At 67.0% G+C, this 57,671-nt stretch carries 43 protein-coding genes and 2 pseudogenes (2 of these 45 cut by a window edge); 32 read left to right on the top strand and 13 right to left on the bottom strand.

The window, feature by feature from the left end; genetic code table 11:
* From ASE64_RS16160 to ASE64_RS16140, 5 genes are all read right to left on the bottom strand, one after another.
* On the bottom strand, window positions 1-27 hold the 5' portion of the coding sequence (locus tag ASE64_RS16160; RefSeq protein ID WP_055783221.1) for an aminotransferase-like domain-containing protein. It extends 1,293 nt beyond the left edge of the window; 27 of the gene's 1,320 nt are visible here — the first part of the coding sequence; the start codon lies at window positions 25-27; its stop codon lies off the left edge, out of view.
* A 156-nt stretch (window positions 28-183) separates the two neighbouring features.
* Window positions 184-510 (bottom strand): thioredoxin, encoded by a 327-nt coding sequence (gene trxA / locus ASE64_RS16155; protein WP_055782899.1) that lies wholly within the window; start codon window positions 508-510, stop codon window positions 184-186.
* Between the two features lie 28 nt (window positions 511-538).
* Window positions 539-1,516: a thioredoxin-disulfide reductase gene (gene trxB, locus ASE64_RS16150; protein WP_055782895.1), complete on the bottom strand. Its 978-nt coding sequence runs from the start codon at window positions 1,514-1,516 to the stop codon at window positions 539-541.
* A 123-nt stretch (window positions 1,517-1,639) separates the two neighbouring features.
* Window positions 1,640-3,283 (bottom strand): murein biosynthesis integral membrane protein MurJ, encoded by a 1,644-nt coding sequence (gene murJ / locus ASE64_RS16145; protein WP_235480664.1) that lies wholly within the window; start codon window positions 3,281-3,283, stop codon window positions 1,640-1,642.
* On the bottom strand, window positions 3,276-5,444 hold the full coding sequence (locus ASE64_RS16140; protein ID WP_156352022.1) for a DUF6049 family protein: 2,169 nt from the start codon (window positions 5,442-5,444) through the stop codon (window positions 3,276-3,278). The genes murJ and ASE64_RS16140 overlap by 8 nt, the downstream gene beginning before the upstream one ends.
* A gap of 120 nt (window positions 5,445-5,564) precedes the next feature.
* Here ASE64_RS16140 and ASE64_RS16135 point away from each other — a divergent pair, with 120 nt between their 5' ends.
* From ASE64_RS16135 to dnaB, 7 genes and pseudogenes are all read left to right on the top strand, one after another.
* Window positions 5,565-7,001 (top strand): CCA tRNA nucleotidyltransferase, encoded by a 1,437-nt coding sequence (locus ASE64_RS16135; protein ID WP_055782886.1) that lies wholly within the window; start codon window positions 5,565-5,567, stop codon window positions 6,999-7,001.
* A gap of 51 nt (window positions 7,002-7,052) precedes the next feature.
* Complete coding sequence (locus tag ASE64_RS16130) at window positions 7,053-7,886, top strand: siderophore-interacting protein (RefSeq protein ID WP_055782884.1); 834 nt, start codon at window positions 7,053-7,055, stop codon at window positions 7,884-7,886.
* Window positions 7,887-8,039: 153 nt separating this feature from the next.
* A pseudogene (gene rpsF, locus ASE64_RS16125) lies at window positions 8,040-8,390 on the top strand (30S ribosomal protein S6); the annotation flags it as partial.
* A 144-nt stretch (window positions 8,391-8,534) separates the two neighbouring features.
* Window positions 8,535-9,050, top strand: coding sequence for a single-stranded DNA-binding protein (locus tag ASE64_RS16120; RefSeq protein ID WP_044440970.1), 516 nt, complete (start codon window positions 8,535-8,537; stop codon window positions 9,048-9,050).
* A 41-nt stretch (window positions 9,051-9,091) separates the two neighbouring features.
* A complete protein-coding gene (gene rpsR / locus ASE64_RS16115) occupies window positions 9,092-9,355 on the top strand; it encodes a 30S ribosomal protein S18 (protein WP_022895757.1) in 264 nt (87 codons plus the stop codon).
* A gap of 9 nt (window positions 9,356-9,364) precedes the next feature.
* Window positions 9,365-9,817, top strand: a complete 453-nt coding sequence (gene rplI / locus ASE64_RS16110; RefSeq protein WP_055782878.1) for a 50S ribosomal protein L9 — start codon at window positions 9,365-9,367, stop codon at window positions 9,815-9,817.
* Between the two features lie 413 nt (window positions 9,818-10,230).
* Entirely contained in the window at window positions 10,231-11,643 is a 1,413-nt protein-coding gene (dnaB, locus tag ASE64_RS16105) for a replicative DNA helicase (protein ID WP_055782875.1), read from the top strand.
* A gap of 7 nt (window positions 11,644-11,650) precedes the next feature.
* Here dnaB and ASE64_RS16100 read toward each other — a convergent pair whose 3' ends face one another.
* Together ASE64_RS16100 and ASE64_RS16095 are read right to left on the bottom strand one after the other, a co-directional pair.
* Window positions 11,651-12,529 (bottom strand): hypothetical protein, encoded by an 879-nt coding sequence (locus ASE64_RS16100; RefSeq protein ID WP_055782872.1) that lies wholly within the window; start codon window positions 12,527-12,529, stop codon window positions 11,651-11,653.
* A gap of 9 nt (window positions 12,530-12,538) precedes the next feature.
* Window positions 12,539-13,408 (bottom strand): aldo/keto reductase, encoded by an 870-nt coding sequence (locus ASE64_RS16095; protein WP_055782869.1) that lies wholly within the window; start codon window positions 13,406-13,408, stop codon window positions 12,539-12,541.
* A gap of 174 nt (window positions 13,409-13,582) precedes the next feature.
* On the opposite strand from ASE64_RS16095, the gene ASE64_RS16090 reads away from it, so the two are divergent.
* Window positions 13,583-13,846, top strand: a complete 264-nt coding sequence (locus tag ASE64_RS16090) for a hypothetical protein (protein ID WP_055783218.1) — start codon at window positions 13,583-13,585, stop codon at window positions 13,844-13,846.
* A 19-nt stretch (window positions 13,847-13,865) separates the two neighbouring features.
* Here the strand turns inward: ASE64_RS16090 and ASE64_RS16085 are convergent, their stop codons facing one another.
* Complete coding sequence (locus tag ASE64_RS16085; protein WP_055782866.1) at window positions 13,866-15,515, bottom strand: FAD-dependent oxidoreductase; 1,650 nt, start codon at window positions 15,513-15,515, stop codon at window positions 13,866-13,868.
* Window positions 15,516-15,649: 134 nt separating this feature from the next.
* Between ASE64_RS16085 and ASE64_RS16080 the strand changes: the two genes are divergently transcribed.
* Genes ASE64_RS16080 through ASE64_RS16070 form a run of 3 tightly spaced genes read left to right on the top strand, consistent with a single transcriptional unit; the run spans window position 15,650 to window position 17,602 of the window.
* Window positions 15,650-16,867 carry a low temperature requirement protein A gene (locus ASE64_RS16080; protein ID WP_055782862.1) on the top strand — a complete coding sequence of 406 codons (1,218 nt, stop codon included), beginning with the start codon at window positions 15,650-15,652 and terminating at the stop codon, window positions 16,865-16,867.
* The gene (locus ASE64_RS16075; RefSeq protein WP_055782859.1) at window positions 16,857-17,252 is read left to right on the top strand and encodes a YidH family protein; all 396 of its coding nucleotides are present in this window, start codon (window positions 16,857-16,859) and stop codon (window positions 17,250-17,252) included. The genes ASE64_RS16080 and ASE64_RS16075 overlap by 11 nt, the downstream gene beginning before the upstream one ends.
* Complete coding sequence (locus ASE64_RS16070; protein ID WP_055782856.1) at window positions 17,249-17,602, top strand: DUF202 domain-containing protein; 354 nt, start codon at window positions 17,249-17,251, stop codon at window positions 17,600-17,602. The genes ASE64_RS16075 and ASE64_RS16070 overlap by 4 nt, the downstream gene beginning before the upstream one ends.
* An 88-nt stretch (window positions 17,603-17,690) precedes the next feature.
* Here ASE64_RS16070 and ASE64_RS16065 read toward each other — a convergent pair whose 3' ends face one another.
* Window positions 17,691-19,028 carry an HNH endonuclease signature motif containing protein gene (locus tag ASE64_RS16065; RefSeq protein ID WP_055782853.1) on the bottom strand — a complete coding sequence of 446 codons (1,338 nt, stop codon included), beginning with the start codon at window positions 19,026-19,028 and terminating at the stop codon, window positions 17,691-17,693.
* Window positions 19,029-19,536: 508 nt separating this feature from the next.
* Here ASE64_RS16065 and ASE64_RS16060 point away from each other — a divergent pair.
* The 19 genes from ASE64_RS16060 (at window position 19,537) to ASE64_RS15970 (ending at window position 54,377) form a co-directional block, all read left to right on the top strand.
* Complete coding sequence (locus ASE64_RS16060) at window positions 19,537-20,274, top strand: ABC transporter ATP-binding protein (protein WP_055783215.1); 738 nt, start codon at window positions 19,537-19,539, stop codon at window positions 20,272-20,274.
* Entirely contained in the window at window positions 20,256-21,830 is a 1,575-nt protein-coding gene (locus ASE64_RS16055) for a hypothetical protein (protein ID WP_055782850.1), read from the top strand. Before ASE64_RS16060 ends, ASE64_RS16055 begins: the two co-directional genes overlap by 19 nt.
* 24 nt (window positions 21,831-21,854) lie before the next feature.
* Window positions 21,855-22,652, top strand: a complete 798-nt coding sequence (locus tag ASE64_RS16050; protein WP_055782847.1) for an MOSC domain-containing protein — start codon at window positions 21,855-21,857, stop codon at window positions 22,650-22,652.
* On the top strand, window positions 22,649-23,641 hold the full coding sequence (locus ASE64_RS16045; RefSeq protein WP_055782844.1) for a PDR/VanB family oxidoreductase: 993 nt from the start codon (window positions 22,649-22,651) through the stop codon (window positions 23,639-23,641). The genes ASE64_RS16050 and ASE64_RS16045 overlap by 4 nt, the downstream gene beginning before the upstream one ends.
* A gap of 135 nt (window positions 23,642-23,776) precedes the next feature.
* Window positions 23,777-29,818, top strand: coding sequence for an Ig-like domain-containing protein (locus tag ASE64_RS16040; protein WP_156352019.1), 6,042 nt, complete (start codon window positions 23,777-23,779; stop codon window positions 29,816-29,818).
* A gap of 176 nt (window positions 29,819-29,994) precedes the next feature.
* Window positions 29,995-36,060: an Ig-like domain-containing protein gene (locus tag ASE64_RS16035; protein ID WP_055782838.1), complete on the top strand. Its 6,066-nt coding sequence runs from the start codon at window positions 29,995-29,997 to the stop codon at window positions 36,058-36,060.
* Window positions 36,061-36,103: 43 nt separating this feature from the next.
* Window positions 36,104-37,078 carry an AAA family ATPase gene (locus ASE64_RS16030; RefSeq protein WP_055783213.1) on the top strand — a complete coding sequence of 325 codons (975 nt, stop codon included), beginning with the start codon at window positions 36,104-36,106 and terminating at the stop codon, window positions 37,076-37,078.
* On the top strand, window positions 37,075-38,391 hold the full coding sequence (locus tag ASE64_RS16025; protein WP_055782835.1) for a DUF58 domain-containing protein: 1,317 nt from the start codon (window positions 37,075-37,077) through the stop codon (window positions 38,389-38,391). Before ASE64_RS16030 ends, ASE64_RS16025 begins: the two co-directional genes overlap by 4 nt.
* Window positions 38,391-40,751 (top strand): transglutaminase family protein, encoded by a 2,361-nt coding sequence (locus ASE64_RS16020; protein WP_055782832.1) that lies wholly within the window; start codon window positions 38,391-38,393, stop codon window positions 40,749-40,751. Before ASE64_RS16025 ends, ASE64_RS16020 begins: the two co-directional genes overlap by 1 nt.
* Window positions 40,748-42,220: an RDD family protein gene (locus ASE64_RS16015; RefSeq protein WP_055782829.1), complete on the top strand. Its 1,473-nt coding sequence runs from the start codon at window positions 40,748-40,750 to the stop codon at window positions 42,218-42,220. The genes ASE64_RS16020 and ASE64_RS16015 overlap by 4 nt, the downstream gene beginning before the upstream one ends.
* Entirely contained in the window at window positions 42,217-43,041 is an 825-nt protein-coding gene (locus ASE64_RS16010) for a PP2C family protein-serine/threonine phosphatase (RefSeq protein ID WP_055782826.1), read from the top strand. Before ASE64_RS16015 ends, ASE64_RS16010 begins: the two co-directional genes overlap by 4 nt.
* The gene (locus ASE64_RS16005; RefSeq protein ID WP_055782823.1) at window positions 43,038-44,531 is read left to right on the top strand and encodes an FHA domain-containing protein; all 1,494 of its coding nucleotides are present in this window, start codon (window positions 43,038-43,040) and stop codon (window positions 44,529-44,531) included. Before ASE64_RS16010 ends, ASE64_RS16005 begins: the two co-directional genes overlap by 4 nt.
* On the top strand, window positions 44,528-46,177 hold the full coding sequence (locus tag ASE64_RS16000) for a serine/threonine-protein kinase (protein WP_055782820.1): 1,650 nt from the start codon (window positions 44,528-44,530) through the stop codon (window positions 46,175-46,177). Before ASE64_RS16005 ends, ASE64_RS16000 begins: the two co-directional genes overlap by 4 nt.
* A complete protein-coding gene (locus ASE64_RS15995; RefSeq protein ID WP_055783210.1) occupies window positions 46,177-46,944 on the top strand; it encodes a hypothetical protein in 768 nt (255 codons plus the stop codon). Before ASE64_RS16000 ends, ASE64_RS15995 begins: the two co-directional genes overlap by 1 nt.
* A 3-nt stretch (window positions 46,945-46,947) precedes the next feature.
* Window positions 46,948-51,405, top strand: coding sequence for an FtsK/SpoIIIE domain-containing protein (locus ASE64_RS15990; protein WP_055782817.1), 4,458 nt, complete (start codon window positions 46,948-46,950; stop codon window positions 51,403-51,405).
* Between the two features lie 139 nt (window positions 51,406-51,544).
* The gene (locus tag ASE64_RS15985) at window positions 51,545-51,811 is read left to right on the top strand and encodes a WXG100 family type VII secretion target (protein WP_044441009.1); all 267 of its coding nucleotides are present in this window, start codon (window positions 51,545-51,547) and stop codon (window positions 51,809-51,811) included.
* A 75-nt stretch (window positions 51,812-51,886) separates the two neighbouring features.
* Window positions 51,887-52,360, top strand: coding sequence for an LpqN/LpqT family lipoprotein (locus ASE64_RS15980; RefSeq protein ID WP_055782815.1), 474 nt, complete (start codon window positions 51,887-51,889; stop codon window positions 52,358-52,360).
* Window positions 52,361-52,515: 155 nt separating this feature from the next.
* Complete coding sequence (locus ASE64_RS17705; protein ID WP_055782812.1) at window positions 52,516-53,535, top strand: hypothetical protein; 1,020 nt, start codon at window positions 52,516-52,518, stop codon at window positions 53,533-53,535.
* Window positions 53,536-53,663: 128 nt separating this feature from the next.
* A complete protein-coding gene (locus ASE64_RS15970; protein WP_055782809.1) occupies window positions 53,664-54,377 on the top strand; it encodes an AfsR/SARP family transcriptional regulator in 714 nt (237 codons plus the stop codon).
* Window positions 54,378-54,420: 43 nt separating this feature from the next.
* Here ASE64_RS15970 and ASE64_RS15965 read toward each other — a convergent pair whose 3' ends face one another.
* Window positions 54,421-54,858, bottom strand: a complete 438-nt coding sequence (locus tag ASE64_RS15965) for a putative Ig domain-containing protein (RefSeq protein ID WP_235480673.1) — start codon at window positions 54,856-54,858, stop codon at window positions 54,421-54,423.
* Window positions 54,859-54,927: 69 nt separating this feature from the next.
* Window positions 54,928-55,566, bottom strand: a pseudogene (locus ASE64_RS15960) (ice-binding family protein); the annotation flags it as partial.
* A gap of 294 nt (window positions 55,567-55,860) precedes the next feature.
* On the opposite strand from ASE64_RS15960, the gene ASE64_RS15955 reads away from it, so the two are divergent.
* Window positions 55,861-56,460, top strand: coding sequence for an HdeD family acid-resistance protein (locus ASE64_RS15955; RefSeq protein ID WP_055782799.1), 600 nt, complete (start codon window positions 55,861-55,863; stop codon window positions 56,458-56,460).
* On the top strand, window positions 56,457-56,705 hold the full coding sequence (locus tag ASE64_RS15950; RefSeq protein WP_235480662.1) for a hypothetical protein: 249 nt from the start codon (window positions 56,457-56,459) through the stop codon (window positions 56,703-56,705). Before ASE64_RS15955 ends, ASE64_RS15950 begins: the two co-directional genes overlap by 4 nt.
* 251 nt (window positions 56,706-56,956) lie before the next feature.
* Here ASE64_RS15950 and ASE64_RS15945 read toward each other — a convergent pair whose 3' ends face one another.
* Window positions 56,957-57,493, bottom strand: a complete 537-nt coding sequence (locus ASE64_RS15945) for a HEAT repeat domain-containing protein (protein WP_055782793.1) — start codon at window positions 57,491-57,493, stop codon at window positions 56,957-56,959.
* Window positions 57,494-57,528: 35 nt separating this feature from the next.
* Window positions 57,529-57,671, bottom strand: the end of a protein-coding gene (purB, locus tag ASE64_RS15940) for an adenylosuccinate lyase (protein WP_055782790.1). Its footprint extends 1,240 nt past the window's final position; 143 of the gene's 1,383 nt are visible here — the last part of the coding sequence; its start codon lies beyond the right edge, outside the window; it ends in the stop codon at window positions 57,529-57,531.

Below are 57,671 nucleotides of genomic sequence, written 5' to 3'. Positions count from 1 at the left end.
TGTGCCACTTCGAGTGTTGTCGTTCACGCGCACTTCCTGGATCGAGACCGAAATTCCATACTAACCAGCCCCGGGCGTGTCGGGCGCCGGGCCGGGCGCATCCCAAGCCACGGGCATCTAGGTGGCCTTTAACGACGTCGGGCCCCCTGCGCTATGCAGGGGGCCCGACGAGTTGCACGGGGGTTACGCGATGAAGTCTGCGAGGTCCTTCTCGAGTGCCGCCTTCGGCTTGGCGCCGATGATGGTCTTGACGACCTCGCCGCCCTTGTAGACCTTGAGCGCGGGAATCGAGGTGATCATGTACTTCGCCGCGGTCTGCGGGTTGTCGTCGACATTGAGCTTCACGACCTCGATCTTGTCGCCGTGCTCATCGGCGATCTGGTCGAGGATCGGCCCGACGGCGCGACAGGGGCCACACCACTCGGCCCAGAAGTCGACGAGGATCGGCTTGTCGGACTGGAGCACATCGGCTTCGAAGCTGGCGTCGGTGACTGCCTTGGCGTTGGACATGATTGCTTCTTTCTTTGAGAGGGGAAAACTAGTTGACGGGGATGAGTTCTTCTGCGGCGGCGTCAGGAGTGACGTGAGCCGCTTGGGCTAAACCCGCGAGGTAGTGCTCCGCATCCAGAGCGGCGACGGTGCCGGATGCGGCGGCCGTGACAGCCTGGCGATAGGTGTCGTCGACGACGTCGCCGGCAGCGAACACGCCGGTGAGGTTGGTCTTCGAGCTGCGGCCGTCGACGGCGATGGTTCCGGATGCCGTGAGCTCGAGCTGGCCGTGAACGAGGTGCACGCGCGGGTCGTTGCCAATTGCGACGAACAGACCCTGAACCTCGAGTTCGCGCTGCTCTCCCGAGACCGTGTCGCGCAGGGTCAGGGCCTCGACCGCGTTCTCACCGGAGATGCCGACGACCTCGGAGTTCCAGACGACCTCGATCTTCTCGTTGTCGAACGCACGCTGCTGCATGATCTTTGATGCGCGGAACGTGTCTTTGCGGTGCACGAGGTAGACCTTGTCGGCGAAGCGGGTGAGGAAGGTCGCCTCCTCCATGGCCGAGTCGCCGCCGCCGATGACGGCGATGGTCTTGGTCTTGAAGAAGAAGCCGTCGCAGGTGGCACACCACGAGACGCCGCGGCCGCTCAGGCGTTCTTCGTCGGCGATGCCGAGCTTGCGGTAGGCCGAGCCTGTGGCGAAGATGACCGCGAGGGCCTCCTGGTCACCGCTGTATCCGGTGCTGACCTTCTTGATGTCGCCCGTCAGGTCGACGCTCGTGACGTCGTCGAGCAGCACCTCGGTGCCGAACTTCTCTGCCTGCTCCTGGAGCTTGCCCATGAGCTCGGGGCCCTGGATGCCCTCGGGGAATCCGGGAAAGTTCTCGACGTCGGTGGTCTTCATCAACTCGCCGCCGGCCTCGACACTCGAGGCGATCAGAAGCGGGTTGAGCCCCGCCCGGGCAGCGTAGATGGCCGCGGTGTATCCGGCAGGACCGGATCCGATGATGATGATGTCGCGCACGTGCGTGTCAGCTCCTTGGAAGGGTGTCGCGAGACGGCCCGGAAAGGCCCTCACGAACGGGTACAACACATCCTATTCCGCGGATATTCCGCCGTCAGGGGACGGCGGAATGCTGACCGCAAACTAGGAGGAACGGCGAAGACGCGCGAGCAACGGCGTGAGCGCGTCGCTGAGTTCGGGCGACTTCAGAAGTCGCAGGGCGCCGAGGTAGAGCAGCGACATGACGAGGCCGATCACGATCATCGAGGTGAGCACGCCGACGTAGCCGCTCACTCCGTAGCCGCCGTCGTTCGCGAAGCCGAAGACGATGGCGAGAACGACCCCGGCGACGGTGGCGGGGAGCAGAGCAGCGACGTCGCGAGTGAGGCTCTTGCCGACTGTGGCTCCACCGAGCCCGCCGAGTCGACGCCGGATGAGGACGGCCGCCAGAATCGCCTGAAGGATGCCGGCCCCGGAGAGGGCGAGTGCCACGCCGACGCCGATGAACTCCTTCGGAACGAGGAGGAGAACGCCCAGGGCACCCAGAGAGAAGATCACGGCCTGGAACAGGGTGATGAAGAAGGGGGTTCTCGTGTCACCGAGCGCGTAGAACGCGCGGAGCACCACGAACAGGATGCTGAACGCGGGGAGTCCCACGAGGAACGCGATGAGCACGTTGCCCATGGCGATCGTGTCCGAGTAGTCGAACTTGTTGAACAGGCCACTGAACGGGTACGCGACGACGATCAGCACCATCGTCGCCAGCACCATGAGCACTGAGATCACGCGAATGGACGCGGACAGGTCGCGGCGCACCCGTACGAGGTCGCCCTCCGCTGCATGTTCGCTCATGCGAGTGAAATAGGCGGTTGCGATGGATACAGCGACGATCGAGTGCGGCAGCATGAAGATGAGCCAGGCGGTCGAGAGGACCGTGGTCGACGCGTCGTCTCCCGAGGCCGTGACCACGACACGCGTCTCGACGATGCCGGCGAGCTGGGTGACCATGAGCATGCCGAAGGTCCAGCCAGCGAGCTTTCCCGCCGTGCCGAGTCCGACGCCGCGCCACCGGAAGTCGGGTCGATAGCGCAGCCCCACGCGGCGCCAGAAGAAGAAGAGAACGAGGGCCTGTACGGCCACACCGATGGTCGCGGTTCCTGCGAGAACGGCGACCTTGTCCGGCGTCCACCAGTCGAGGTCGCCGACGTTCATCGCGTTGGGTGCGAATGCCACGTTGAATGCGACGAGCCCGAGGATCGCCACGATGTTGTTGAGAACCGGCGTCCAGGTGAACGGTCCGAACGAGTTGCGTGCGTTGAGCACCTCGCTCAGCACCGAGTAGACGCCGTAGAAGAAGATCTGAGGCAGGCACCAGTAGGCGAAGGCGGTGGCCAACGCAAACTGGCCGCTCGAGGAGGGGTTCGCCACGATCGTGATGAGCACGGGCGCGAGCAGTGTGGCGATCAGGGTGGCGACACCGAGCACGACGAAAGCCACTGTGACGAGCTTGTTGATATAGCCCGCTCCCCCGTCGGCGTGACGAGCGGCTCTCACGATCTGCGGCACGAGGATCGCGTTGAGCATGCCGCCCGCCACGATCACGAAGATCGTGTTCGGCAGCTGGTTCGCGATGGTGAACGCGTCGGTTCCGAGACCGATCGTGCCGATGGTCTGGATGAGGACGAACGCCTTCACGAACCCCAGGACGCGGGACACGGTCGTTCCCGAGGCCAGAATCGCGCTCGCTCGGCCCAGATTCGGTCCGGGCTTGGTGGGAGTGTCAGCCACGTGGCTCCTCGATGATCTCGGCGGCATCGCCCTCTGCGGGCGCCCGCCGACCGTGTCGGCGCTTCAAGAACAGTCGGATGGCGGCGAAGACCAGGAGCAGCGCCACGACGCTGCCCACGAGCCACGAACCCGCGACCTCGAAGTCGGCCGCCACATTCACCGGAACGATGGTGGGCGCGCTGGAGATGGGGACGCCGGTCGGGGTGACCAGGTCGATCCGAACGCTCGTATCGCCGTTGGTGACCCGCGTCATGGGCACCTTGGCCTGCTTGCTCGAGGCCGCCTCGACGGTGATCGTGATCTCGTTCTGTACGACGAGTCGGAAGTTGCTGGGAGCGAGCCGCAGGGTGACGGTGACCGGATACGGGAGGGTGTTCTCGACGAGCACGGGCAGAGGCCCGGTGTTTCCATACAGACCGATGGGCGACCCCGGCACGATCTTCACCGAGGCGAGGGTGGATGCCGCGGTGGCGGCCTGGGACTGCACGGCCACGTTCCAGCCGCCCGAGTTCGCGGCCCACGAGTTGGCCAGCAGCGACAGGATGTTGGCGCGGTTCTCGCCGAGCAGGTCTCGGGGGTCGGCGATGATGCTCGAGAACGCGGCCACCTGGTTCTCGGATGCGAGCATGTCGGCGACGGGGCCGATCCGTTCTGCGGGCTCGGGCTGATCGACGACGGTGGCCTCTTCAGTGGGCGCCTGCGCGGCGAAGCCGTCGAACGACGTCGATGACGACCAGGTGAGCGAGTCGAGTGAGGCCAGTGCGTCGGCCAGCGCAGTTCCGTCGGCGGGCGCCGCGCGATCGAGCGTGGCCAGGATGGGCTGCGGCGCGTCCTCGTCTTCGCTGCTGACGACGGCGAGGCTCGAGGCGAGGTCAGACAGCGAGCGTTGCCTGTCTGTCGGCGTGAGGGCGCCCGCAGCGTCGCGCAGGGCCCGCGAGACCGTGTCATCCGAGACCAGAACGGTGCTGTCACCCGAGCGGACGACTCCGGCGGATGGCTCCCCCGACGCCAGTGCGACGTTCGTCGACGAGAGAATCGAGGTCGTGAGTCCGTTGCCCGCGAAGTAGGGCACGTCGTTGGGGGCGACCGTGTTGTCGCGGGGCCACGCGATCGACGTGCCGGTGTAATTCCAGGCGAGCAGAGCGCTCGTGTCGGGCACGGCATCCGGTGTGGGGCTCGGGCTGGGTGTCGGTGTTTCGGTCGTGTCGTTGCCCGGGTCGACCGCGGCCGTGCCGGCGACCGGTGTGGGGCTCGGCTCCGGAGGAGTGGTATCCGTGAAGTTCGCCGGATCGAGGGCATAGTCGAACGAGGTGGGAGCGAGGACCTGCGGCGCGCCCGCCTGGCTCATCGCGGCCAGATCCGCGTCTGCATAGCTGAGCGGGTATATGGGGTTCGACGCGTCCTTCAGACGATCGAGCCATGCGGTGGCGCTCGCCGGAGCGCCTGATCCGAGGGCTCGGATCGACACGATGATGCGGGGGTCGATCAGGATGCCGACCGGCCGGCCGATCACCGAGTCGAGTTCGCGGGTCAGCAAGCCGTTGTCGGCCGTGATGGTGGCGAGCGTGGCCTCCGGAATCAATCCCGTCTGACCGGGTTGCGTGGTGATGGGGATAGCGACGGCCACCGGGGTGCGGTCGGGCGAGCCTCGGCCGTTGTAGACGATCGACGAGTGGGCAACCGACTCGGTGCCGTCCGGTCGCTCGACGGTGCCGGTGAGGCCGCGAACGCCCCAGTCGCGGAGCGTGACGTCGGCAGCGGGGATCACCGCCTGCACGATGTGCTCGTCGCCGGGCTGCAGCGCGGGAACGGCGACGGTGGTGATGATGGCATCGGAGTCGACGGTCGACTCGGCGGTGGGAGGGGTGAGCCATTCGGCCAGCCCGGCGCGAGTGGAGATGACCTCGCGGTCGAGGGCGATCTGCAGTGTCGACGCATCGATGATGGAGGAGCCCGTATTGGTGACCTCTGCGGTGACGGTGATGTCGGCGCCGGGCTGCGCCACTCCCCCGTTGGCCGGCGCGAGAACCAGCTGCACCGGCTCGCCGGCTGCGCTGGCCGGCGCGACGACGGGCGCGATTCCGAGCGTCGACGATGCCACCACTCCAAGGCCCAGGAGGGCGGGGAGGGCGCGCAGGCGTCGGGAGGAAGGCTGTTTCATAGGTGCTCTCGTCGAAGACGCATGAGATGCGGCCTCGCGTAGATTCTAGGTTGCGCAGCCTGAAAGCATGGGAGGCCGCTCTGCCAGCAGCCCCAACGCGCGCCTCGGTAAACTGTCGGCATGCAGCGAACGGTTCAAGAATCCATGGTTCGGCTGCGCGCTCTCAGCGAGTCGTCGCCCGTAGCGCCCCTCGCAGCGGCCTTCAGCAAGGCGGGCTTTGAATTGGCCCTCGTCGGCGGTCCCGTCAGAGATGCGTTCCTCGGCCGAGAGGCGAAAGACCTCGACTTCACGACGAATGCCACACCCGACGAGATCCTCGCCGTCGTGTCGACTCTCACGAAGAGCACGTGGGACATCGGCCGCGACTTCGGAACGATCGGCGCCGTCATCGATGGCGAGCAGGTCGAGATCACGACCTACCGCTCCGACAGCTACGACCAGCAGACCCGCAAGCCCATCGTGGCGTTCGGCGACAGCCTCGAGGTCGATCTCTCTCGCCGTGATTTCACGGTCAACGCGCTCGCGCTCCGCCTGCCCGAACTCGTTCTGGTCGATCCGTCGGGCGGCGTCGAAGACCTGCTCGCCGGCATCCTGCGCACGCCGTCGACGCCGGCCATCTCGTTCGGCGACGACCCTCTGCGCATGCTGCGCGCCATCCGGTTCTCTGCCCAACTCGGTTTCGATCTCGATGCCGAGACGCTGGATGCCCTGGGCACCATGGGCGGATCGCTCTCGATCATCTCGGCGGAGCGCATCCGCGACGAGTTCTCGAAGCTGCTGCTGACGCCGACCCCGCGTCGGGGTGTCGAGCTGCTCGTCGAGACCGGGCTGGCCGAGCTCGTGATGCCGGAGATCCCGGCGCTGCGACTCGAGCGCGACGAGCACCACCACCATAAAGACGTCTATCAGCACAGCCTCACCGTGCTCGATCAGGCGATCGAGCTCGAGGAGTCGCGCGACTCGTTCGAGGGACCCGATCTGGTGCTCCGCCTGGCTGCTCTGATGCACGACATCGGCAAGCCGGCCACGCGACGCCTGGAGCCGGGCGGCGTGGTGACCTTCTATCACCATGATGTGGTGGGATCGAAGATCGCGAAGAAGCGACTGCGAGAGCTGCGGTTCGACAACGACACCATCTCTCATGTGGCTCGTCTCATCGAGCTGCATCTGCGCTTCTTCGGCTACACCGAAGGCGCCTGGACCGACTCCGCCGTGCGTCGCTACGTGCGGGACGCGGGTCCCATGCTCGAGCGCCTGCACATCCTCACCCGGGCCGATGTGACCACGCGCAACACCCGCAAGTCGCACATGCTGTCGTTCGCGTACGACGACCTCGAGACGCGCATCGCCGAGCTCACCGAACAAGAGGAGATGCAGGCCGCGCGGCCCGATCTCGACGGCGAGCAGATCATGGGCATCCTCGGCATCAGACCGGGGCGCGACGTGGGCGAGGCGTACCGTTTTCTGCTCGAGATGCGTCTCGATGACGGACCCCTCGGCGAAGAGGAGGCCACCCGGCGCCTGCTCGAGTGGTGGGCCGCTCGGCAAACAAGTTAGGGTACCCTTTCTTCTCTACCCCTCCCCCGAGTCGAGACGAGTACCGCGAGCATGGCGAAGAGCACCGAGACAGCCCGCCGGATCAAACCTCAGGACTCCGAACTGCTGACGCTGCATGTCCTCCGCCGTCAGGTGATCACGCCGAGCATGGCCAGGGTCACACTCGGGGCGGGCGACATCGCGAAGTTCGTACCGATGGGGTTCGACCAGTGGTTCCGCCTCTTCATTCCGATCGCCGACGAAGAGACGCTGTCGCGACTGCCCAAGAAGCTCAACACCCTCTCGTACGCCAGATACCTGACGATCTCGAAGACGCGTCGCCCCGTGCTGCGCAACTACACAGTGCGCGCATATAGAGAGGTGGGTGCCGACGGCCCCGAGCTCGACGTCGATTTCGTGCTGCATGGCGATGCGGCCGCGGGAACGGCCGGACCCGCGGCGAGCTGGGCAGCCCGCTGCGAGCCGGGCGATGCGGTCGCGATCCTCGACGAGGGCATCGGCTTCGTGCAGCCCGCCGAGACCGACAGCGTGCTGCTCGTCGCCGACGAGACGGGGCTGCCCGCGGTCGCCGGCGTTCTGGCGTCTCTGCCGGCCGGCACCGTCGGCATCGCACTGATCGAGGTGCCGACGGCCGACGACATCCAAGATCTGGTGGGCCCGCCCAAGGTCGACGTGCGGTTCGTCGTGCGGCCGGATGCGCAGGCGACGCCGGGCCGTGCCGTTCTGGCGGCGGCCGAGGCCCTGCCGCCGCTCGGCGAGCGGTGCTTCGCCTGGACCGTGGGCGAATCGGCGCTCGTCGCGGGCGCCCGCCGATACTGGATCGCCACCGGGGTGCCGAAGGACAACATCATGTTCTGCGGGTACTGGAAGGCCACCCACCACTGATCAGGCGGTTCTGCTAAGCTTCCAAGGTTGTCCGTTACCAGTGGGAATCTCCTACGCGGTGGCGGGCCGATGCAGATACACCCTCCTGTCACAGACCGTCTGTGACCGAACTAGTCCGAAGGAGGTGGGTTTGTGACGCATCAGTACGAACTCATGGTGATCCTCGATCCTGAAATCGATGAGCGCACCGTGGCCCCCAGTCTCGACAAATTCCTCAACGTCATCCGTAAGGATGGCGGCACCGTCGACAGTGTCGACATCTGGGGACGCCGTCGCCTGGCCTACGAGATCAACAAGAAGACCGAAGGCATCTACGCGGTGGTCAACCTGACCGCAAGCGCAGACTCGACCAAGGAGCTCGACCGCCAGCTGAAGCTGTCGGAGGCCGTCATGCGCACCAAGGTGCTGCGTGCCGAGGAGGCCATCGCTATGGTCGCCACCGCCGACAAGCTCGCCGCCGAGAAGGCCGCCCGCAAGGCTGCCAACCCGAAGGCCGCTGCTGCTCCCGCCGAGGCTTCCGCCGCTGCTCCTGCTGCCGCCAAGGCCGCGCCGAGCGCCGCGTCGAAGGTCGCTGCTGCCGCGAAGGCTCCCGCCGCTCCCAAGGCTGCCGCTCCGGCCGCCGACGACGAGTCCGCCAAGTAGTCGATCATGGCTGGCGAAACCGTAATCACCGTGGTGGGCAACCTCACCAGCGATCCTGAACTGCGTTACACGCAGGGCGGGCTGGCGGTTGCCAACTTCACCATCGCATCCACGCCGCGCACGTTCGATCGTGCCGCGAACGACTGGAAAGATGGCGAGGCTCTGTTCCTGCGCGCGAGCGTGTGGCGTGAATTCGCCGAGCACGTCGCCGGATCGCTGACCAAGGGAAGCCGCGTCGTCGCGACCGGCCGCCTGCGCCAGCGTTCCTACGAGACGAAAGAGGGCGAAAAGCGCACCTCGATCGAGCTCGAGATCGACGAGATCGGCCCCAGCCTGCGCTATGCCACTGCGAGTGTCACCCGGGCAGCCGGGGGCGCACGCCAGGGCGGCGGCCAGGTCGGTGGACCGAGCGGTGGAAACGACGAGCCGTGGGCTGCTTCGGCGCCCGCGCAGCCGGCTGCCGGAGCTGGAGCCGACGTGTGGAACACGCCGGGCAACTTCAGCGACGACACCCCCTTCTAACAACTTCGTTCTTCATAGAACTCATCTGAAAGCAGATAAAAATGGCTGGAAAGTCAAGCGGCGACCGCCGCAAGCCGCTGCGTGGTGCCAAGGGCGCCAAGAACGCAGCTCCCGCGAAGTCCATTCGCGTCGGCGTCATCGACTACAAAGATGTCGCAACTCTCCGCAAGTTCATCTCGGAGCGTGGAAAGATCCGCGCTCGTCGCATCACGGGAGTCTCCGTCCAGGAGCAGCGCCTCATCGCCCGTGCCGTCAAGAACGCCCGCGAAATGGCTCTTCTGCCTTACGCCGGCTCGGGCAGGTAAGGAACCGACATGTCAAAACTCATTCTCACGCACGAGGTCTCCGGCCTCGGTTCAGCGGGTGACGTGGTCGAGGTCAAGAACGGCTTCGCTCGCAACTACCTGATCCCCCAGGGTTTCGCGGTCACGTGGAGCCGTGGTGGCGAGAAGCAGGTCGAGCAGATCAAGGCAGCCCGCGTCTCACGCGAGCACGCCACGATCGAAGAGGCTCAGCACCTCAAGCAGGTTCTCGAGGCCGCGACCGTCAAGCTGACCGTCAAGGCCGGCGAAGGCGGACGCCTGTTCGGCTCGGTCAAGACCTCCGACATCGCTGACGCGGTGTCGGCTCAGGGACTCGGCTCGCTCGACAAGAAGAAGATCGAGATCAACCAGGCGATCAAGCTCACCGGCACCCACGAGGCCACGGTCAAGCTACGCGACGACCTGGTCGCGACGATCACGTTGAACGTGGTCGCAGCGAAGTAACACCCTTCAGCAACACCGCGCTCTCTCGAGCGCACAACGAATGGCGGTGGATGATTCCACCGCCATTCGTCGTTTCACCACCAGTGTGAGAAGCCGGGGCCAGACCCACTTCGGGGGTAAGAATGGCCCGACTTTATGCACAGGCCAAATGTCAAATCGAAACTCTCAAGCTGTGCTCGAAGGATGTATTTATCCACGGTTGTGGAAACGTCATAACTCCTGATCAGACAGATTTTACAAGCGCAAACTCACATCACTTTCCACAATAGTTTCCACAGTTTGCCCCCAGACCTTCCGGCGTTTCTCCCCAACTGTCCACATGGTTATCCACAGGCCCTGTTGGGGATGTCGGATGGGGCGGGTACAACTGTCACAGAACGATCCTGCGCGCGAGCGCAGACGAAGGAGGACCCGTGTCGATAGCCCATCTCGGACTGTCCGGCCCCAGCGACGGCCAGCGCGGCGGCAACGCCGCCGGTGGTGCGGGCGAATGGCGGGCAGACTCGCGCGGCGATCGCACCCCTCCCCACGATCTGCTCGCCGAGCAGAGCGCCCTCGGTGGCATGCTGCTGAGCAAAGACGCTGTCGCAGACGTCGTCGAGGTCGTCCGCGGAGCCGACTTCTACATTCCGAAGCACGAGATCATCTTCGACGCCGTGCTCACGCTCTATTCGCACGGCGAGCCAACCGACGTGATCGCGGTCACCGACGAACTCACGAAGATCGGCGAACTGAGCCGCGCCGGCGGTGCGGAGTACCTCCACACGCTCACCGGACTGGTTCCCACCGCGGCGAACGCGGGCTACTACGCCAACATCGTCTCCGAGAAGGCCGTGCTGCGCCGCCTCGTCGAGGCCGGCACGCGCATCGTGCAGATGGGCTACGCCAGCGAGGGCGAGGTCATGGACCTCGTGAACAACGCTCAGGCCGAGATCTACGCCGTGAATGGCAACGTCGAGACCGAAGACTACGTGCCGCTCACGATCGCCCTCACAGCGGCCACTGATGAGATCGAGGCCGCGGCTGGCAAAGACGGCCAGATGACGGGCGTTCCGTCGGGCTTCACAGACCTCGACAACCTCACCAACGGCTTCCACCCGGGTCAGCTCATCATCGTCGCGGCACGTCCTGCGCTCGGTAAGTCGACGCTCGCGCTCGACTTCTGCCGGGCCGCCTCCATCAAGCACGACATGCCGGCCATCTTCTTCTCTCTTGAAATGGGTCGCGCCGAGATCGCCATGCGTCTGCTGTCGGCAGAGGCGTCGGTGCCCCTGCAGATCATGCGTAAAGGCCAGGTCAACGGCCAGGACTGGACCAAGATCGCGTCGACCCGCTCGACCATCAACGACGCGCCGTTCTACATCGACGACAGCCCCAACATGACGCTGGTCGAGATCCGTGCCAAGTGCCGTCGGCTCAAGCAGAAGGTCGGCCTCAAGCTCGTGGTCATCGACTACCTGCAGCTCATGACCAGCGGCAAGAAGGTCGAGAGCCGCCAGCAAGAGGTCTCCGAGTTCTCGCGAGCCCTGAAGCTCATGGCGAAAGAGCTCCAGGTTCCCGTCATCGCGCTGTCACAGCTCAACCGTGGCCCCGAGCAGCGAGCCGACAAGAAGCCCGCCATCAGCGACCTCCGCGAATCGGGATCGCTCGAGCAAGACGCCGACATGGTCATCCTGCTGCACCGCGAGGGTGCCTACGAGAAAGACAATCCGCGTGCGGGCGAGGCCGACTTCATCGTGGCCAAGCACCGTAACGGCCCCACGGCCACCATCACGGCGAGCTTCCTCGGTCACTTCTCCCGCTTCGCGGACATGCCGCAGGCGTAGCCGCTGGTCAGGCGCGGGTCGTCATCCGAAGTTCCAGCGCGGCATCGCCCTGTTGGGCGTGCAGCGTCACCTGCGGGTCGCTCAGCTCGGCGAGGCTCGCGACGTGGGTCCCTCCGCAAGGGATGCTCACCGGGTGGCCGTCGAGCGTCGTCGTCCAGAAGCGACGGTCGGTGAGACGATCGCCGTCTCGGTGGATGGCGGCCGCAGCGCCCGAGGCCACCCACGCGGAGAGGCGCGCATCCACGCCTCTCTCGACCTCGCCGAGGTCGTCAGCCAGGCGGGCGGGCGCAAACCCCTTCTTTCGCAGCGATTTGCCCACGCGATAGGCGTCGAGAGAGCCGCGCTCGTGGATGCGTGACGTCTCGATGGCCAGGGCGTCGAAGTTCGGGTGCTCGAGAGCGTCGAGCGATGCGTCCTTGCTCCACGACCCGGCGAGTTCCGCGTTGAGCGCGAGTGACGCCAGGTGGCAGGCCGTGTGTCCGACCGAAAGGGCGTGCCGGTAGTCGGCATCGATCGTGATGGATGCCTCGGAGCCCTCGATGAGACCTGCCTCTGTCGCGAGGGCATCGTCGACGATGTGCGTCGTGACGAAGGCCCACCCCTCGGTGCCCTTGCGCACGGGAACGTCGCCACCGAGGTAGAGCGCGTCGCCGTCGGTCGCGCCCACGACGCAGTCGAGAACGTCGAGGTCGACACCATTCACCGTCAGTACGGCGCGGTCGGCCGGCTGGTCGGGCCATGCGGAGTCGACGGGGTGACAGGCAGAGACATCCAGCACAACCACGCGTCGACCGGCATCCAGCGCTTCGGTGTGAAGCACCGTGCCGGTCGACGTGAGGTCTCCCGCCGGGTAGGTGACGATCGTGTCAGCGGTGGGAAGTGTCATGCGTGGAGATTAGCCTGCCAGGGCGGAGAGTTCGTCGAACTCGGCGTCGCTGAGCTCAACTTCGGCGCCGGCGATGTTCTGCTCGAGGTGCTCGACCGACGAGGTGCCGGGAATCGGAAGCAGTACGGGCGAACGCTTGAGCAGCCAGGCGAGCGCGAGCTGAGAGGGCGTCGCGTCGTGCTTCGCGGCGATGTCGTCGAGTACCCCGCCTGCCTTCGCCAGCTCGCCGGTCGCCAGCGGGAACCACGGGATGAACGCGATGTTCTGCTCTGTCGCGTAGTCGAGCAGCTCCTCCGACTGGCGATTGGCGAGGTTGTACAGGTTCTGCACCGAGGCGATGGTCGCGAACTCGGTGGCAGATTTCAGCTCTTTGACGGAGATCTCGCTCAGGCCGATGTGACGGATCTTGCCCTCCTGCTGAAGCAGCGCGAGCTCGCCGATCTGGTCGGCCAGCGGAACCTTCGCGTCGATACGGTGCAACTGAAAGAGGTCGATGCGGTCGACGCCGAGGATGCGCAGACTCATCTCCGCCTGCTGACGCAGGTACTCCGGGCGGCCGACGGGGCGCCAGTCACCAGGTCCCGAGCGCGTGAGGCCGGCCTTCGTCGCGATGACGAGGTCGTCTGCGTACGGCCGAAGTGCCTGGGCGATCAGTGGTTCGGCGACGGCGGGTCCGTAGGAGTCGGCCGTGTCGATGAAGTTCACGCCCAATTCGACTGCGCGGCGCAGTACGCGCACGGCCTCATCGGGATCGGAGGGCCAGCCCCATACTCCTTCGCCGGTCAGCTGCATGGTGCCGTACCCGAGTCGGGTGACGGGAAGGTCTCCGCCGAGGTCGAAGGTTCCGGATGCCTGGGCGGGAAGCGTTGTCGATGTCATTGGGCCAACGCTACGCCCGTGTCAGATGGCGAGGTAGCCCCGGCTAGCCCGTGTTCGCCTCGCGCGGAAATCGACGCTGTCGCGACGAAAAAAGGACGCGTTGCGGGCCGGGAGGGCACAGACTGGAAGCACTTTCGTATGCCTGGACTCACTGGACCGTTCAAGGAGGTCACCATGACCGCAGTAGAAGTGGCAACAGTCTCGTACACCGTTTCGGCCGACTACTTCGCGGAGGTCGGTGCAGATTTCGACAGCGAGGCGATCGACGACGCCGTGCTCGCGGAATTGAACCGCATCGTCCCGAAGGGCGTGGTGGTGCATCGCAATGGCAAGGCCTACGCGGAGCCGGAGGTAGCCGCCGCAGCGAGGGAGCTCGACTGGGACGCGCTGCTCGAGCGCATCGACGTCGACCAGATCATGGCGACGCACGGGCGCTGACGACACCCCTCGACCGGGGTTAGGGGTGCACGCCGATCGCACGGTGAACGGATGCGACGGCGCTCGCGCCCTCGCCCACCGCGGCGGCCACCCTCTTCATCGACCCGTGCCGCACATCTCCGGCCGCGAAGAGTGCGGGCACGCTGGTCTCGAAGGGCAGGGGCACGCGCCCGAGAGCCGAGAATGTCTCGCCGAGAGCGGTCGGGTCGAGCTGCGAGTCGGTGAGCAGAAAACCGTTCTCGTCTGAGGCGACACCGGAAAGCCACTCGGTGGCGGGTGTCGCTCCGATGAAGCAGAACAAGCCCGAGCTCGGCTGCTCGGAGGTCGCACCCGTCTCGCGATTGGTCAGGGTGATCGCCTCGAGCGCGTCTTGACCGTCGAGGGCTGTCACCTCGGTCGATGTGTGCACGGTGACGCGAGGGTCGGCGAGAAGGCGGTCGACGAGGTAGCTCGACATCTCTTTGCGAATGTCCGTGCCTCGGATGACCAGACAAACCGTGCTCCCACGGCTGGCGAGGAACAGCGTGGCCTGGCCGGCGGAGTTCGCTCCCCCGACCACGGTGACGGGCTTGCCGGCGACCTCGCGTGCCTCCAGTTCTGTCGCGGCGTAGTAGATGCCGGCACCCTCGAAGTGCGACCATCGCGGCAGCGGCAGGGCCTTGTAGTGAGCCCCCGTGGCGATGACGACGGCGCGGGAATTGATCTCGGTGCCATCTTCGAGAACGACACGGAGCCGCTCGGAGGTCGGGTCGAGAGAAGTGACCGTGCAGGGACTGTAGATGCGCGCTCCGAACTTCAGAGCCTGCACCGAGGCGAGTCCCGTGAGCTCCGAGCCGCTCAGGCCGTTGGGAAAGCCCAGGTAATTCTCGATTCGGGAACTGGCGGCGGCCTGCCCGCCGGGGCCCGTCGCATCCAGAAGCACCGTGTCGAGACCCTCGGATGCGCCGTACACGGCCGCGGCGAGCCCGGCCGGCCCGGCGCCGATCACCGTGAGATCGACCTGCTGGCCTGACGGCCGCGCGTACGACAGGCCGATCCGTTCGGCGAGGTGACCGGGAGTGGCCCGGGTGAGCACCTCGGAGCCGAGGAGGACGACGGGCAGATCGGATGCCTCCACGTCGGCAGACTTCATGAGTGCGATTCCGGCGGCGCCGTCTGCATCGAACCAGTGGTGCGCCAGCTCGAGACGGGCCGCGTAGGTGCGCAGGGCGAGCGAGGCCGACGAGAGAGTGCTGCCGATGATCTCGATACTGCGGGATGCCGTTCCGCGCAGCATGGCCCGGCGCGCCTGGAAAGACTGGAGGAGGATGCTCGACAGCTCCGGATCTTCAGACATGATGCGGCGGAAGTTCTCGGGCGAGATGCGATGCATGACTCCCGGCGAGGTGACCCGTGCTGTCAGAAAGACGGTCTGCCCGGTGAGCAGATTGAGCTCTCCCACGAATCGGCCCGGCCCGTGCTGGGCGACGATCAGCTCCGGGGCATCTCGCGTGGCCTCGCGAACGATGTCGATCGTGCCGCTGTCGATCAGCACGAGGTCGTAGCTGCGGTCTCCGGCTCGGAACAGCGTTTCACCCGCCACGACCTCGACGGGCTCGCCGAAGGAGCGGAACCGGATGAGCTGGGCCTCGGTGAGTACAGGGTTGGATGCGCTGGGCTCGGTCGTCACACGCCCACCGTAATGCGGCGCCGGCCGCCGGTGGTCATCGATTCGTCGAAATGGGTGCACGCTCGACTCAAAAGTCATTCGGCTCTGCCCGAGAGGCATCCGTTCGGCGAATGACCGCCCCTAGGCTGTGGATCATGACCCTGCCTGTGATTCGCATGCGGCACCGTGACATCGACGAGAAGCATCGCGCATCCACCCCGCTCGAGTTGCTTTTCGACCTGACCTTCGTCGCTGCCGTGCAGGCCGTGGTCACCCAATTGGCGCACGGCATCGAGGGCGGTCACGCCGCAGAGGAACTGCCCAACTTCTTCATGGTGTTCTTCGCGATCTGGTGGGCCTGGCTCACCTTCACCTGGTTCGCCTCCGCCTATGACACCGACGACGTTCCGTATCGCCTCCTGACCATGCTGCAGATGGGCGGAGTGCTCGTCTTGGCGGCCGGAGTTCCTGCGGCGTTCAACGACGGCGACTTCTTGCTCATCACCGTGGGCTACTTCATCATGCGACTCGCGCTCGTCGCGCAGTGGCTGCGCGCCGCTGTCCAAGACCCGGAAGGCAGGGCGACCGCACTGCGCTACGCGGCGGGAATCAGTGTCGTGCAGGCGCTGTGGATCGCTCGCCTGTTCATCGCGGCCGAGTTGCCCGTCGCCGCGCAGATCGCGACCTTCGCCGTTCTCGCCGCGTGCGAGCTCGCCGTGCCGTTGTGGGCGGAGCGTCGCGGATACATCCGCTGGCACCCGCACCACATCGCCGAGCGATACGGACTCTTCACGATCATCCTGTTGGGCGAGTCGGTTCTCGCGGCCACGGTCGGCGTGCAGGCCATCATCACCGCCGGGGATGCCTCGGGCGAGTTCGTACTGCTGGCCTCGTCGGGTCTCGCGCTGCTCTTCGGCATCTGGTGGGTGTACTACCTCGAACCGGCGGGCGACGGTCTCGAGAAGCGCCGTCGGCGAAGCTTCATCTGGGGATTCGGGCACTACTTCGTTTTCGCCGCGCTCGCGGCCCTGGGGGCCGGACTCGAGGTGGGGGTGCAGTCGCTGAGCCACGAGGCCCATGTCGACAGCACGACCGTGGCGTACTCGATCGCCATTCCCGTGGCCGTGTTCTTGGTCGCGATGCAGGTGCTCTATCGGCCGCTGCTCGGGTCGGACACCGCCATCCGTCCCGCCAGCAGTCTCGTGGGTGCCGGGGCCGTGATGCTCATTCCTCTGCTCGCCCCGGCGGTCTCGTTCGGCGTCACCGTACTGCTCATCACGCTCGTCGTGGCGGCGATCATCGCGGTGACCGTTCTGCAGCAGCGATCACGCGCGCTGAATACCATCGAAGAGGGAGTACGTCATGGCGCCTGACACAAGCGACGAGGACAACCGCAGACCCCGTTCGGTCTACGGCGTCGGCGACGAACCGGATGCGCGATTCTCGTTGGCCAACGAACGCACGGCGCTGGCGTGGATGCGCACAGGTCTGGCCCTGGTCGCCGGAGGCGTCGCGCTGACGACTCTGGCGGGTGTCGCGGACCTGCCGGTCTTCGTCGACATCATGGCAGCCCTCGCCTGCCTGGGCGGCGGTCTCGTCGCGGTGTCTGCGCTCGTCGGCTGGCGCCGCGTGGAGCGTGCGATGCGGTTGGCCTTGCCCTTGCCGGCGCCCCGCATTCTCATCGGAGTCGGAGTGGGGATCCTCGTACTCGCGCTGGTCTTCTCCGGGTATGCGGTGTTCGAGGCCCTGGCGCGGTGAGCGGTCGTGACGGCGCTGGCAAGCGCTCCGATGGGTCTGAGCGCGACCCGGGGCTGCAACCGGAACGCACCGCGCTGGCCTGGAGGCGCACCGCGATAGCCACGGCCGGGGTCGCGGTGGTCTGCGGTCTCACGGCAGTGCGATCAGGCTTCGTGGCGGTGGCGATCATCGCAGGCGCCGTCGCCGTCGGAATCGTGGTCTTTTCGATGCTTCCTCCGTTTCGATCGCGCATGTCTGAAACGGACCGTCGACCGCAGCCCTGGTCTGCTCTCGCGATGCTCGTGGTGTGTGTCTGTGCCGTCTCTGTTCTCGGATGCGCGCTCGCGGTGGCGGGCGCGATGCTGCGCTGACTGAGCTGCACGAGCTGAGCGCAAACGCCAAGAACGAGCCGAACTCGCGTGCGGGTAGGGGCTTCTTACGCGGGCGATTCCGGGTGTCTTAGAAGGGGCAGTCGGCGAGATCGTCCTCCTGTTCCGAGGTCTGGGCAGTTCCCGAGGTGGGAGCTATTGCTGCGGACGCGTTGCTTGCTGCGGCGTCGATGAGTGCTCGTGGTGCGGGTTTCATCCTGCCTCCGGGCCGGATCGTGTACTCGTAGCCCGCTGGCGAGGTGGCGGTGAGGGTATCGTCACCGTTCTGCACAATCTGCCACCTCGTGTGGTGCTTCACCTTGTGATGCTCCTGACTCAGCGGGGCCAGGTTCTCTGGCGTGGTGTGCCCACCAAAGGCGTGATCTTCGGTGTGGTCGATATCGGCCCGCTCCGACGGAACCGTGCACCCCGGAAACACACACGTCGGATGCACCAACCGGGCATGGTCGATCATCCGTGCCGTCGGCCGGTAGTCCCTCGGATCGGCCGTGAGGATGCGTCCCGTGATCGGGTCGGTGAGGATGCGCCTCCAGGAGGTCGCCTCCGCCGTCAACTGCGCTGCCGTGGCCGGGTCGATGGGCCCGTAGCCGCGGAGGATCGCGGCCTCGTCACCAACTCCGAGCAGCGTCATCGCCGGAACCATGACGTGAACGCGCCCCCGAACCCCACGGGTCGCCCCCGGAATCGACGTTTCACCGTTGAGCATGAGGTCGGTGAGGACGTCGAGTTTCAGGTGTCCCATGCTGCGCGGGTCGCCCGCTGCCCGCAATCCGGCAGCGAGCCGTGCGGCCCGGTCGGCGATCGCGTGGATCTCAGGTGCCGGTGCGAACAAAGTCAGGTACGCCATGCCATCGGCTCCGGGATCGACGTAGATTCGTCGGGTGGCCGCGGCCTTCTCTGCTCGTTCGACCGCGGTGGACGGTTGGGTGAGTTCGACCTGCGCTCTCGCTTTACGGTCGAGCTGTTTCGGGTTCATCTCCGCCGCCAATGCCGCGAGGCGGGTGTCGTACGACACCAATGCCTCGCCCTCGAGGCCGTCGGCGTGTTTTGCGATGACCTCGGCGTGTTCCCACGACATGAGACCTGCAGCGACGGCAGCCAGTGTTGCCGGCAGCAAGTCGACCAGCGCGGTGCTGGTGTCGATCACTGTCGCGGCGCGGTACTCCGTTCGGCGAGTGAGCTGCGCCAGTTCCGTGACGAGCTCGACCCGTTCGACCCGGGCCGTGGACCACGCCGGCCCGCCGGTGGATCGATCGGACGGTGCTTGCCTATGTAGGTGGTTTCTCGCGTCGGTGACGCGTCTGGCCCTGTCGGCAGATAGCCGGGCTATCTGCTGATCGAGGGCGGCGACTTCCTCGAGTGCGACCACATACGGGTCGGGCTCCAGGAGCGGGGTGATGAGTGACATACGAGAAGTCAAACAGCAGCCACCGACACCGTCTCGAAACAAAGAAACACCGCTTGATCAGGTGATATAGCTGCGGATAACTTCGAAGAAATGCGCCCTGTGGAGGAATAGTCGCGAAGCCGACCACGGTCTCGATACGGCCGCGGGCGACACCGGGGAGCGTGCTCGATGTCCCCCGCGCGGGGGATGCGAGCTGTCTGCCGCTCCCCCTATGGTGGGTGACACGCGCCGGGTTCGCGCACGCGCATCGCGAGATCGCACGACGAAAACGGCCTGAATGTCCATCGCAAGACGGAAATCGCAAGACGGAAAGCAGGCGGCTATGTCCTTGGAAGACCCAGTGCAGACAGACCCAGCGCAGACCCCCATAACCCGCACAGACCAGACCCGCACAGACCAGACCCGCACAGACCAGACCCGCACAGACCAGACCCACACAAACCAGACCAGCCCCGACGCAGCTCAGGTACTCCCCCCGGCCGCGGATGCTCATGGTCCGGCACTCGAGATTCGGGGCCTCACGAAGCGATTCGGCGACAAGGTCGCCGTCGACAACCTCGCCCTCACCGTTCCCTCCGGTTCGTTCTACGGGCTCGTCGGCCCCAACGGCGCCGGAAAGACCACGACACTGTCGATGGCGACGGGCCTGATGCGTCCTGATGCCGGCGACATCAGTATCCACGGCGTCAACGTCTGGCACGACCTGCTCAAGGCGAAGCGCCTCGTCGGGGTGCTCTCCGACGGCGTTCGACTCTTCGACCGCCTCACGGGCACGCAGCTCGTCACCTACGCCGGACTGCTCAGCGGCATGAGCCGCGAGACGGTCGCCGAACGCACGCACGATCTGCTCAACCTGCTCGACCTCGAGTCGGCCGGCGGCACGCTCGTGGTGGACTACTCGGCGGGTATGACCAAGAAGATCGCGCTGGCGTGCGCCCTCGTGCACGCGCCGAGTCTGCTGGTGCTCGACGAGCCGTTCGAGTCGGTCGACCCTGTGTCGGCCGCGAACATCCGCGACATCCTCGATAGCTTCGTCAAATCGGGCGGCACGGTCATCGTGTCGAGCCACGCCATGGACCTCGTTCAGCGCATGTGCGACCACGTCGCCGTGATCGCTCAGGGCCGTGTGCTCGCCTCGGGCACGACCGAAGAAGTACGCCAGGGCTCCACGCTCGAAGACCGTTTCGTCGAACTCGTCGGAGGTCGCCGCACAGGAGAGGGGCCGGAATGGTTGCGACTCTCGTAAAACTGCGCTTTCTCATTCTGGCGAACAGCCTGAAGGGAAAGCCCTGGCAGATCGTCGCCGTTGTGATCGGCGGGCTCTACGGGCTCGGCGTTCTCTTCGGCGTGGTCGCGGGGCTCATCGCACTGAGCTTCGCGCCGACCGAACTGGCTCGCACCGTCACGGTGCTGGGCGGCGCGGCCACGATCCTCGGCTGGATCGTGCTGCCGCTCATCGGCCCCGGAACAGATCAGACCGTCGAGCCCTCTCGACTGGCCATCTTTCCCATTCCCCTCAACCAGCTGGTGCTGGGCCTCCTCGTCAGCGGTGTCCTCGGCGTTCCCGGAATCGTCACCTCGATCGCCGCACTGGCCACAGCGGCCACGTGGTGGCAGCACCCGCTCGGCGCCATCACGGCGATCGTCTGCGCCGTGATCGGCGTTCTCACGTGCGTGGCCGGCTCGCGGGCGATCACCGCGTTGAGCTCGGGGCTCGGATCAGGCCGCCGCTTCCGCGAGGCCAAGGGCATCCTGATCTTCATCCCTCTGATCCTGCTCGGCCCGATCATGATCGGCCTCACGGCGCTGCTGCGCAGCTCTGCGGATGCCCTTCCCGACATCGCGGACATCGTCGCGTGGACGCCGCTCGGTGCGATCTGGTCGGTTCCCGGCTACATCGTCACCGGCGATCTCGGCCGGGCGGCGGCCGGATTCGCCATCGGTCTCGCGACCCTCGCCATCCTGCTGCTCGTCTGGCGCTCGAGCCTGCGTCACGCACTCGAAAACCCTGCCCGCGCATCGTCGCCCGCCATGAAGGGAACCCGCAAGCTGGGCCTCTTCGGTGTGTTCCCGGCCACCCCCTGGGGTGCAGTCGCCGCTCGTGCGCTCACGTATTGGCTGCGAGACCCGCGCTACGCCCAGTCGCTCATCGTGATTCCGCTGATTCCCGTGCTGCTGTTCGTCTACTCGGGAAATATGGGCAGCATGGGCGTTCTGAACGCGCTCGGGCCCATCGTGGCACTGCTGCTGGCCCTGTCGATCTACACCGACGTCTCGTACGACAACACGGCGTTCGCGCTGCACCTGTCGACGGGAGTATCGGGGCGCGACGACCGGCTCGGCCGTGTGGTGGCCCTCGCCGTCTTCGCGGTTCCGGTGTCCGTGCTGCTGACGATCGCATCCGTTTGGTTCACGAACTCGTGGCAGGTGCTGCCGGGGTTGCTCGGCATGGTGTTCGGCCTGCTGTTCTCGGGCTTCGCGCTGTCGTCGGTCATCTCGGGCCGGTTCGTGTTCCCGGTTCCCGCGCCCGGCGAGAGCCCTTTCAAGGCGAAGCCCGGGGGCGGGTTCATGCTCACCCTGGCGACCTTCGCGACCTGGGGCGGGCTGACCGTGCTCGTGCTGCCCGAGATCGTTCTGGCCATCATCGGATTCGTCACGGGCAACGCGATCTTCGGCTGGATCTCGCTGGCCCTCGGGATCGTACTCGGCGGAGGCATGCTCGTGATCGCCCTGCGCTGGGGAGGATCGATTCTCGACAAGCGCGGACCGGATCTGCTCGCCGAGCTCCAGGCCAGCAAGTAAGCACGCGGCAAGTACTGTCGAGATATGCCCGGCACCATCGAGTCGCTCTACCGCTACCCCGTCAAAGGGCTTACTCCTGAGCCCCTCGACAGGGTCGAGCTCGAGACGGGCCTGGCATTTCCCGCAGACCGTCTCTTCGCGCTGGCGAAGCCCTCGGGTGCGTACGACCCCGACAACTTCGTTCCGCTGTCGAAGCGCGAGTACTACGTGCTCCTGAACACCGACCGTCTGGCTGGGCTCGACGCCACATTCGACCCTGAGACGCGCGTGATGCGAGTGGCCGTGCAGGGGCATCCGGTACTGGTGGCCGATCTCGGCACGGCCGAGGGCCGGGCCGAGTTGGTCGAGCTGTATGCCCGCGTGGCCGATCTGCCCGACGGTGAGCTGCCCGTGCTCGCCGAGCAGCCCGGCTACAACTTCACCGACAACGCGAAGGACTCGCTTCGCATGATGAACACGATCTCGCTCATCAATCGCGCATCCATTCGCGAGTTCGAGGCGCGGATCGGCCGCGAGCTCGACCCGCTGCGCTTTCGGGCGAACGTCTACATCGATGGCCTCGAGCCGTGGGTCGAACGAGACTGGATCGGTCGGCAGCTGCAGCTCGGAGGCCCGAGCGGCGTCACCGTGCGCGTGCTCGAAGAGACGGAGCGCTGCGCGGCGACCGAGGTCGATCCCACGACGGCGCGCCGCGACGTTCCGGTGGTGCGCCTGCTGCACGAGAACTACGGGCACGAGATCATGGGCGTCTTCGCCGAGGTGCTTTCTTCTGGAACCCTCGAACGCGGTGGCACCGTCTCAGAGCCGGAGACGGCGGCGTGACCGCGGCCGATGCAACGGCCGACGCCGCATCCGGCCTGGCGGTCGTCTTGGCTGGCCGCCGGATGCTCACGGCCGAGGTCTGCGAGTTCGTGTTGCGCCGTCGAGACGGCGGGCTGCTGGAGCCAGCAGAGCCGGGCGCCCACATTACGGTGCACACGCCGTCGGGCGAGGCTCGGAGCTACTCCTTGACCTCGGATGTCCGTGACCGCAGCCGTTACGTGATCGCCGTGCGCCGCGACGACGGCGGTCGAGGCGGCTCGCGCAGCATGGTCGACGAGGTGAAGGAGGGCGATTCGCTCACGATCTCTCGTCCGCGCAACGCATTCGAGCTGGCGGATGCGCCGGCCTACCTTCTCGTCGCGGCGGGTATCGGCATCACGCCCATCCACGCGATGCTCATCGAGCTACGCCGTCGCGGTGTGACGGATGTCGAGCTGGTGTATCTCAGTCGTTCACGCGAAGACACGCCCTACCTCGAGGAGCTGGCCGAGCTGCTCGCCGTCGGGGGAAGCGACAGTGCGATGCGGCCTCTCACCCTGCACCATCGCGCGCTGCACGGCACGCTCGACTGGTGGCCCCTTCTCGAAGCTCCCGGCGAGCGGCGCCTCTACGTGTGCGGCCCGGAGCCTCTGCAGAACGAGCTGCGCGCGCTGACCATGCACTGGCGCCCCAGCCGGGTGCACATGGAGGACTTCGCCGGGGTCTCGGCCTTCGGTGAGATCAGCGTGCCCTTCGAGCTGGAGTGGGCGCCGTCGGGCACATCCATAGACGTGCCGGCAGACAAGACGATGCTCGGCGCCCTCGAAGACGCCGGCATCGACGTCGACAGCTCGTGCGGAAGCGGAACCTGCGGTACCTGCCGGCTGAGGTTGATCGACGGCGAGGCCGATCATCGTGATGTCGTGCTGACCGCGGGCGAACATGAACACTTCGTGATGCCCTGCGTGTCGAGAGCCGTCGATAGGCGTCTCGTCGTCGCACCCCTCTGATGGGGGGCAGCATGGGGAGTTCGTGCCACTTACTCTCTCAGTGGGGGTCGTCGTGTCTGAAGTCTGGTGCTGCGTGCTGCGTGATGGGTTTCGAGAGGCGTAGATGAAGCGCGACAAAGTGAAGACGGGGACCGTGTGAGGCTGTTCGAGGCATTGCGCCGCCGCAAGGCGACAGCTGGGTCGGTGGCGACCGTCACGGTGTTCTCGCTCGCCGTCACCACGATGGCGTTCCTCTATGAAGGCATCACCACGGCCGACGTCGAGCTCAACGACGGTGGTGTGTGGGTCACGAAGCCCTCCGGGCTGCTCGTGGGGCACCTGAACTATCAGGCTCAGCTGCTCGACGGCGGCCTGAAGATGACGTCGAGCGATTTCGACATCCTGCAGCGCGACGACACCGTCATCACGGTCGACAAGGCCACCGGATCGCTGGCGCCGATCGACCCGGTGTCGGTGACCCTGGGCAACGCTGTCGCCCTGCCGGCCGAGTCCTCCGTGACCATGGGCGGCGACACGTTGGCGGTCGTCGACGACAAGACCGGCGACCTCTTCAGCACCCGTGCCAGCGACGTCGCCAACTTTCTTCCTGATCCCGAGGAGCCGCTGCTGACTCTCGGTTCGGGTGCGGCGGCCACGGTGGATGTCGACGGAGGGATTCATGCCCTGTCGCCGTCATCCGGAGAGATCGTCACCATCGCGCTCGACGAGAACGGCGCCGCGCTCGAGCCGGTCGCCCAAGGGCTGCCCGAGACCGAGGAGGATGCCGTCCTCACTATGACCTCGGTGGGTGCTGCGGCCGTGGTCTTCGATTCGGCGAACGGCATCGCGTACCTGCCGGGCGGCAAGAGAGTCGAGATCGACGATTCGACCGGAGGCGTGCTGCAGGAGACCGGCCCCGAATCGAACGCCGTGCTCATCGGCACCGCGACCTCGCTCATCAGCCAGCCCCTCGATGGCGGTGAAGCCTCCGTGACCTCCGCCGGCAAGCCCGGCAAGCCCGCGGCGCCCGTGTATCTGGCCGGCTGTGCTTATGCGGCCTGGGCCGTCTCGAACGCCTATCTGCGCGATTGCGCCGGCGACGACAAAGACGTCGAGACCACCGTCGACGGACTCACGGCTCAGGCCGAACTCGTCTTCCGCGTCAACCGCAACGTCGTGGTACTGAACGATCTGACCTCGGGCGCCGTCTGGCTTGTCAACCAGGACATGAAGAAGGTCGAGAACTGGGACGACATCGTTCCTCCGCCGGACGAGAGCGAGACGGAAGAGGAGGACGAGAGCACCGAGGAAGAGTTGCAGGTCATCCTTCCCGAGCGCAGTGATGAGAATAATCCGCCGATCGCGGAAGACGACCAGCTGGGTGTTCGCGCTGGCCGCACTGTCGTCCTCCCGGTGCTCGACAACGACTCCGACCCCGACGGCGACGTGTTGACCGCGACGCTGAACGGTGCGCAGCCGTCGATCGGCGAGGTGCAGCCCATTCTCGGCGGCGTGGCCATGCAGGTGATCGTCGACCCCGACGCATCCGGCACCGGCACGTTCACCTACACGGCCGATGACGGTCGAGGTGGCACGGCGGATGCGACGGTGACGCTGACCGTCAAGGCTCCCGGCACCAACGAGGCGCCGATTCAAAAGCGCGTGCCGAAGGTGCTCTCCGAAGTCGCTTCGACGGTCAGCTACAACCCGCTCCCCGACTGGATCGATCCTGACGGCGACGACATGTTCGTACGCTCAGCCACGGCCGACGGTGCCAATCAGGTGCAGTTCCGGGCCGACGGAGAACTCACCTTCACCGCCCTCGACCCGGATCCGGGTCGCAAGATCGTGACCATCGTCGTCTCCGACGGCGTGACCGACACCGAGGGCACGGTGGCCTTCGAGGTGCGCGAATCGGGCACCCTCGTTCCCGTCACCAATGCAGACCACGTGGTGACCCGCGCCGGCCAGCAGGTGACCGTGTCGCCGATGGCGAACGACTACTCCCCCAGCGGGGTTCCGCTGCGTCTCGCCAAGGTGAACGAGATTCCCGGTGGCACGATCGCGCCCGACTACACCACCGGAACGTTCGACTTCACGGCCGCGGCTCCCGGCGACTACTACGCGCAGTACCTCGTGACCGACGGCCCGAAGACCGCCCCCGGAATCGTGCGCATCACGGTCGTCGGCGAGACCTCCGCCAACGATCCCCCCATCGCCGTGCGAGATGTGGCTCTGCTCACCAAGGGTCGCTCGGCGCTGACCAATGTGCTGGCGAATGATTTCGACCCCGCCGGCGGCATCCTCGCGGTGCAATCGGTGCAGGTTCCCGAGGGGCTCGGCGTGAGCGTCGAGGTGCTCGAACACCAGGTGCTGCGCATCACCGATACGGGTATCTCCGAGCCGACGAGCATCGGCTATACCGTGACCAATGGCGCCAAGTCCGCCAAGGGCGAGGTGTTCATCATCCCGATTCCCGCCCCAGACAGGTTGCTTCCTCCCGAAGCGAAAGACGATGCCATCACGGTTCGCGCCGGCGACGTGGCCACCATCCCTGTGCTCGACAACGACTACCACCCCAACGGCGACACCATCACGCTCTCGCCGCAGCTCGTCGCGCCTCTGGTGGACCCCGTCGACGGAGACATGTTCGTGGCGCAGAACACGCTGCGGTTCAAGGCGGGCCCAGTGGCCAAGACGGTCTACGCCACGTACGAGGTCGTCGATAGTCAGGGCCAGCGCGACGCGGGCTACGTGACCATCCAGATCGTCGGCAACGACGAGGGCGCCAACTCGCCGCCCCGGCCGCGAGACGTCACGGTGCGCGCCCTCGAGGGCACGACCGTGCGCATCCCGATCCCTCTCGACGGCATCGACCCCGACGGTGATTCCGTGCAGCTCGTGGGCCAAGACGACGCTCCGACCAAGGGCCGTATCAGCGAGGTCGGGCAGTCATGGCTCGAGTACGAGGCCTACCCCACGTCCGTGGGAACCGACGTGTTCACCTACGTCGTGCGCGACCGCAAGGGAGCCGAGGCGTCGGCCACCATTCTCGTCGGCATCGTTCCCTCGTCGAGCGCGAACCAGCGGCCCTACGCCGTGAAGGACACTGTTCAGGTGCGGCCCGGTCGAACAGTGGCGGTCGACGTTCTCGCGAATGATTCCGACCCCGACGGCGACCCCATCGCCATCCGCGAGAACGGCCTCGAGGTGCCCGATCGCGTGACCGGCGTGATCGACCGCGGGCGTGCGACCATCACCGCGCCCAGCACCCCGGGTGACTACCCGGTGCCGTACACGATCGTCGACCAGTACGGGGCGACCGCCGTGGGCCAGCTTCTTGTTTCGGTGAGCCCTGATGCGACGCTGCAGGCCCCGATAGCGCGTGACGACATCGTTCTGGTCGCCGACATCGTCGGCCGCACGACGACCGACATCGATGTGAAGAAGAACGATGACGACCCCGATGGCACGATCGATGCCCTCGATGTGTCGGTCACGAGCGGCACGGCGAGCGTTCGCGCCGAGGGCGAGTTGCGCATCCCGCTCACCCCCGAGTCGCAGATCGTCACGTACACCGTGACCGATGTCGACGGTCAGAAGGCCTCGGCGTTCGTCTTCGTGCCTGGTTTGGAGGGCGCGCACCCCGCGCTCAAGGCGGGCACCAAGCCCATCGTCGTGAACAGCGGTGAGACCATCAGCGTGCCCCTGTCGGAGTACGTCGTGACCGGCAACGGCGAGGTCGCCCGCATCACCCAGGCCGACAAGGTGGCGGTGTCGCACGGCAACGGAGCCAGCCTCGTCTCCGATGCCACGACGCTGAGCTACACCTCGGCCGACGGCTATTACGGCCCTGACGCGTTGAGTTTCGAGGTCACCGACGGCACGGGGCCCGACGATCCCGAGGGCAAGAAGTCCACCCTCGTCATTCCGATCACCGTCGTCTCGACCACGAATGTGTCGCCGACGATGAGCGGTGGTGCTGTCAATGTGGAGCCGGGCGGCGACGAAAAGGAGCTCAACCTGCGCACGCTGTCGCGCGACCCCGACGAAGGCGACCTCGAGAAGCTGTCGTACAAGGTCATCGGAGAACTCCCGCAGGGCATCTCGGCCGTCCCCGACAAACAGACCCTCAAGGTGAAGGCCGCGGGCAACGCGCCCAAGGGCGATTCGTCCATTCAGATCGAGGTCACCGACGGGCAGAGCAAGCCGGGCACGGGAACGATCACGGTCACGGTGGTGACCTCGACGAGGCCGTTGCCGAGCGCGACCGACGATGTGGTGCCGCAGGCCAAGCAGGGTGAGACCCGCTCTGTCGATGTGCTGGCCAACGACTTCAACCCGTACCCCGAGAATCCCCTCACCATTGTCGAGACCGTCGTCGAGACCGGTGACGGCCGGGCCGCCGCCGGGGGAAGCGGCGTAGACGTGACGCCCGCTGCCGACTTCGTCGGGACGATGGTGGTGCGGTATCGCGTAGCCGACTCGACCGGTGACTCGGCTCGTCAGGCCGATGGTCGCATCCTGCTGACTGTGCAGGGCAAGCCGGACGCGCCGGCCACGCCCAGCGTCACGAGCATCCAGGACCGCACCGTTGTTCTGTCGTGGACTCCGCCGGTGAACAACGGATCGCCGATCACCACGTATACGGTCTCGTCTCCCCAGGGCTACTCGAAGCAGTGCGCCTCGACCACCTGCACGCTCGACGGGCTGACGAACGACGTCGAGTACACCTTCACGGTCACCGCGACGAACGGGGTCGGCGAGTCCGATCCGTCCCCTGCGTCGGCACCGGCCCGACCGGATGCCCGCCCCGACCGTCCGTCGCCGCCCACGCTGGTCTTCGGCGACGAGAGCATGACGGTCAACTGGGTCACGCCATCCACCCCCGGCTCTGCGGTCACGTCGTACAACCTCGAGATCTCGCCCGCTCCGGCACGCGGTGCACTTCAGAAGAGCGGTGTTGCGGGCAACTCCGTGGTCTGGGAGGGCCTGGAGAACGGCGTCTCGTATCAGGTGCGGGTTCAGGCGGTGAACCGGGCGCCGGAACCGAGTGACTGGTCGAGCTACTCGGCTGCGGTCGTTCCCGCGGGCGTTCCGGATGCGCCGGGCGCGCCCTCGACGACCCCGTCGACGGCCGTGGGCGGCCAGGCCCAGATCGCGGTGTCGTGGAACGCGCCCTTCGAGAACGGCGACCCGGTTGCCAGCTACACCCTCGAGACGCTCAAGGGCGGCAGCGTTGTCAACACGTTGCCGGGCGTCAGGGGGACGAGCGCGAACGTCACGGTCGCGGTCGACACGACCGACTACACGTTCCGGGTGTCGGCGCTGAACAAGGCGGGAAGCTCGGCACCGAGCGTTCCGTCAGCGCCGCGTCGCGGGGCCATCGCGCCCGGCGCTCCCGCGGGCGTGAACATCGTTCCGGCCGATCAGGCAGTATCGATCACTTTCGGTGCGGCGGCGGGCAACGGATCCAGGGACGACGAACTTCAGTACCACTATCGGGTCAACCAGACCGGGGCGACCGGAGTGATCGCGAGTGGAGGCAGCATCGGGGGCCTCGCGAACGGCACGACGTACACAGTGAACGTGTGGGCGACGTCGACGGTGACAGGGGTGCAGCCGGGTGCCGAGACGGGCTCGAACGAGGCGATCCCCTTCGGTAAACCGAATCAGCCCGGTGCCAGTGCGCAGAGCAACGCGAAGAGCGTGACGTTGAGTTGGGGCGTCCCCGCGACGAACGGCCGGTCGATCACGACCTACATAAAGATCGACAGCGAACAGGAGCAGGTCGTGACGTCGTCGGGGAGCCGCGAGGTCGGCAACGCCTACTCCGAGCAGCACAAGATCTCGGTGCGCGTCGTCGACAGCGAAGGCCAAGAGATCAGCAATTCCGCGTCGGCTACGAGCGGGGCCGAGCCTCAGCCGCAGAAGATCGTCTACATCTCGAATGGCGGCGGGTGCACCGAGGTGTACAACTGCGTCAAGATCAAGATCACTGTCGAGGACTACCCGGGCACGATCACGTGCAGGTGGGTCACTCGCACCTCGCAAGGAACCCTGACCCAGTCGCTGAACGGGCCCAACAACAGCATCACTCCGGGCTGGTACACGGAGGACACGGCCGGATCCGGCTTCACCCTCCAGGAGGCGGCGAACAACATGACCTGCAACGGAGTCCAACCCGGCGTGCGCTAGAGGGGGCCGCCTGACGACATCCGGTCGTCACGCCCCTCCGAAGGGGGGCAGCATGGGGACTTCTCCCCATTTACTCTCTATGGGGTCGTCGTGTTTGAATATCCCGGTGCCGGGTGACCGGTTCTGAGGTACGTGGCGTCTAAAAAGTGTCGTGACAATGTGAAGACGAGGAACGTGTGAGGCTGTTCGAGGCATTGCGCCGCCGCAAGGCGACAGCAGCGTCGGTGGCGACCGTCACGGTGTTCTCGCTCGCCGTCACCACGATGGCGTTCCTCTATCAGGGCATCACCACGGCCGACGTCGAACTCAACGACGGCGGTGTGTGGGTCACCAAGCCCTCAGGGCTGCTCGTGGGGCACCTCAACTATCAGGCCCAGCTGCTCGACGGCGGCCTCAAGATGACGTCGAGCGATTTCGACATCCTGCAGCACAACGAGACGATCATCACCGTCGACCACGCCACCGGATCGCTGGCGCCCATCGACCCCGTGTCGGTGACGCTCGGCAATGCCGTGGCCCTGCCGGCCGAGTCCTCCGTGACCATGGGCGGCAACACGCTCGCGGTCATCGACAAGACCGGCGACCTCTTCACCACCCGCGCCAGCGATGTCGCCAACTTCCTTCCCGACCCCGACAAGCCGCTGCTGACCCTCGGCTCGGGCGCGGAGGCCACGGTGGATGTCGATGGCGGGGTCCACGCTTTGTCGCCGAGCTCGGGTGAGATGGTCACCATCCCTCTCGATGAAGACGGCGTGCCGCTCGAGCCGGTGAAGAACGGATTCCCCGAGACCGAAGACGACGCTGCCCTCACCATGACGACCGTCGGCGACGACGCCGTCGTGTTCGACTCGGCGAACGGCATCGCCTATCTGCCGGGCGGCAAGAAGGTCGACGTCGCCGACTCGACCGGAGGCGTGCTGCAGGAGACGGGGCCGGCATCCGACGCTGTGCTCATCGCCACCGACACCTCCCTGATCCGCCAGCCGCTCGATGGGGGTACGGCCACCGCCACCTCGGCCGGAAAGCCCGGAAAACCGGCGGCACCCGTGTACCTCGCCGGTTGCGCCTATGCGGCGTGGGCCGTCTCGAACGCCTATCTGCGCGATTGCGCCGGCGACGACAAAGACGTCGAGACCACCATCGACGGCCTCACTTCGCAGGCCCAGCTCGTCTTCCGCGTCAACCGCAACGTGGTCGTGCTCAACGACCTCACCTCGGGTGCCGTCTGGCTCGTCAACCAGGACATGAAGAAGGTCGAGAACTGGGACGACATCGTTCCTCCGCCGGACGAGACGAAGACCGACGAGGAGGACGACAGCACCGAGGAGGAGCTGCAGGTCATCCTGCCCGAGCGCAGCGAGATCAATAATCCGCCCATCGCCGAAGACGATCAGCTCGGCGTGCGGGCCGGCCGCACCATCGTGCTCCCGGTGCTCGACAACGACTCCGACCCCGACGGCGACGTGCTCACCGCCACGCTCAAGGGCCCACAACCGTCGATCGGCGAGGTTCAGCCCATCCTCGGGGGCGTCGCGATGCAGATCATCGTCGACCCCGACGCATCCGGCACCGGCACGTTCACCTACACGGCCGATGACGGTCGCGGTGGCACAGACGATGCAACCGTGACCCTCACGGTCAAGGCTCCCGGCACCAACGAGGCGCCGGTTCAGAAGCGCGTGCCGAAGGTGCTCTGCGAGGTGGCATCGACCTGCTCCTACAACGTGCTGCCCGACTGGATCGACCCTGACGGCGACGACATGTTCGTGCGCTCCGCCACGGCGGACGGCGCCAATCAGGTGCAGTTCCGGGCCGATGGCGAGCTCACGTTCACCGCCCTCGACCCGGATCCGGGTCGCAAGATCGTGACGATCGTCGTCTCCGACGGCGTGACCGACACCGAGGGCACTGTCGCCTTCGAGGTGCGCGAGTCCGGAACCCTCGTTCCCGTCACCAACGGCGACCACGTGGTGACGCGTGCAGGCCAGCAGGTCACCGTGTCGCCGATGGCGAACGACTATGCCCCCAGCGGGGCTCCGCTGCGCCTGGCGAAGGTCAACCCGGCTCCCGGCGCAACGATCACGCCCGACTACACGACGGGGACCTTCGATTTCACGGCCGCGGCTCCCGGCGACTACTACGTGCAGTACCTCGTGACGGACGGCCCGAAGTCGGCCCCAGGGATCGTGCGTGTCACGGTCGTGGGCGACACCTCGGCTGACCAGCCCCCGATCGCCGTTCGCGACGTCGCGCTGCTCACCAAAGGTCGCTCGGTGCTGACCGACGTGCTCGCCAACGACTTCGACCCCGCCGGCGGCATTCTCGCCGTGCAATCGGTTCAGGTTCCCGAGGGGCTCGGTGTGAGCGTCGAGGTGCTCGAGCACCAGGTGCTGCGCATCACCGACACCGGCATCTCAGAGCCCACCAGCATCAGTTACACCGTGACCAACGGCGTCAAGTCGGCCAAGGGCGAGGTCTTCATCGTTCCGATCCCTGCCCCCGAGAGACTGCTGCCGCCGGTGGCCACCGACGACACGGTCACCGTGAGGGCCGGCGACGTCGCGACGATTCCCGTGCTCGACAACGACTACTCGCCCAACGGCGACACGATCACCTTGGCGCCGGCGCTCATCGCTCCCCTGATCGACCCCGCCGACGGAGACATGTTCGTGGCGCAGAACACGCTGCGGTTCAAGGCGGGCCCCGTGGCCAAGACCGTCTACGCCACCTACGAGGTCGTCGACAGCCAGGGGCAGCGCGACGCGGGCTACGTGACCATTCAGATCGTCGGCAACGACGACGGCGCCAACTCGCCGCCCCGGCCGCGCGACGTCACGGTGCGCGCTCTCGAGGGCACGACCGTGCGCATCCCGATCCCCCTCGACGGCATCGACCCCGACGGCGACTCCGTCGAGCTCGTGGGCCAAGACGACGCGCCCGCCAAGGGCCGCATCAGCGAGGTCGGACAGTCATGGCTGGTGTACGAGGCGTACCCGACCTCCGTCGGAACAGATGTGTTCACCTATACCGTGCGCGATCGCAAGGGCGCCGAGGCGTCGGCCACGATCCTCGTGGGCATCGTTCCCTCGTCGAGCGCGAACCAGCGCCCGTACGCGGTCAAAGACACTGTCTCGGTGCGGCCCGGTCGAACGGTGGCGGTCGACGTTCTCGCGAATGACTCCGACCCCGACGGCGACCCGATCGCCATCCAGAAGAACGGCCTCGAGGTGCCCGAGGGCATGACGGGCGAGATCGATCGCGGGCGGGTCACCGTGACCGCGCCGAAGACTCCGGGCGACTACCCGGTGCAGTACACGATCGTCGACCAGTACGGGGCGACGGCCGTCGGTCAGCTTCTCGTTTCGGTGAGCCCGGATGCGACGCTCCAGCCGCCCATCGCCCGTGACGATCTGGTGCAGGTCGCCGACGTGGTGGGTCGCACGACCACCGACATCGACGTGAAAAAGAATGACGACGACCCCGATGGCACGATCGATGCCCTCGATGTGTCGGTCACGAGCGGCACGGCGACGGTTCGCGGCAATGGCCAGCTGCGCATTCCGCTCACCCCCGAGTCGCAGATCATCACGTACACCGTGACCGATGTCGACGGACAGAAGGCCTCGGCGTTCGTGTTCGTTCCGGGGCTCGAGAGCGCGCATCCCGCGCTCAAGGCGGGAACCAAGCCGATCGTCGTGAACAGCGGCGAGACCATCAGCATCCCGCTCTCCGACTACGTCGTCACCGGCAACGGTGAGGCCGCCCGCATCACGCAGGCCGACAAGGTCGCTGTGTCGCACGGCAACGGGGCGAACCTCGTGACCGACGCGACCACCCTCAGCTACACCTCGGCCGACGGCTACTACGGGCCTGACGCGTTGAGCTTCGAGGTCACCGACGGCACGGGGCCCGACGATCCCGAAGGCAAGAAGTCCACCCTCGTCATTCCCATCACCGTCGTCTCGACGACCAACGTGTCGCCGACCATGAACAACGGCGCCGTCAACGTGGAGCCGGGCGGCGACGAAAAGGAGCTCAACCTGCGCACGCTGTCGCGTGACCCCGATGAGGGCGATCTCGAGAAGCTGTCGTACAAGGTCGTCGGAGAACTCCCGCAGGGCCTCGAGGTCACGGCCGACAAGCAGACGCTCAAGGTGAAGGCCGCTGGCAATGCGCCCAAGGGTGACTCGCCGATTCAGATCGAGGTCACCGACGGGCAGAGCAAGCCGGGCACGGGAACCGTCGTGGTGACGGTGGTCACCTCGACGAGGCCGAAGCCGAGCGCGACCGACGACGTGGTGCCCCAGGCCAACCAGGGCGAGACCCGCCAGGTCGACGTGCTGTCGAACGACTTCAATCCCTACCCCGAGAACCCGCTCAAGATCCTCGATGCGGTCGTCGAGACCGGCGAGGGCGGCCGGGCGACCCCGGCGGGCAGTGGCGTCGATGTGACCCCCGGGCCCGACTTCGTGGGAACGATGGTGGTGCGCTACCGCATCGCCGACTCGACCGGCGACCCCGACCGCGAGGCAGACGGTCGCATCCGCCTGACCGTTCAGGGCAAGCCAGACGCGCCGGCCACACCGAGCGTCACGAGCATCCAGGACCGCACCGTGGTGCTGTCGTGGACACCGCCCGTGAACAACGGCGCACCCATCACGTCGTACACCGTCACGAGCCCGCAGGGGTACTCGAAGCAGTGCGCCTCGACCACTTGCACGCTCGACGGCCTCACCAACGACGTCGAGTACACCTTCACCGTCACGGCGACGAACAGCGTCGGCGAGTCGGACCCGTCGCCCTCGTCGGCCGTCGCCCGACCGGATGCCCGCCCCGACCGCCCGGCCGCGCCGACGCTGGTCTTCGGTGACAAGAGCATGACGGTCAACTGGGTCACGCCATCCACCCCCGGCTCTGCGGTCACGTCGTACAACCTCGAGATCTCGCCGGCCCCGGCACGTGGTGCAGTGCAGAAGACAGGCGTGACGGGCAACTCCGTGGTCTGGGAAGGCCTGGAGAACGGAACCGCCTATCAGGTGCGAGTGCAGGCGGTGAACCGCGCGCCCGATCCCAGCGACTGGAGTTCGTACTCGGCAACGGAGATTCCGGCCGGTAAGCCCACGGCCCCCGGCGCTCCCACGACCACGCCGTCGACGGCGGTCGGCGGCCAGGCGCAGATCGCGGTGTCGTGGAACGAGCCGTTCGCGAATGGTGACAAGATCGCCAGCTACACGCTCGAGACGCTGAAGGCCGGCTCCGTTGTGAACACGCTGCCCGGAATCACGGGTACGAGCGCGAACGTGACGGTCAGCGTCGACACCACGGACTACACGTTCAGGGTCTCGGCGCTCAACAAGGCGGGCGCCTCCGATCCGAGCCCGCAGTCGGCCCCTCGCCGCGCCGCAATCGCGCCGGGTGCCCCCTCGAGCGTGAACATCACGCCGGCGGATAGAAGCGTCAATGTCACCTTCGGTGACGCCGCAGGCAACGGTTCGACGCAGGACGAGTTGACGTACCGCTACCGCGTGAACCAGACCGGAGCCGAGGGCACCATCGCGCGCGGCGGAGGAACTATCGGCGGTCTCGCCAACGGCACGTCGTACACGGTCAATGTCTGGGCCACGTCGAACATCGAGGGTGTGCAGCCTGGAGCAGAGACCGGCTCGAACGCGGCCGTTCCCTTCGGGAAGCCGAACCAGCCCGGCGCGAGTGCCAGCCCGAACGACACGACCGTGACACTCAACTGGAGCACCCCCGCAGAGAACGGGCGTCCGATCGTCGAGACGGCGATTGCCATCGACAACGGCGACTTCACCCCTGTTGCTGCGTCGGGCAGCCGGACAGTGGGAGGCGGCTACTCCGAGTATCACAAGATCACTGTGCGCATCACGGACTCCGAGGGGCAGCAGGCCGTCAACTCCGCAGATGCAACGAGTCGGGCGAAGCCCGAACGCAAGGTGTTCGTCGAGCGCGGCTCCGCCTGCGATGCTCAGGACGGCGCGGGAATTAAAGACTGCTACTACCTGAGAGTCGTCGTCGAGAACTTCGACCGCCCGGCGGGCTCGGTCTCGTGCACATGGACGTCATCGAAGGGCAACTACACCACCAGCGTGCCCACCCCGAACGGCTCGAAGCAGGCCAGCTGGTTCTCGCAGGACACGCCAGGAAACGCTGACTACTCCCTCGAGGGCAACGCCCCGAAGGTCGACTGCGATGGCGTCAAGGGCGTCGCTCGACGATGATCAGAAAAGCTTCCTCCTCATCCACTACGAGAAAGACACCACGTTGACAATGACACCCGAGCAGGCGACCTGGTTCGCCGGCACCTTCGACCGCCTCGTCGCCAACGTGGGGCTGGCCGTGTTGGGCAAGCCCCACGTCATCAGGCTCTCGATCATGGCGATGATCGCCGAGGGCCATGTGCTGCTCGAGGACGCCCCGGGAACAGGTAAGACCTCCCTGGCCAAGGCCATCGCGGCCACCGTGCAGGGATCGCATCAGCGCATCCAGTTCACGCCCGATCTGCTGCCCTCCGACGTCACCGGTGTCACGATCTACGACCAGAAGACCGGCGCGTTCGAGTTCCACCGCGGACCGGTCTTCGCGAGCATCGTGCTCGCCGACGAGATCAACCGCGCCAGCCCGAAAACGCAGTCGGCTCTGCTCGAGGTCATGGAGGAGTCGCGGGTGACCGTCGACGGTCAGGTGCACGAGGTCGGCCGCCCCTTCCTCGTGATCGCCACGCAGAACCCCATCGAGCAGGCGGGAACGTACAAACTGCCCGAGGCCCAGCTCGACCGCTTCTTGATCAAGACGTCGATCGGCTACCCCGACCTCGCCAGCGCGGAGAAGATCCTCGCCGGCTCGGCCAATCGCAATCCCTCGTCGGCACTCAGTGCCGTGATCACGACCTCTGCGGTCGCCGACATGGCCGACCTCGCGGCGACCGTGCACGTCGACAGCGCGATCCTGCGTTACACCGCGCAGCTGGCCGAAGAGACGCGTAATGCGCCCGAGAGCCGCGTCGGCGTCTCGGTTCGCGGAGCCATGGCACTCGTCCGCGCCGCCAAGGTGTGGGCCGCGGCCCAGGGCCGGCACTTCGTGCTGCCCGACGACATCCGCGAGCTCGCCGGCCCTGTCTGGACCCACCGTTTCGTGCTCGACCCCGAGGCCGAGTTCCAGGGAACGACGGCCGAGAAGGTCCTCGCGCGCGTGCTCAGCGACGTCGCGGCGCCGCAGGCGAGGCAACCCGCCGCATGACCGTGACCGGGGAGAAGAAGGCCTCCCCGATGGCATCGATCGGCCCTCGGCTGGCGAGCGCATCGGGCGCGGTGCGCACGAGCGCGCCCGCGCGCTGGGTCACGGGCACCGGATGGCCGCGAACGGTCGGCGGCGGTCGTGCGGCCTGGGGGGTCATCTCCCCCGTGCTCACCACGGTGTCGGGCTTCGGCTGGGCCGTCCTCGCATTCTCGCTTGTGTTTCTCTTCGTCGGGCTCGAGTTCGGGTGGCGCGAGTTCCTGGTCGTCGGCTGTGTCGGACTGGCCGCGGTCGTGATCGCCATCGGTTTCGCCCTGGGCCGCTCGGCCTACGCGGTGCGTCTCGACCTGGCCAGCGAGCGCGTCGTCGTCGGTGAACGCGCGGTGGGCCGCATCACGGTGTCGAACACCTCGCAGCGCACTCTGTTGCCTGCGCGCATCGAACTCCCCGTCGGCGCGTCCCTCGCCGGCTTCCCGCTTCCTCGCCTCGCCCCGGGTCAGGAGCACGACGACCTGTTCGGAATCCCCACCCAACGTCGCCAGGTCATCACCGTCGGGCCCGTGCGTTCCGTGCGCGGAGACCCCCTGGGCCTCATGCGTCGCGAGCTGCGCTGGACCGATGCCGTGGACCTCTTCGTGCACCCCCGAACGGTGCGTCTCGAGGGTTCGGCTTCGGGCTTCATCAAAGACCTCGAGGGTCTCGCCAGCCGCGACCTGTCGAACAACGACGTGTCGTTCCACGCCCTGCGTGAATACGTTCCGGGAGACGACCGCCGCTACATCCACTGGAAGACGACGGCGCGCACCGGAACCCTCATGGTGCGCCAGTTCGAAGAGACGCGGCGCTCCCACCTCGCCCTCGCCCTCTCGACCAACACGGCCGACTACGGCAGCGACGACGAGTTCGAACTGGCCGTGTCTGCGTGCGGCTCCCTCGGCATCCAGGCGCTCATGGAAGAGCGCGACGTGACCGTGATGGTGCAGGGAGCGACCTTGCACTCCGAGACAGGGCGGCGACTGCTCGACGACCTCTCGGCCATCGAGGAGTCAGAGAAGCGCGACAGCATCGTGCAGCTGTCGAAGGTGGCCGGGCAGACGGTTCCGGATGCCTCGGTGGCGGTTCTGCTGTTCGGCGGCCCGGTCACCCCCACCCAGCTTCAGGCCGCCTCGGTGCACCTGCCGCTCGGCGTGCGCGTCGTCGGAGTGAGCTGCCAGCCCGGACACGAGCCGATGAGACGGCAGATCGGCGATATGACTCTGCTCACGATCGGCGACCTCGGCCAGCTGCCGGCCGCCCTCAGACGGGTGAACAACTGATGAGCGCACAGACCCCCGCCCCCGCCCGACGCGGTCGTACCGCCCAGCAGATCGGCCGCCGTTCGGCTCTCGACACGGTCATCGACTGCGCCGCCATCGGGGCGCTTCTGGTGGTCGCCGTCGTCGGATTCGGCCCCGCGTTCGGCGGAACCGGCTACCTCGTCGCGGGCCTCGGCGGCCTCGTGCTGGGTCTCGCGATCGCTCTGCTCGGCGCCCGTCTGCGCGCCAACATCCTGATGCTCTCGGCCGCGACCCTGCTGGTCTACATGATCTTCGGCGGACCGCTCGCCGTGCCGACGACGACGCTGCTCGGCGTCGTTCCCAGCCTCGAGACGATCCGGGCGCTGGTTCTCGGCGTGGTCTTCTCGTGGAAGGACGTGCTGACCCTCGAGACGCCCGTGGGGGCCTTCGCCTCGGTGCTGATCGTTCCCTACCTGGCCACGCTCGTGGCATCCGTTCTCGCGTTCAGCTTCGCGCTGCGTCTGCGCCGCGCCGCCTGGGCGCTGCTGCCGGCCGGCGTGCTGTTCGTGGTCGCCATCGCCTTCGGCACACGCGATACGGCCGCGCCGATCGTGCAGGGTCTCGTCTTCGCCGGCATCGCCCTCGCCTGGTGGGCCTGGCGCCGCAGCCAGGATCGCGCTCGCCGCATCGCCGCGACCACGCTCGACAGTTCCGCGGGCGCGCAGGCTCCGGATGCGGGCCTCGCCCGCACGCGGCTGGCGCTCGGCGCCGGGCTGCTCGTCGTGGCCCTGGGAGTGGGGCTCGCGACCGGCGGACTCCTGGCCCCGGTCAGCGCCCGCGAGGTGCTGCGCGACGCCATCGTTCCGCCGCTAGACCTTCATGACTATCCCAGCCCGCTCGTGGGCTTCCGCAAGTACGTGCGCGACGAAAAAGAAGACGTCCTGTTCACGGTCAAAGGCCTCCCCGACGGAGCACGGGTGCGACTCGCGACGCTCGACGCCTACGACGGCGTCGTCTACAACGTGGCGGGCGACGGAACGGCCGGCTCCGGCACGTTCACGCGCGTGAGCGGCGACATTCCGAACGACGTGAAGGGCGACAAGGCGACCCTCGATGTCACCATCGGCGATCTGACCGGAGTGTGGATCCCCGATGCCGGCTATCTCGACTCGTTCCGCTTCACCGGCGACCGCGCCGACGAACTCGCGAACAGCCTGCACTACAACCGCACCACCGGGGTGGCGATCTCGACCCTCGGGTTGGACAAGGGCGACAGCTACTCGATGGATGTGGTGATCCCGAAGGTGCTCACCGAAGAGCAGCTCGAGAGTCATGCGCTGCAGTCGCTCTCGATGCCGAAGGCGGCAGGTGTTCCCGAAGAGGTGCCGACGCTCGCGACCCAGTACATCGGCGATGCGGATCGTCCACTCACCCAGGTGCGCAATCTGGCGACCTCGTTGAGCCAGGAAGGTTTCTTCAGCCACGGTCTCGAGGGCGAGGCCACCTCGCGGGCCGGCCACGGAGCGGAACGCATCTCGGCTCTGCTGGATGCGGACCAGATGATCGGCGACGACGAGCAGTATGCCGTGGCCATGGCGCTGATGGCACGCTCGGCAGGAATGCCCGCGCGCGTCGTGATGGGCTTCTACCCCGACAAGTACGCCGGAGCGAGTGCCGAGCAGCAGATCACGGGAGATCAGTTGCATGCCTGGGTCGAGGTCGCCTTCGACGACGCCGGCTGGGTCGCCTTCGATCCGACGCCCCCGAAAGACCAGGTTCCTCAGGAAGAGGCGCCGAAGCCCAAGTCCGACCCCAAGGCCCAGGTGCTTCAGCCCCCGCCCCCGCCGCAGGAGCCGGCCGACCTTCCTCCGGATCTGCGCACGGACGACACCGATCAAGACGACGAGGCCGACGCGAACCCGATCCTCGTGACCGTGCTGATCGCATCCGGAAGCCTCCTGGGACTGATCATCGTGCTGCTGACGCCCGTCGTGGTGATCGGCGCGCTGAAGACCCGGCGTCGCAAAGCGCGCCAGAACGCCGATCGTCCGGCCGACAGGCTGAGCGGCGGGTGGGACGAGATCGTCGACCGTGCCGACGACCTCGGTACGGCTGTCGGTCGCGGCGTCACGCGTCGCGCCGACGCCGCGGTGATCGCCGAATCGTGGCCGGACCTGCCCGTGGGAGCGGTTGCGGTGCGAGCGGATCACGGTGTCTTCGGCCCCGGCGAGCCGTCGCCCGATGAAGTCGACGCCTTCTGGGCCGAAGTCGACGATATCGTCAAGGGAATGCACGATTCGCGCGGATGGTGGAAACGCCTGCAGGCGCGACTATCGCTGCGTGCGTACATCGGCAGGCGCCTGGAAAGTCGGAGTAGACGAAGGAGGGCACGGTCGTGACGAACCCCGTGCAACAGCAGAACGCAGGGCAGTCGACGCCGTGCGTGCGGTGCGGTTCGCCCGTTCCCCGCAGTTCTCAGTTCTGCCTTGCCTGCGGAACCCCGACCTCGACTCGCAGCCAGGCCGCGGCCTTCGGCGGCCCCGAGGTTCCCGTGCAGGCGGCGTGGCAGCCCACGCCGGTGAACGCCCCGATCCTGCTCAGCACGATCGTGCCCGCCAACTATGGTCGTCGCGTCGTGGCCTTTCTCATCGATGGCGCGTTCGGCGGGGTGCTCACCTCGATCATCGCCCTGCCCATCCTGTGGATCGTGGCCGCCTCTGTCGCTCCCGGCAGCACATTCGAGCTGTCCGGCCTGCCGTCGGCCCTGATCACGCTGGCGGGTGGGATCTACCCGCTCGTCATGCTCGTGCTGCAGGCCTTCACCGGCTTCTCTCTGGGCAAGCGCATCATGGGACTGCGCATCGTCAAGGTCGAGACGCTGATTCGCCCTGGGCTCGGTCGGATGCTGCTGCGCGGCGTGATCGTCGGTGCCTCGAACATCGTGATCGGTATCGGGCCGCTGCTGGTCTACCTATCGCCGCTGTGGGATCCGAGCAAGCGTCTGCGCGGCTGGCACGACCGCATGTCGGGCACCTGGGTGATCGACGTCACCAAGGGCCCCAACCCGCTCGCCAAGAATGCCGGCGAGATCGTCGACGACGTTCCTGCTGTCGTGAAGACCCGGCGACCTGTCGCTGCGCCCGCCGCAATGGCTTCCCCGGCTCCCGTGCCCCAGGCTCCGGTCGTCGAGCCAATCGCCACGACGCCGGATGCGTATTCGTACGCGCCCCCGAGCGCTCCGGCGGCTCCGGCGGCTCCGGCGCCCGCTCCGCAGGCGCCCACCCCTGCTCCCTCTGCCCCCGTGTTCGGGGCGCCGCCCGCCGCGCCGACGAACCCCGACGTTCCGTCGTATCCGTTCCCACCGGCATCCGCTGCGCCTGTCGCACCCGCCGAACCGGCCGCGCCGGCCGCGCCGGCCGCGCCGGCCGCGCCGATCGAGGCGATTCCGAGCTTCGACCCCCTGCCTCCGTTCGGAGGCGAAGACCTCGACGGCACGAAGCTCAGCAACTCCGTGCCCGCGCAGGCTCTGCCGGCCGGAACGGTGACCCTGCTGTTCGACACGGGTGAGAGCTATGTGATCGCCGGACACGGCGTGCTCGGGCGCGATCCCGTGTCTCCCTACGGGGCAGCCGAGGATCAGCTGGTGCAGGTCGCCGGCGACACGCGGTCGATCTCGAAGACCCATCTCGAATTCGAGGTGCAGCCCGGGAGCATCTGGGTGACGGACCGACGATCGACCAACGGCTCCGCCATCCTTCGAGCCGACGGCGTCGAGTCTCCGATCACGCCGGGCCAGCGCATGACCCTGCGCAGCGGCGACCGGGTGCGCATCGGAACGCGCGTCTTCACTCTCACGGTGGCCCCGTGAGTCCGCCGCCGACAATCGGCGTCTCGACGGTCGTGCTGCACTCGGGAGCCGCGACGCACCGCGGGCTCAAGCGGGCGACGAACGAAGACGCCTATCTCGCCTCGTCACCGGTCTTTCTGGTGGCCGACGGCATGGGCGGACACGAGGCGGGCGAGCGGGCGAGCGCGATCGTGGTCGAGTCGTTCGACGGCCTGACGGGGCGACCCACGGTCGACCCCACCGACGTGCGCGCCGCCTTCGACCGCGCGTATCGCTCCATCGCCGAGCTCAGCACGGGCGGCCGCCGCCGCGCGGGCACCACCGTGTCGGGGGTGGCGATCGTCGACAGCGAGGGAACGGCCGTGTGGCTGGTCTTCAACCTCGGCGACTCCCGCACCTACCGACTGAATTCGGGTGTGCTCGAACAGATCAGCATCGACCACTCGGTCGTTCAGGAACTGCTCGACGGCGGGGGAATCAACGCGGCCGAAGCCCTGGTGCATCCCGCCCGCAATGTGATCACCCGTGCGCTCGGCGCGGGCGGCGACTACCGCCCCGACTTCTGGCTCGTGCCCGTCGAACCGGGCGACCGTATGTTCGTGTGCTCCGACGGCATCTCGGGTGAAATCGACACGGAGTCGATCGCCCGAATACTCTCGAGTGAGAAAGATCCTCAGGTGGCGGCCGACAGGCTGGTGCGTGAGGGCATGGCCCGGGGAGGCCACGACAACCTGACGGCGGTCGTGGTCGACGCATCGCTTGCCCAGGCGGCATCCGAACCGGCCTTGCCCGATGACACTATTCCCCGCGGATCCGCCCCAACCGAAGGAGCCGTGCGATGACCCGACTCGACTACCAGCCCGGGCAGTGGCGCGGGGTTGTCGCGCCCGGCGCCGTGGCCCTGTTCCCCTCGACCCTCGACGGACAGATGCTCGAGCGCATCTGGCGCACGCTCGACGACGGACACGGTCTGAGCGGTGTGCTCGAAGCACTGACGGCCGAGTTCGGCACGAACCTCAAAGCGATACCGCCCTTCGCGGTCGCCGTCGCGTCGGGCGCTGAACTGCGAGTCGCCGTGCGCGGTGCGTTCCGCATCGAGGTGAGCGAGCCGGGCGCATCCGAGCCCGTCATCGTGGCTGGAGACGAGGTCACCACGTGGAACGAGCGCGTCGTCGCCCGTGCAGACGGCTTCGTCGTGAGCAGCGACGGCGCCGACGCGTCGGACTGGTTGGCCATCCGCAGCGGGATCGTGCTGTGTCGCGCGGTGTCGTTCCGTATGGACGGCCAGGCCGGGGCAGCCGCGCCGGTCGTCGCTGGAGAGGCGGCTCCTGTCGTGGTTCCTGCGCCCGTGGAGCCAATAGTGCCCGTGCCCGCAGAACGGGTGTTGCCCGCAGAACCGGTCGTGCCGACAGAGACGATCATTCCGCAGGCTGCGCCCGTCGAGGCGCCGGAACCCGACATCGAGGCCGCCTCCGACGCCGACGACACGGACGATGCCGATGACACGGTCGACGACGTCGAGCCGGTCGAGGCGGAGGACTTCGGGCCCACCGTCACGGAACTTCCCGACGACGCGTACGACCACCTCTGGGGCGCGACCGTCGTCAAGTCGGTCGAGCAGGCCGCCGTGCGCCTCGACGACGATGAATCCTCGGACGAGGAGAGTCCTTCCGCGGCGCCCGTCACGCCTACTGCCGCCGCACCTGCGTCACCCGCAGAGCCCCCCGCCGTCGCGTCCTTCACTCCCCCGGAATCGCCGAAGCCCTCGTCGCGAGAGTGGACCGCTCCGCCTCCGACCGGCCTCATCGACCGGGTGCCGGGCTTCGCCGGTGTCGGAGCCGCGGCCACTGACTGGAATGAGCAGTCCACTCCTGCCGCGCCGGCAGCTCCCGCCCCGAGCGAGAGCGACCACGACGGCCTCACCGTGACGGTGTCCGAGCTCGAGGCGATGCGCCGCCTCGAGACGGCCGACGAGGCCGCGACGACGGGAGGACCCGGACGCATCGTGCTCGCGACCGGTGAAGTGATCTCGCTCGACCGCCCCGTGATCGTCGGTCGACGCCCGCGTGCCCAGCGAGTGCAGGGCGATGTGCTGCCTCACCTGGTCACTGTTCCGAGCCCCGAGCAAGACGTGTCGCGCAGCCATCTGGAGGTACGCGTCGAGGGACGCCACGTGCTCGTGGTCGATCTCGACACGACCAACGGCTCCGTGCTGCACCGCGCCGGGACTCCCCCGCTGCGGCTGTCGCCCGGCGAGGCCGTGCTCGTTCTGAACGGCGACATCGTCGACATCGGCGACGGCGTCACACTGCTCTTCGAGGAGCTTCCGTGAATGCGCGTCGACCACCATCGGCTCCGCCCGAGATCCCTGGATTCACGCACGAGCAGTTGCTCGGTTCGGGCGGATTCGCCGACGTGTTCCTCTACGAACAGCGCATGCCGCGTCGTCGCGTCGCCATCAAGGTGCTGCTCAGCGAGGCGCTCACCCCCGGAGCGCGCGAGAACTTCGACGCCGAGGCGAACCTCATGGCGCAGCTCTCGACGCACCCGTCGATCGTCACGATCTATCAGGCCGACATAGCTCAAGACGGCCGGCCCTACCTGGTCATGGAGTACTGCTCGAGGCCGAACCTCGCGGCGCGGTACCGGCGGGAGAAGATCAGCGTTGCCGAGGCGCTGCGCATCGGCATCCAGGTCGCCGGTGCGGTGGAGACCGCCCACCGCGCGGGAATCCTGCACCGCGACATCAAGCCGGCCAATATTCTCACGACGGAATACAACCGCCCCGCGCTGACGGACTTCGGAATCTCCGTGACGATGGTCGGTGGCGGAGACGACGCCGCCGTCGGCATGTCCATTCCCTGGTCGCCTCCAGAGGTGTTCGGGCAGAGCTCGTCGAGTGGCCCCGGCGGAGACATCTACGCGCTGGGCGCCACGGTGTACACGCTTCTCGCAGGGCGGAGCCCCTTCGAAGTCGTCGGCGGAAGCAACGGCGGCCTCGACCTCATCACGCGCATCCAGCAGTCGCCCCTGTCTCGCACCGGCCGCGCCGACGTTCCCGATTCCCTCGAGCAGATCCTCGCCACCTCCATGGCCAAGCGCGAGGAGGACCGCTTCGGGTCGGCACTCGAATTCGCCCGAGCCCTGCAGAAGGTTCAACTCGAACTCAGCCTGTCGGTCACACCGGCTGACGTGCTCGACGACTCGCTTCCGTCGGCCGCCGAAGAAGAGGAAGACGACGGCAACACGCGCATCCGGGGCATTGTCACGATCGACCCCACCGCGCCCGTCGCGGGCACGGCGAACCGCCGCCCCACGCCGCCGCCCTCGGCTGCGGCCCCGCCCGTTCCACCCGTGGGCATCCCGCCCGTGACCTTCAGCCAGCCGAATCGCGCACCCGGGCCGGATGCCGTGGAAGCCACCCAGCGCCGGGGCCAGCTTCCGGTCGCGCCGTACGCACCGGCACCCACGCCCTCGGGTTTCGGGCTCACGTCGCCGCCGGTCGAGCAGACCCAGCATCGCGCCCCGCAGCCCACGGAGTACGCCGCGGAGCCGACCAGCCGCCGGTCGAAGAAGCTCCCCATTCTCATCGGCGCCATCTCCTTGGTCGTGCTGCTCGGCGTGGGCGGCACCATCTTCGCGATCAACGCCGCCGGTGGAAGCCCGGCCGCGGTCAAGACCGAAGACCCCGTCGACCCGATCGACGTGATCCCCGGAGGCACAGTGGCCCCGCCCGTCGATGTGGCGGGCGCTCCCGGTGAGGGCGGCATCGTCTTCACCTGGTCGAACCCCGAGCCCGAGGCCGGCGACGTCTATCAATGGGGACTGCTCGTTCCCGGAACCGAGCCCACCCTCGCGTCGACCACCGACGCGACGGTCACGGTCGTGCCCGCCGAGGGGCAGAAGACCTGTATCGAAGTGAGTGTGCGTCGCAAAGACGGGCGTGCCTCCGAACCAGCGACGGGATGCGCGCCCTGATGACCGATGTCAGTACAACCGAGACGACCACGACCGATGCCAGCGTCGAGTACTGCGGCGAGTGGTTCACGCTCAACAAGAACAAGCCCTTCGACATCGGCCGCGACGCCGACCTCGACATCGACGACAACCAGTATCTGCACCGCCGCTTTCTGCAGATCGCGTACATCGACGGCCTGTGGTGGCTCATCAACGTGGGCTCGCGGCTCTCGGCGTCGATCTCGGATGCGACGGGGTCGATGCAGGCTTGGCTCGCGCCCGGCGCGCGACTTCCCGTGGTCTTCGGACTGACCTCGGTGGTCTTCACCGCCGGCCCCACGACCTACGAGTTCGTGGTGCACACCTCGACGCCGGCCTTCGTCGACTCGAAGCCCGTCTCGTCGAGCGACGGCACCACCACCGTGGGAGCTGTCACCTTCACCCGCTCGCAGTGGCTGCTGATCCTCGCTCTCTCCGAGCCGATGCTCAAGCGCGAGGGAACGGGCACGAGCGAGATTCCGTCGTCGGCGGCGGCGGCCGAGCGGCTCGGTTGGGTGCTGAGCCGGTTCAACCGCAAGCTCGACAACGTCTGCGACAAGTTGAGCCGCCAGGGCGTCGACGGTCTGCGCGGCGGAGTCGGAGCGCTCGCGACGAACCGGCGCGCTCGGCTGGTCGAGTACGCCGTGCTCTCGCGCCTCGTCACCCCGGCCGATCTTCCCGCTCTCGACGACGACACGGCCGACACTCCCCAGGCTCCTGCCGCGACCCCATCGAAGGATGCCCGCTAGTCCATGCACATCAAACTCACGCTCTCCCGCGGCGGCGGCACCTCGACGAATGTCGCCGTCACGGCGGATGCGACCACCTCGGTCTCGAATGTGGCGGAGGCTCTCTATACGGCCGATCCCAACAACGACGTGCAGGTCGCGCCTCCTCGCCTGACGCTGCAGGTCACCGAGACGTCGGGCCAGACCCGCGTGCTCGATCCCCAATCGAATCTGCTCGACTCGGGCGTGCGCTCCGGCTCCACCATCGAGATCCGTCAGCACAGCGACGACTTCAATGCGCCCGGCTCCGATCGGGGCGCGGCTGCGGCCACCCTGCGCGTGCTGTCGGGCCCGGACGCCGGCTCCGAGTTCGCGCTGCCCTTCGGCACCAGCTACATCGGTCGTGAGCGCGGGGTGGATGTGCGACTCACTGACTCGCTCATCTCCAAACGGCACGCCCGCATCAACGTGGGCGAAACCGTCGAGATCACCGACATGAACTCGGCCAACGGTCTGCTGATGGGTGGCGAGCAAGTCGCGCGCACCACTCTGAGCTCGGCTGACGTCGTGGTTCTCGGCGACACCGCGCTGTGCGTCGTTCCCCTGCAGCGCCTCGGCGGCGCGGCCCCCTCGACGCCCGTGATCGAGTTCAACCGGTCTCCCCGCGTGGTCGCCCGCTACCCGGGCGACAAGTATCCGGCGCCCGAACCTCCCGGCCGCCCGCAGCCGCAGCGCTTTCCGATCGTCGCCTTGATCGCGCCGCTGATCATGGGTGTCGTTCTCTACGCCTTCACCCGCAACATCCTGAGCGTCGTGTTCATCGCCCTGAGCCCCCTGCTGATGATCGGTACGTACATCGATCACAAGCTCACGACGCGTCGCCAGATGAAAGACGCGATCAAGCAGTTCACGCTGTCGCTCAAGGCCTTCGTCGACAAGCTGCACGAGCGTCAGCGGCTGCAGCGTGCCGTTCGCCTGGGCGAGGCGCCCTCGGTGGGCGACAGCCTCGAGTCGGCGCATCGGCTGGGCCACCTGCTCTGGACGCACCGACCCGAGCACGGCGCCTTTCTCGCCGTGCGCCTCGGCCTCGGAACGGCACACAGCCGCGACAGCGTCACCCTGCCGCAGGCTAATGACACGCTTCCCGAGTACTGGGGGCAGCTCGAAGAGGTGGCGGAGAAGTTCTCACTCATCGACAACGTGCCCATCGTGGCCGACCTGCGCGAATCCGGCGCCCTGGGCGTGGCCGGCAGCCTCGACCTGCGCCGCGGCGTCACGCGCGGAGTCGTAGCTCAGCTCACCGCGCTGCACTCCCCCGCCGAACTCGTGGTCTGCGCCCTCGTGTCACCGGTGTCTCGGGAGAGCTGGGAATGGCTCGAATGGATGCCGCACACCGGCTCTCCGCACAGCCCGCTCGCCGGCGATCACCTCGCCGACAACCCCGGCTCGGGACTCGCCCTGCTGTCGCGACTGGAGGAACTGGTCGCTCAGCGCACGACCGGAGCCCCGAGCGCTCGCGGCGCACTCGAGAGCCCGGATCTGCGCCCGAAGAAAGACGACGAGTCCGACGTTCCGCTGCCCATCACCCCCGCCGTCATCGTGATCATCGAAGACGATGTGCCCGTCGACCGGGGCCGGCTCAACCGCCTCGCCGAGCGGGGCGCCGACGCCAACGTGCACATCGTGTGGTCTGCGCCATCCATCGCCCACCTGCCGGCGGCGTGCCGCAGCTTCGTCAGTGTCGATTCGGATGTCGCGGGCGGCACGGTCGGCCAGGTGCGGTTGGGCGAGCACACCTACCCGGTGGTCTGCGAGACGGTCGAGCTCGAGGCCGCCCACCGCTACGCCCGCCATCTCGCCCCCGTCGTCGACGTCGGATCGCCGATCGACGACGAGTCGGATCTGCCGCGTTCGGTGTCGTATCTGTCGCTCGTCGGCCCCGAGCTCGCCGAGCAGCCTGATGCGGTCGTCGAGCGCTGGCGCGAGAGCAACTCGATCGCCCTCCGCGACGGTTCGCCTCCCGTGCGGCGAAAGAAGGAGGGCTCTCTGCGGGCCCTTGTCGGCCACAGTGGAACCGAGCCCTTCTACCTCGACATCCGCAACCAGGGTCCGCACGCGCTCGTCGGCGGAACGACCGGAGCGGGAAAGAGCGAGTTCCTGCAGTCGTGGGTGCTCGGCATGGCCGCGGCGCACTCCCCCGACCGCGCGACCTTCCTCTTCATCGACTACAAGGGTGGTGCCGCCTTCGCCGACTGTGTCGCCCTGCCGCACACCGTGGGACTCGTCACCGACCTCTCGCCGCACCTCGTGCGCCGGGCGCTCACGTCGTTGCGGGCGGAACTGCGCTACCGCGAGCACCTGTTGAACCGCAAGAAGGCGAAAGACCTGGTCTCGCTCGAGAAGACGGGCGACCCGGAGACTCCGCCGAGCCTCCTGATCGTGGTCGACGAGTTCGCCGCGCTCGTGCAGGAGGTGCCCGAGTTCGTCGACGGCGTCGTCGACGTCGCCCAGCGAGGACGCTCGCTCGGACTGCACCTGATTCTCGCGACCCAGCGCCCCGCCGGTGTCATCAAAGACAATCTGCGCGCGAACACGAACCTGCGCATCGCCCTGCGCATGGCCGACGCGGAAGACTCCTCCGACATCCTCGGAACGCCGATGGCCGCCTACTTCGATCAGTCGATCCCCGGGCGCGGAGCTGCCAAGACCGGTCCTGGTCGCCTCGCCTCGTTCCAGACCGGATACGCCGGAGGCTGGACGACGAACGAACCCCCGCGTCCGCGCATCGACATCAGCGAGATGAACTTCGGCGCCGGAGCCGAGTGGGAGGTGCCGGAGGTCGAGACGGTCGAGGCGTCGGACCCGGGGCCGAACGACATCGCGCGACTCGTCGCATCCATTCGCACGGCGGCCCGCAGGGCCGACATCCCCGACCCGCGCAAACCGTGGCTCGACGAACTCGCGGCGGTCTACGACTTCTCGCTGCTGCCCAACCCGCGCAACGATGAGCGGCTGCTGCTCGGCGTCATCGATGAGCCCGAGAACCAGATCCAGCCCACGGTGTTCTACGAGCCCGACCGCGACGGCAACATGGCGGTCTACGGAACCGGTGGCTCGGGCAAGAGCGCCACCCTGCGCACGATCGCTGTCGCAGCGGCCGTGACGCCGCGCGGGGGCCCGGTGCACGTCTACGGCCTCGACTTCGGATCGAGCGGCCTCAGCATGCTCGAGGAGCTGCCCCACGTGGGCGCCATCATCGACGGCGACGACGAGGAGCGGGTCATCCGCCTGCTTCGTATGCTGCGCGACACCGTCGACGACCGCTCGGTGCGGTACTCGGCCGTGCGGGCCGGAAGCATCGGGGAGTACCGGCGGATCGCCGGGGTTCCCGAGGAGCCGCGCATCATCGTCTTAGTCGACGGTATCGGCGCGTTCCGCGAGCAGTACGAGTTCGGCGGGCACTCCGCCTGGTTCACCACGTTCGCCCAGATCGCGAGCGACGGCCGCCAGGTGGGTGTGCACATCGTGATCTCGGGAGACCGCCCCAACTCGGTGCCCGCATCGCTCGGATCGACCGTGCAGCGACGACTGGTGCTGCGCATGGCCAGCGAGGACGACTATCAGCTGGTCGGCGTTCCCAAAGACACGCTCACCGCGATCTCGCCCCCCGGCCGCGGCCTGATGGGCGGCAACGAGATCCAGATCGCCGTGCTGGGAGCAGACCCCAATGTGGCCATCCAGTCGCGCGAGGTCTCGAAGCTGGCGGAGGCCATGCGGCGCCAGGGGATCCCCGAGGCGCCGCCCATCCAGAAGCTGTCCGACTCGATCCCGCTCTCGAGCCTTCCGGCCTCGGCGGGCGGACTGCCCGTGATCGCGGTGCGCGACGACAACCTCGCGCCACTCGGAATCGCGCCGCGGGGAGCGTTCATGGTGTCGGGCTCGGGCCAGAGCGGCCGATCGACGGCGCTCGCGACCATGGCCGCCGCTCTGCGGCGAGCGCAGCCCGGCATCCGCATCGTGCACATCTCGCCGCGCAAGACCTCGCTCACTCCCCTGCCGTTCTGGTCGATGTCGCTGTCTGATCCTGCTCAGATCACCGCGTTCGCCGACGATCTGCAGGGGCAGCTCGACGCCGGCACGCTGCCGCCCGAGACTCTCGCGATCTTTGTGGAGAACATCGGCGATCTCACCGGGACGATGGCCGAGAACGACATCGACCGACTGATCAAGCGGGCGCTGCGTGACGACGTCTTCGTGGTCGGCGAGAGCGAGACGGCCACCTGGTCGGCCGCGTGGACGCTGGCCGGCTCGTTCAAGGGCGCCAAGCGCGGCCTGCTGCTGGTTCCGGGCGAACTCGACGGCGACACCCTGCTCGGCACGTCTCTCGGCCGCTTCCGCCGCGCAGACCTTCCGCCGGGGCGCGGTTTCCTGGTCCAGCAGGGCCGGATCACCAAGGTTCAGGTGGCGCTTCCCGACGCGTGAGAAGGGCCGGGCAGAGGCATGGGGAGTTCTCCCCATCGACTCCCCTTGGTCCCTCGCCCTAGTCTGAACACGTGAGATCGACTCACAGGATGTAGCGAAACCGGATCCGCCGGATCGCCAGGAAAATAAGGAGAAAACAATGGCCGTATGGGGTCTTGACGTTGACCAGGTTCGCAGCCTCGGAAAGCAGCTCAACCAGCAGTCGCAGCAGGTCCAGACGATCCTGACGACGCTCACCAGCGCACTGCAGAGCGTGCAGTGGACCGGTCCCGACGCGGAGAACTTCCGCAGCGAGTGGAGCGGCACCCACACCGCCGCCCTCAAGCAGGTCATCGCCGCACTCGAGGACGCCTCGCAGAAGGCAGCAAAGAACGCTGCCGACCAGGAGAGCACCTCGAACGCGTAACACCTCTTTTTCTCGGGCGTCGAACATTCGACGCCCGCCTGTGGTGTTTCTCCCCTCAGAAAGGCCCACGGCTCGATGTCGCGCACACTCACCTTCCCCAGTTCGGATGCCCCGGCTCTTCCGATCGTGTCGCTCGACGTGCCCGACGACTGGCACGTGCTGTCGACCACGGCAGCGTTGCTCGCCACGGCGAAAGAGGTGGCGCAGGGCGAGTTCCGGCCCAATGTCGTCGTCGCGATCTCGCGCTTCGGAACCGGATACACCCTCGACACGGCGATCCAGTCCGTGATCGACAAGGTCGGCTCCATCGAGGGAGTCGCGGAGTTGGGTCGCGATCGCCCTGAGGTGCTCGGCCGCGCTGGCTTCCGTATCGAGTTCAGCTATCCCGACGCCCGGGCCGGCGCGCTCATCCAGGCCGTTCGCCTGGCTCTCGTCTCGAACGGGCCCGCCTTAGACCTGGTGCAGGTGACGGCGACGGCTACGGCCGCACAGGCGATGGAGATCTGGCCCGAGATCCGCGCGATCCAGGCCAGCGCCACCCTCTCCTGACTCCGCGTCAGGACGGCGTCACTCGAGGGTCACCGCCGCGTCATACCTGTGTCACGTGTGCGTCATCGCATCGTCACGACCGAGTCACGGCTCGGTCATGGCCTCTGGGCGAGACTTCCTTTACTACGAGACTTCTCGTACTTAGGGGAGTCTCCATGAGAACAACACACGTCAGCGCCGAGTCGCGACACTTCATCGGCCTCGGGGCCGCGCGCCGCCGTCTGTTCGTCGCCGCCGCGCTGCTGGCCGTCGCCGCGGTCGCCTGCATGCCGCTTTTGGGAGCGGGCAGCGCATCCGCCGCACCACTGCCGATCACGCAGTGCAACGGAACGGACAACGACACGAATCAGGCCGTCGAGTGCTCCGTCGTCGTGACGAACACAGTGAACGTCGCTACCGGAGTGAAGAGCAGCTCGACCGTCGTCACGGTGTGCCACGGATCCGCCGGTGCACCTCCCGTCTGTGATGCGCCGCAGACATTCAATACAGATGACCTGGTGTCGTCGGTCACCCAGTGCAACGGTTCGGGCAATGGCACGGGCGGCACGGTGATCTGCCGGGTGGATGTCGTCAACAACATCGTAGGAACGGCCACGCCACAATCGATAACGGTCAACCAGTGCCAGGGTTCGGCGGGTGGCGGCGGAACCTTCCTCAATTGCTCCTCCCTCGAGAACACCGACCCGTCGACCGCGACGGTCGTGCAGTGCAACAATTCGGGGGTGGGCGGCGGCGGCGGCGTGACATGCACCGTCGGCGGCAACTCTACGGCCTCGATCATCCCGACGAAGGTCAACCAGTGTGTCGGTTCCGGCACTGCAGGTGGAGCCTTCGTGACCTGCGCCGTGACCTTCACGACCAACATCGTTCCTGCCCCGACTGACGGCGGCACCGATGGTGGTACAGGCGGCGGCACCGATGGTGGAACCGGCGGCACAGGCGGCGGTACAGGCGGCGGCACTGGCGGCGACTCTGGAACGCCGGGCAACCCGGGAACACCCGACAATCCCGGAACGCCCGGCACGCCCGGCACTCCCTCGGGAACAGGAGCGGGCGGAGCGCTCGCCAACACGGGAATGCCCGTCGAGAACATGCTGCTCGGTGGGTCCTCGGTTCTGCTTCTCGGGCTGGGCCTTGCCGCACTTGCGCGTCGCCGGCACACAGTGAAGCGCTGAACGCCCAGGATTCGCCCCTAGCCCCGCAAGTCTTCATATGGGACTATGTGTCTCTAGGAGCGAATCCATCACATGTTGCCTCTGCACAACCCGAGTTCTCCGGTCGTTCCGACACGGAGGATTTCGGGATGGGCGGCGACATGATCGAGATCGGCGTGCTCGGTGCGCTCAGGGTGCGAGACGACGGCGAAGAAATTATCGGTCTCTCCGTCGGAACCCAGCGGCTCCTCGCCTTTCTCGCCCTCAGGCCGCGGCGCGCCAGGCTCGCCATCTCGGGTGAGATGTGGCCCGACGTCACGGAACGACGTGCGAGCGACAGCCTGCGATCGGCGCTCACCCGACTCGAAGACGCGATCAAGCCGGCGATCACCATGACGCCCGCCGGGCTGGGTCTCGCCCCAGGGGTGACCGTCGACCTTAACCTGGCGCAAGAGTCGGCGAGGCGATTGCTGCAGCCAGGCAACGCATTCACCGCCGACGATCTCAGCACGGGTGCGATCGAGGCCTTCGCCTCTCGCATTCTGCCCGACTGGTACGACGATTGGGTTCTCTCGGAGGTCGAGGACTGGCGACAGCTGCGACTGCACGCGCTCGAGGCACAGGCAGAGCTGCTGATCCTCGAGGGGAATCTGCGCGCTGCGGCCTGGGCCGCCCGTGCCGCCATGCGTGTCGAACCGCTACGCCAGAGCGCGATCGTCAGTCTCGTCAAGGTGCACCTTGCCGAGGGCAATCAGTCCGAGGCGCTACGTGACTTCGATATTTACACGGCGTTGCTGCAGAACGAGCTAGGGCTCGAGCCGACGTCGATCCTCACCGACTTGGTGGCGCCGCTCCGCCGCTAGAGAAGCGGACGAATCGGCGCCACCGATGACACAGTGGATCGGGTTACGAGCGTCGACGTATCGTACGCAGGGTGAACACCAGACCGGCCGCGAGCAGAGCCATCGCGCCGGCGATCAGGCCGCCGACCCCGAAACCGGTCGCCGCGAGCGATCCGCCTGTGCCCGAGCCGACGTTGTCGCCCGGGGTCACGGGAGTCACCGGTGTCTCTGTCGTCGGGGGAATCGGCACCGCCGGCGCCTCTTCCGTGACGATCGTGTAAGTAGCGGTGACATCGCCCTCATCGCCGTTGCTCGCGGTGACGGTGAACGTCGAAGTGCCGGGAGTGGTCGGCGTACCTGAGATCACACCGTCGGTGATGGTGAGGCCCGGGGGAAGCTCACCCTCGGTGACGGTGATCGTCGGGGTGGGCGTGCCCGACGCGACGACCTCGTGGATGTAGGGCGTGCCAGCCGTCGCATCGCCCGGAGCATCCGACGTGATCTCGGGAGTCGTCGTCGTGACCGGCGTTCCTGAACCGGTGGTGCAGCCCTCAGGCCGGGTGATCGTGTCGGTGAGAAGTGTGACAGCGGAGGTGCTGGCCAGCAGGCGGCCCTGAATGAGTGAACCGGTACCTACGCTGATGGATTCCTGCGCCATGACGGTGCCGACGAACGTCGATCCCCCGCCCAGTGTCGCCGACGACCCGACCTTCCAGAACACATTTCAGATGCTCGCGCCGTTGATCAGGACGATCTTGCTACCCGAGCCCGTGACGAGAGTGCTCGCTGCCTGGAAGACCCAGACAGACTCGGCGCCGCCATCGAGAGTCAGGGTGCTGCCCGACGAGAGGTCGAGTGCCCCGCCCGCATAGACGCCCGGTTTCAGCGTCTTGCCGGCGAGCTGCGAGAGTCCGGACGCCTGCGGTGTGAGGCTGGCGGCGACATTGAAAGCCTTCGTGAGGTCGTTCTTGGCGAGATCGACGTCGGGATCGGTGCGGGCTGTTCCCGCTACGAACGAGCCGTTGGGCGGGCCGGTGAATCCTTTGATCTCGGTGCCCGGAGAGAGGCCGACGTCGCCGGTGACCAGCGTCGCGCCGCTGTTGGTGACGGTGGAGCCCGCGAGAACCGCGTAGCCGGCAGCGGTTCCCAGGTTAATCGGTCCGTCAAGGACGGTAGCGGCCTGAGAGGCCCCGGCCAGTCCCAGCACCATGGCCGAGCCGACGGCCAATCCTGTTATTCCTAAGAGAGATATTCGGCGGTGCAGCTGCGAGCGCGACATGTGCAAGACCCCCAAGGTCTTTCGCGAGTGAGGCGACAGTGCCTCAATGTGACGAAATGCCACCCCGTCCTCGATGCTGAGTAGACCATGACGCGCGTTCTTTGACCATAGTGATGACAAAGGTGACTACAGGGTGTAGGAATCGAGAAGACCGACCGGCGGAGAACCTTCAGCCTTCAGGGCGGTAAACTAGCGGGGTTCTCGAACTCGAAAGCAGGCCGCGCGGTGACCACCCAGCACGCCACGCTCGAGGCGCAGTCGCCCTACTGGGGTGTTCCGATCGCCCGGGCGATTCCGGCGATCGTCGTAGCCCTCGTCGTCACCTTCACGCCGAATCATTCGAGCGTCGTCGGTCTGCTGGTCTTCGGTGCCTTCGCCCTATCATCCGGGCTGCTCACCGGCATCCTGACCCTGCGCGCCCTGCCCGTGGGAACGAGCCGAACCCTTCTTCTCACCCAGGCCGGTACCAGCCTCGTGGCCGGCGTGCTCGCCCTGGCGCTGCAGGGCTTCGGGCTCGGCTTCCTGCTCTATCTCGTGAGCGTCTGGGCCGCGATCACCGCCATTCTCGAACTCGTGACCGGTCTGCGCTCGCGGGGTGACGCGCCCGCCAAAGACTGGATCGCCATGGGAGGCCTCACCGGCGTCCTCGCGCTGGTCTTCCTCCTCCTTCCGCTCACAGACCTGGTGGCCGTCGGCCTCTTCGGCGCATACGGAGCGGTTCTCGGAATCTACCTCGTCATAGCGGGGCTCTCGCTTCGCTGGGGCACGCAGGCCGAAGCCCACACAACAAAGGAATCAGTGACTCCGCAGGTGCAGAACCCGTGACCCAGCCATCCAAGCGCGACGTCTTCAAGCCGGTCGAACTCATCGTTTTGTCGGCGGTGATGGCCCTGTTCGTGGGTCTCGCCGTTCTGCTCTCCACGCGCAATCCGCTGCTGGCGGTGATCTTCTTCGGGGTCGCGTTCATCGTGGTTCTTGTTGTGATCGCGATGATGGTGTTGACGTTCAAGCCGAATAAGTCTGAGCAGACGGAGCTCGACGATGACGAACTTCCGCCGTCTGGGCACTAGGAGTTTTCTCGCGGCTCGGCTCGGGGTGTGCGTTTTCAGCTCAGACAATGGCCGTGGCTGACAACCGCTCCGCGGCGCTGCGCGGAGAGGAATGTGCGTTTTCAGCTCAGACAATGACTGTGACTGACAACCGCTCCGCGGCGCTCGTTCCTCGCGCTGCTTCGGGTCATCAGCCACAGCCATAACTCGCAAGAAAACGCACACCCCTCCCCGCGCCGAGTTCGCTTCGCTCCCCGGGTGGTGGTGCTTGGCTAGCTGAGGGCTTCTTTCAGGGTTTTTAGGGACTGCTGGGCCGTTCTGCGGACCTCTTTGTCGGGGTCTCGTAGGAGGGACTCCAGGGTGTCTTGGGTTGCGGGGTCGCCTGTGGATGCGAGTGCTCGGGCTGCAGCGGAACGGACTCGTGCGTGGTCGTCCGTGGTGAGGGCCGTGAGGGCTTCGGGGGCTGCGATCGCACGCAGGGCCGCGACCTTCGCGCACATCTCGCGTACCCGCCATGCCTGGTTGCCGAGCCCGGCAATGACGGCGGGCGCCGCGGCATCCGACCAGACGTAATTCAGGGCGCGGGCGCCCCACAGCTCGGGCCAATAGAGCGAGGGCGCACCGGCGAGGATACCGTCGGCGTGCGGACCTCCGACGACGCGAAGGAACTCCTCGCCCTCATAGCCGCCCTCGAGCAGGGAACGCGCGCGCAGCACGACCGAGGTCTCGCCCTCGCTGTCGACGGCGGCCTGGATGCGCTCTTCGAGCGACGCGGTGTGGTGGGACGGGGTCTCGCTGTCGTGTGCCATAAGACACCAAGGCTACCGCGGGCGCCCGAGAGGGCTCAGAGGATGTGCTCTACCAGCGCCGAGGAGATTCCGACATAGGTGTGCGGGGTGAGCGCGAGGAGGCGCTGCTTGGCGGCGTCGCCGATGTCGAGGCCCTCGACGAAGGTCGCCAGGTCGGTGGCCCCGATGCGCTTGCCGC

Origin of the sequence: Agreia sp. Leaf210, assembly GCF_001421485.1 — a bacterium.
GTDB lineage: Bacteria > Actinomycetota > Actinomycetes > Actinomycetales > Microbacteriaceae > Agreia.
This window is presented reverse-complemented; position numbering and strand designations above follow the sequence as displayed.

Bases quoted from the DNA above. Each gene is read 5' to 3' on its own strand.
- trxA (WP_055782899.1), bottom strand. From the start codon at position 510: ATGTCCAACGCCAAGGCAGTCACCGACGCCAGCTTCGAAGCCGATGTG.
- ASE64_RS16140 (WP_156352022.1), bottom strand. From the start codon at position 5,444: ATGAAACAGCCTTCCTCCCGACGCCTGCGCGCCCTCCCCGCCCTCCTG.
- ASE64_RS16135 (WP_055782886.1), top strand. From the start codon at position 5,565: ATGCAGCGAACGGTTCAAGAATCCATGGTTCGGCTGCGCGCTCTCAGC.
- ASE64_RS16130 (WP_055782884.1), top strand. From the start codon at position 7,053: ATGGCGAAGAGCACCGAGACAGCCCGCCGGATCAAACCTCAGGACTCC.
- ASE64_RS16120 (WP_044440970.1), top strand. From the start codon at position 8,535: ATGGCTGGCGAAACCGTAATCACCGTGGTGGGCAACCTCACCAGCGAT.
- rpsR (WP_022895757.1), top strand. From the start codon at position 9,092: ATGGCTGGAAAGTCAAGCGGCGACCGCCGCAAGCCGCTGCGTGGTGCC.
- rplI (WP_055782878.1), top strand. From the start codon at position 9,365: ATGTCAAAACTCATTCTCACGCACGAGGTCTCCGGCCTCGGTTCAGCG.
- ASE64_RS16100 (WP_055782872.1), bottom strand. From the start codon at position 12,529: ATGACACTTCCCACCGCTGACACGATCGTCACCTACCCGGCGGGAGAC.
- ASE64_RS16095 (WP_055782869.1), bottom strand. From the start codon at position 13,408: ATGACATCGACAACGCTTCCCGCCCAGGCATCCGGAACCTTCGACCTC.
- ASE64_RS16090 (WP_055783218.1), top strand. From the start codon at position 13,583: ATGACCGCAGTAGAAGTGGCAACAGTCTCGTACACCGTTTCGGCCGAC.
- ASE64_RS16080 (WP_055782862.1), top strand. From the start codon at position 15,650: ATGACCCTGCCTGTGATTCGCATGCGGCACCGTGACATCGACGAGAAG.
- ASE64_RS16075 (WP_055782859.1), top strand. From the start codon at position 16,857: ATGGCGCCTGACACAAGCGACGAGGACAACCGCAGACCCCGTTCGGTC.
- ASE64_RS16065 (WP_055782853.1), bottom strand. From the start codon at position 19,028: ATGTCACTCATCACCCCGCTCCTGGAGCCCGACCCGTATGTGGTCGCA.
- ASE64_RS16055 (WP_055782850.1), top strand. From the start codon at position 20,256: ATGGTTGCGACTCTCGTAAAACTGCGCTTTCTCATTCTGGCGAACAGC.
- ASE64_RS16050 (WP_055782847.1), top strand. From the start codon at position 21,855: ATGCCCGGCACCATCGAGTCGCTCTACCGCTACCCCGTCAAAGGGCTT.
- ASE64_RS16025 (WP_055782835.1), top strand. From the start codon at position 37,075: ATGACCGTGACCGGGGAGAAGAAGGCCTCCCCGATGGCATCGATCGGC.
- ASE64_RS16020 (WP_055782832.1), top strand. From the start codon at position 38,391: ATGAGCGCACAGACCCCCGCCCCCGCCCGACGCGGTCGTACCGCCCAG.
- ASE64_RS16005 (WP_055782823.1), top strand. From the start codon at position 43,038: ATGACCCGACTCGACTACCAGCCCGGGCAGTGGCGCGGGGTTGTCGCG.
- ASE64_RS15995 (WP_055783210.1), top strand. From the start codon at position 46,177: ATGACCGATGTCAGTACAACCGAGACGACCACGACCGATGCCAGCGTC.
- ASE64_RS15990 (WP_055782817.1), top strand. From the start codon at position 46,948: ATGCACATCAAACTCACGCTCTCCCGCGGCGGCGGCACCTCGACGAAT.
- ASE64_RS15985 (WP_044441009.1), top strand. From the start codon at position 51,545: ATGGCCGTATGGGGTCTTGACGTTGACCAGGTTCGCAGCCTCGGAAAG.
- ASE64_RS15980 (WP_055782815.1), top strand. From the start codon at position 51,887: ATGTCGCGCACACTCACCTTCCCCAGTTCGGATGCCCCGGCTCTTCCG.
- ASE64_RS17705 (WP_055782812.1), top strand. From the start codon at position 52,516: ATGAGAACAACACACGTCAGCGCCGAGTCGCGACACTTCATCGGCCTC.
- ASE64_RS15970 (WP_055782809.1), top strand. From the start codon at position 53,664: ATGGGCGGCGACATGATCGAGATCGGCGTGCTCGGTGCGCTCAGGGTG.
- ASE64_RS15945 (WP_055782793.1), bottom strand. From the start codon at position 57,493: ATGGCACACGACAGCGAGACCCCGTCCCACCACACCGCGTCGCTCGAA.